The organism is Tistrella mobilis KA081020-065, from assembly GCF_000264455.2.
Classification (GTDB): Bacteria; Pseudomonadota; Alphaproteobacteria; order Tistrellales; family Tistrellaceae; genus Tistrella; species Tistrella mobilis.
Genome location: NC_017958.1, coordinates 168,398 through 224,729, shown reverse-complemented (window position 1 = coordinate 224,729; position 56,332 = coordinate 168,398). Strand labels below are relative to the sequence as shown.

The following is a 56,332-nucleotide window of genomic DNA, read 5'->3' as shown; positions in this document are numbered from 1 at the left end:
CGACGACGCTTTTGCCCTTATAAGCGGTATGCCATGCAATCTGTGCGCCGAGCACGCCGGCGCCGAGCACGGTCACCTTCTCAATCTTAGACATGAGCCCTCCCTGCGCCGGTTGGAACTGGCGCTATGTTTTTGTTGAAGAATCGTATCTTGGACAAGAACGATAGGCAGTGGGGGTGGCGTCGGTCTTGAAGGAACCGGTGTGATCTTTGAAAAAAGGCGTGAATGTCTGACCCTGCTCTAGGCCTCGCGCTTCAGGAACCGCCGCATCGCCGCCTGTGCGGCCTCGGTACGGGCCAGTTCCGCCACATGTCGCATCTCGGCCGCATAGCCCTCGACCAGCGGCAGATCCTCCACCTCCGACAGGCAGGCGAGGGCATGGGCGACCGCCACCGGGTCCTTGGCGGCGATTTCGGTGGCGAGGGTCCGGGCTGCCGGCAGCAGAGCATCGGGTGCCAGCACCGGCTCGATCGCGCCGCGCCGCGCCAGCTCTGCCGCCGGCATCGGCCGGCCGGTCAGCAGCAGCCGGGCGACGGTCGAATGGCCCAGCAGGCGCATGGCGTGACGGGCGCCACCCAGCATGCCGACATCGATTTCGGGCAGGCCGATGGTGGCGGTCTCCGACGCCAGGATCACATCCGCGCAGATCGCGATGCCGAGCCCCGCGCCCAGGGCCGGGCCATTGATGGCGGCGATCCAGGGCGTGCGCCGGCCGGTCAGCGCCTGATAGAGCGCCACGCCCCGCGATGACGGGCCGGGGCGCTCGGCCTCGATCGCATCCAGCTCCTGGCCGAGGTCGAGCCCGGCCGAGAAGCAGCGTCCGGCGCCGGTCAGCACCACCGCCCGGATGTCCTGATCGGCATCGACCTCGACCACCAGCGCGATCAGCCGGTCGAGCTCGGCTGCACCCAGCGCATTGACCGGCGGCCGGTCGAGGGTGATGGTGGCGATCGGGCCGTCGCGGGTAAGGCGGATGGTGTCGGTCATCGGGCGTTCCTCCGGGTGCGTCTGTCGCGCAGTTCATGACCGGTCATTGGAGAGCATCTGCGGCGTGCCGGCAATCCCGTCCGGAGTACAGCGTCATGACACCGACCGTTCAGGGGGCGGAATATGCCCAGCTCGTCGCCTTCGTCGCGGTGGCAGAACAGGCGGGCTTCAGCCGTGCCGCCGAGAAGCTGGGCGTCACCCCTTCGGCTCTCAGCCAGACCATCCGGGCGTTGGAAGACCGGCTGGGCGTGCAGCTTCTGAACCGCACCACCCGCAGCGTCGCCACCACGCCTGCCGGGGCAGCCCTGCTGGAACGCCTGCGCCCGGCCATAGCCGAGATCGGCGATGCCGTCTCGGGTGCCGCCCGCGCGGGCGGACGCATCGCCGGAACGGTACGGGTACATGCGGCACAGGTGGCGGCGGAACGGCGGATCCTGCCGATGCTGGCTGCTTTCCACGCCGCGCATCCCGATGTGGTGATCGACCTGACGGTGGATGATGCTGTGGTCGATCCGGTCGCCGGCGGTTTCGACCTCGCCATCCGCCCGGGCGAGGTGGTGGAGAAGGATATGATCGCGGTCAGGCTCGGTGGTGATCATCGCCAGATGCCGGTGGCCACACCGGATTTCGTCGCCCGTCACGGCCGGCCCGAGACCCCGGAGGCACTGATCGGGTTCGACTGCATCCGCTGGCGGTGGAGCGGGCGCAGCCTGCCCTATGACTGGGAATTTCACCGGGCCGATGGCTGGTTCGCGGTCTCGGTCGAAGGGCCGCTGATCCTGGACGACCGGCGGCTGATGCTGGATGCCTGCCTTGCCGGCATCGGCATCGCCTTCCTGACCGACGAGGAGGCGGGGCCGTATCTTGCCGATGGCCGGCTGGTCACGATGCTGGAGCCCTGGTGTGCGCCCTATCCCGGCTTCTTCCTGTGCTATCCGCGGCAGCGCCGGATGCCACCGGCGATGCGCGCCTTCATCGATGCGCTGCGTGCCGCCGGCACAATTATTTAGTCGGGCTTAAAAGTCCTGGTCGTTCCTGCCGGATTATATCCGGCCGCCTGCCATGTCATCTCTCTTTCAGGACCAACGGCCTTCGGGGCCAGCCTCAGGAGATGACGCATATGACGACCGCCCCCATCGACGGCATCGCCGGCAAGGTTGTCCTGGTCACCGGCGCCAGCAGCGGCATCGGCGAGACCACCGCCCGGCTGCTGGCCGAAGCCGGCGCGATCGTGGTCGCCGGCGCCCGCCGGCTCGACCGCTTGCAGCGCCTCGCCCAAGACGTGACGGAAGCGGGCGGTACGATCCGCGTCCGGACGCTGGACGTCACCGACCGCGACGACATCGCCGGCTTCGCCGTCGCCGCCCGCGAGGAATTCGGCCGGATCGACGTGATCGTGAACAATGCCGGCGTGATGCCGCTTTCGCCGCTCGCCTCGCTCAAGCTCGACGAATGGGACCGGATGATCGACGTGAACATCCGCGGCGTGCTCCACGGCATCGCCGCCGTGCTGCCGGTGATGACGGCGCAGGGCTTCGGCCAGGTGATCAACGTCTCGTCGATCGGCGGCCATGCCGTCAGCCCGACCGCCGCGGTCTACTGTGCGACCAAATATGCGGTGCGGGCGATTTCCGACGGCCTCAGGCAGGAAACCGACCGGCTGCGGGTGACGGTGATCTCGCCCGGCGTGGTGACCTCGGAACTGGCGGAGACCATTACCGATACCACCGCCCGCGACGCGATGGCCACCTTCCGGGCGGTGGCGATCCCGCCCGAAGCGATCGCCCGCGCGATCCGCTTCGCCATTGCCCAGCCCGATGACGTCGACACCAGCGAGATCGTCATCCGCCCGACCGCCAGCCCGCATTGATCAGGAGAGGACCGATGCGCCGCCTTATCGCCGCCGGCCTGCTGCTGCTGACCTCCACCGCCCTTGCAGGGGAGACGACATCCGTGACCGCAACCGATCCACACCCTTACATCGGCATGTGGGTGACCGAAGACGGCCGCATCCGCCACGAACTGCGCGCCGACGGCCGCTATGTCGAGGCGCGCGGTAGCCGTGAAGCGGCCTATCAGGGCCGCTACACGATCACCGGCGATCATATCGACTATGTCGACGACACCGGCTTCACCGCCGATGGCGATTTCGTCGACGGCGTGCTCTACCATGCCGGCATGATCCTCTACCGCCGGCCGTGACCGCCGGCGCCTCACCCGGCGCGGCGCACTTCCGCCGTGCCGGCCGTGATGCGGTCTGCCAGATAGCGCGCGTCGCGATCGATGCCTGAGAACCGGCCCGATCCCCAGCTGTGCAGCCAGGGCAGGCCCAGGAAATACACCCCCGGTTCGGCGGTGACGCCACGGTGATGCACCGGGTGGCCGGCGCCGTTGAACACCGGCGCGTCGAGCCAGTGGAAATCCGGCCGGAAGCCGATGCACCAGATGATCGTGCCGATCCCGGCCGCCTCCAGATCCAGGCTTTCGGGCTCGGTCTCCGGCACCCAGACCGGCGCGTAGACCGAGGGCGGCGGCGCATCGATGCTGTGTTCGGCGATGTGGCGATCGATCGAGGCATTGATGCCGTTATAGACCCGGTCGGCCGCATCCAGCGCCTCGCGGAGCGTGGGGGCGAAGCGCAGCCGGGTGCCCTCCAGATCCTGGAGCAGGCCGTAAAGCGCCATGCCTTCCAGCGCGAAGCGCCTGAGATCGATGTCGCGGCCGCCGTCGCGGCCGGTGACATAGTGATTGGTGTTGTCGCGCACGCCCTCTTTCAGCGGATGGCGTTCGACCGGCATGTCGTAATAGCCCATCTCCGCAAGCCAGGTGACGACATCGCGGCCGCGATAGAACCGGGCGCAGCGCGGCGCATCGCCCACCGCCAGATGGACCTTGCGGCCGGCCAGATGCAGATCCTCGGCGATCTGGGCGCCGGACTGGCCGGAGCCGACCACCAGCACCGCGCCTTCGGGCAGACTTTGGGGGCTGCGGTAATCGGCCGAATGGATCTGGCGGATGTCGGCGGGCAGGCGTTCGGCGAAGCGCGGCACGATCGGCACATGATAGCCGCCCGAGGCGGCGACCACCTGGTCGGCGGTGAAGCTGCCGGCCGAGCTTGCGATGGTGAAGCCGCCCCCGGCCCGCCGCGACACCTTCAGCACGGCCGTGTTCTCCAGAAGCGGCGGGTCCAGCTTGTCGCGGAAGCGGCGGAGCCAGTCCAGGATCTCGTCCTTCTTCATGAAGCCGTCGGGGTCGTCGCCGTCGTAAGGATGGCCGGGAAGGTCGCATTGCCAATTGGGCGTGACCAGGCAGAAACTGTCCCAGCGCTGGTCGCGCCAGGCATGCATGGCGGTCTTCTTTTCGAAGACCAGATGGTCGATGCCCCGGGCCTTGAGATGCCAGGACAGGGTCAGCCCGGCCTGGCCGCCGCCGATGATGGCGACCTCCAGATGGCGGGGCGTCGAGAGGTGGGGGTCGGGAGAGAGATGCGTCATCCGGGTCACTCCGCAGGATCGTCGAACCGCTCGACGCGCACCCGCGCGCCGGCGGTGGTGGCAAAGCGCGCGCAGCCGGCCTCGATCCGGTCGAGCTGGCCCATCGCGCGCGAACAGGGAAAGCCATAGCGGGCCTGCACGCGGTCGCTCGCCTCGATCAGGGCGGTGCGGGCGCGGGCGCGGAAATCGGCAAGGGCATAGTCGGCACCGGCGGCGAAATGGTCGCGGATCACCAGCGAGGGCGAATAGCAGCGCTCCACGGCGCCGTCGGGCCAGCGGATGGTGAAGGTCATCTCGGGCATGGCATCCCCCTCGGGGTGGCGGTTTCGTGCAGCAGGCGCCATTGGGCGAGATGGGCCATGGCGGTGCGGCGCCAGTCGTGACGGGCGGCGACCCGATAGCCGCCGGCGATCAGCCGGCTGCGCAGCGGCTCGACCAGCGAGACCAGCATCGCGTCGGCGATGGAGGCGACCGAATGCGGGTCGCACCAGACCGCCTCGTCGGCGGCCAGATGTTCGGTGAAGGGCGGGATGGTCGCGGTCACCACCGGCAGGCCGGCGGCCATGGCCTCGATCACCGCCAGGCCGAAGCCTTCGTTGAGCGAGGGGAAGACCAGCGTGTCGGCGATCCGGTAGAGCGCCGGCATCTCGGCATGATCCAGCCGGCCGGTCACCACCACCGCATTTGCGGGCAGGCGACAGGCATGGCGTGCCGCCTCGAACCGGGCGCGATAGCTGTCGTGATCCAGCACCGAGGCGCCGCCCGCGATCACCAGCCGTGCCCGCGGTTTCAGCCGTCGGACCTGAGCGAAGGCCTGCAGGATGGCGATGCTGTTCTTGCGTGCTTCGATGCCGCCGACCGAGAGGAAAACCGGGCCGGCGCCCAGACCGAAGCGCTGCCGCAGCCCGTCCTCACGCCCGTCGGCATCCGGGGAGAAGCGGGTCATGTCGACGCCGTTGCCGACCACCGTCGCCTGCCGGCCGAAACGCCGGGCCAGCTCGTCCGCCCAGACCCTGGAGACCACGAACAGCTCGTCGGCGCCGCGGATCGAGCGCGCTTCCAGCGCATCGACCCGGTCGTCGCCGAAGCGGTCGACATGATGGACGGTCCGCATCGCCCGGCCGATCAGGCCGCGATCCCTGAGCGTCACCAGCGCATTGCCCGAGATGCCGTCCTGGGCGTGAAAGATGTCGAAATCGCGGGCGGCCGGATCCTCGAAATACGCCAGATAGCCGGCGATCCGGCTTTGGACCAGCGCCGCCAGACCAGGCCCCGCCGGTGCCGTCACCGGAACCGACCGGGTGCCGGCCAGCGTGTCGCGAAAGAAGCCGCGCCCGTCGGGATCGGGCGCATGCACCACCGCCTCGTGCCCCAGCCGGACCAGGGCATCGGCCAGTTCCAGCGCATGGACCACCCCGCCGCGCGGGTTGGTCGAATGGGTGAGCAGCGCGATGCGCAGCGGCCGGTCGGCGGAGATCACGGTACGGCCTCCCCCATAAGGGTGCGGACAGGCCGGGTGACGGCAGGCATGCCGTGTGGCGCGCAGCCGAGCAGGGGGAAGGCGCCGGGGTCGCAGACCGCCGCGGTCGATCGGCCGTCGGTGATCGAGACCACGGAGCCGGCATGGATATGGCCGATCGTGGCGGCGGCGATGTCGCGATCGGTGAATCGGCGGATCACAGCGGCCTCGTGGTCCGGGGCGACCGCCAGCAGATAGCCGAAGCTGGGAAACGCCTTCAGCCAGCGGGCGGGATCGGTGTCGGGCGGTGCGGGGATGGCGGTGACGTCGATCGTGATCCCGACGCCCGAGCATTCGGCCAGCATCGCCGCCGTCCCCACCACACCCGCCTGGCTGATATCCTTGGCGGCGCGGGCGAGCCCGGCTTCGGCGATCGCGGGCAGCAGGGCCAGATCGCCGCGCAGCCGGTCGGCCGGTGCCCCCAGCGCCGCCTGCCAGTTGTCGAAGGGCGGGCGCCAGGCGCCGCGCAGATCCACCGCCATCACAAGCCGGTCCCCCGGCCGGGCATCGGCGCTGGTCAGCAGGCGTTCTGCCCGGCCCAGCACGGCCACGGCCAGTTGCGGTTGTGGCGTCGACAGATTGCTGTGGCCGCCGACCACCGGCACGCCATAGCAGCGCGCCGCCGCCCGGAGCCCGTCGAGAATTTCGGCCGCGGTGCCGTCGCCGGGCGACCAGAGCGCATCGACCACCGCAATCGGCCGCCCGCCCATGGCGGCGATGTCCGACAGGTTGACCATCACCCCGCACCAGCCGGCGAACCAGGGATCGGCGGCCACGAAGCGGTTCATGAAGCCTTCGATCGCGAACAGCAGATGGCCGTCGCCATCGGGAATGGCGGCACAGTCGTCGCCCACGGGCACCGCGGCACCGCCGGCCCCGGTCAGGCCAAGACGGCGGGTCACCGCCGCGATATCGGCCTTGGCCGCCAGCCCCGGCGCCCGCGCCAGCTCTGCCGCCAGGGCGTCGAGCGCGGTCATGCCGCCCTCCGCAGCGTCATGAACCCGGTCTCGGGCGCCCGGGCCGGCGGATAGAAATCGAGATCGGCTTCCATGTGGTGATGGGGGTGGCCGTGAAGGTCGATTTCGGCCAGGCTTCGCCAGTGCAGCCGGTGGAAGAGCGGTGCGTTCGCCGCCTGGACATGGGCCAGAAAACGGCTGCAGCCGCGGGCGCGTGCGGTGGAGACTGCAAGCCGGATCAGGCCCGATCCCAGGGCGCCGATCCGGCGATGGGCGCGGTCGACCGCCAGCCGCGATCCCCACCACAGGCCCGGTTCGGCCTCGTGGATCCGCACCGTGCCGACCACATCGCCCGGGGCGACGCCCAGCAGCGACACCGCGACCAGCGTCAGCGCCACCCGGTCGATCGCATCGCCGTCATCGCCGGCAAACAGGCGCTGTTCGGTGCAGAACACCTGCCGGCGCAGCCGGGCAGCCGCGGCGCGTTCCCAGGGCTCCACCGCCAGCTTGATCTGGAAGCTCGCGGGCAGAAAGGGGGAGGATGGCGGGAAGAGATGAAGCGGTTCCGGCATCATGGCAGCACCTCGGCCGGCAGGGGGGCGGCGCGTTCGATGGCATCCGGGCGGCCTGCCCGGCGGCGCTCATAGGTCGAAAGCGCCGAGCAGGCGCCACAGCGGGCACAGCCCGCCTTGACCGCGTCGGCCGCCAGCCCGGCCCCGGCCAGCATGGCGGCGAGCGGGTCCAGCACCGCATGCATGAAGGCGGCATCGGGCCCCGGATGACCGGCGAGCGGTGTGCCCGAAATCGGCACGAAGGGCACCACGAAGGGGTAGACGCCGATCGCGACCAGCTGCCGGCAGAGCGCCAGAATGTCGTCCACCCCGTCGCCCAGCCCGGCCAGGATGTAGGTGGAAACCTGGCCGCGGCCGAAGACCGGCACCGCCGCCGCGAATGCCTCAAGATAGCGGCTGACCGGCACCTGGGCCTTGCCGGGCATGATCCGCGCCCGCACCGGTTCGGTCACCGCCTCCAGATGCATGCCCAGGCCATCGGCGCCGGCCTCTTTCAGGCGGCGGAACCAGGCATCGTCGTCGGGCGGCTCGCACTGCACCTGCACCGGCAGATCCACCGCCGCCTTCACCGCCGCAACGCTTTCCGCCAGGATGGCAGCGCCGCGATCCTTGCCGGGCGGGGTGCCGGTGGTCATCACCATGTGGCGGACGCCATCCAGTTCCACCGCTGCCCGGGCGACCTCGGCCAGCTGTGCCGGGGTCTTGCGCTCCACGGTGCGGCCGGCGGCCAGCGACTGGCCGATGGCACAGAACTGGCAGGTCTTGGCCCGGCTGACATAGCGCACGCAGGATTGCAGCACGGTGGTCGCCAGCACGTCGCGGCCGTGAAGCGTGGCGATCTTCCAATAGGGCACGCCGTCTTCGGTCATCCTGTCGTAGAAACGCGGCCGGCGCGGGAACGAGACCTCGCCGAGCGCCCGGCCGTCGCGGAACACCCGGGACCGGCCGGCCGTATCGGGCCGTTCCAGCACATAGGGGCTGGCCTTGGCCGCGCCGGTGTGGATCGGCACCATCACCGTCGTCTCGCCGATGGTAAGGGCGGTATGATCCGACGGGCCGGCGCCGCCCTTGCGGTCGACCGCGGGTCCGGCTGCGTCAGCCAGCCTGGCGCCGAAGGATTGCAGCTCGTTGATCAGCGTCTCCGCGGTCGGCGGACGGGTCGGCATCGGCGCCTGCAGGATCTCTGACATCGCGGCGTCTCCCGGGGATGAGGGTGTCGGACGGGGCGGCGGCCCGATGCATCGGCACCGCCGGGCGGTCGTCGAGGCGCAGCGACAGCAGTTCCGGCCGGGCGTAATGGCCCACCGAATCCATCATCCGCTTGCGCTTCAGGATCAGGCCCATGTCGAGATCGGCGACCAGGATGCCTTCGCCCGTGGTCAGCGGCGGCACCAGATGCCGGCCTTCGGGCGAGACGATCGCGGTCATGCAGCCGCCCGACAATGCGCCATGCAGGGCGGGGTCGGGGGTGATGCGGGCCTTCTGTTCCGGCGTCAGCCAGCCGGTGGCATTGACCACGAAACAGCCGCTTTCCAGCGCGTGGTGGCGGATGGTGACCTCGATCTGCTCGGCGAAGATCGGCCCGACCAGCGCGCCGGGGAACTGGGCGGCGTGGATCTCCTCATGCGCCGCCATCAGCGCATAGCGGGCGAGCGGGTTGTAGTGCTCCCAGCAGGCCAGCGCCCCCAGCCGGCCGGCGGCCGTTTCCACCACCTTCAGCCCGGCGCCGTCGCCCTGGCCCCAGATCATCCGCTCGTGGAAGGTGGGGGTGATCTTGCGGCGGCGGAGCAGCAGCGTGCCGTCGGCATCGAAGACCAGCTGGGTATTGTAGAGCGAGCCGTGGTCGCGCTCGTTGACGCCCACCACCATCACCATGGCATGGCGCCGCGCTGCTTCGGCGAGGGCGGCCGTCACCGGGCCGGGCACGGTCACCGCCTGGTCGTAGAGCCGGAGATGTTCGGCACCGGTTGCAACTGGTGGATGCACGAACGAAAAATACGGGTACCAGGGAATGAAGGTTTCGGGGAAGACCACCAGCTGTGCGCCTCTTGCCGCCGCCTCGGCGGCGGCGGCGAGGACGCGCTCCAGCGTGGCGGCCGCCGTGTCCAGATCGGGAGCGATCTGGACCGCAGCGGCGCGGATGGTGGCGGGTGTGGCACGGGATCCGGTCATCGCGTCCTCGCGTCTCTGGCTCGTGAGTGGGGGGCTCTTGAGCGGGGGACGAGTGATCAGAGCGTCCAGGTGTCGAGGATGAAGGCGTTGTCCTTGCGGTGCAGCAGCACCAGGTCGAGCACGTCCAGCGGGTTGATGGGCGTGATCCCCGGGATCAGCGACGGCTCGCCATGGCCGTAAAGCGCCTGAAGCGCGAAACGGCAGGCATAGACCTTGCCGCCTTCCTCCATGAATTTGACGATCTGGTTGTTCATCGCCAGATGGCCGGGGAAAGCCTCGTCGCCGAGCTTGGGGAAGCCGCGCTGCACGCCCAGCGTCACGCCGGGCCCATAGAGCAGCACGGTGGTCTCGAAGCCCTTGCGCAGCAACCGGGTCGCCTGCAGCAGGTTCACAAGGCCGATCGAGCCTTCGAAGGCGACGGTGTGGAAGGTGACCAGCGCCTTCTCTCCCGGCTGGGCCTTCACGTCCTCGAACACCTTCTCTTCGTAATTGACCAGGAAGTCGCCGGTCTGATGGGCGGGCTTGGTGACCACGGGCATCGTTGTCTCTCCGATGGTGCCGGTCCGCGGCGCCTCTGCCGCGGCTCTCGGGGTCTCGGGAAGTGCAACGCCCATGCCATGCGACCGCCTGTTCATGATGTAATCAGATGCAGTCAATTTGCAGTCATATATACAGTCAATCAGCATGGTCGCCGGGTCGGAATCGCCTATGGAATGGTCGTTCTGCCTATGAATTGAGCTTAAATTTCGTGCATGGGCGCGTTTGCCCAAGTTATCCGCATAAAAACTGTCGGATCCGGATGGACGTCGGCCGGGCGGAAATCCAGTCAATCCGGTCACTGCCGGGATCTGCGGCACAAAGCCGCCGCTGCCCGCGATTGCGCCCCGCCTCAGGGCGTGCAACAAGATACCGTCAATTGCCTTCAGACGAGACCCGGTGACCGCATGACGGAGTGGATGCCCGACCTGTCCGCCAGTGACAGACCCCGCTATCTGGCGATCGCCGACGTGATCGAGGCGGATCTTCGGTCCGGCCGGCTGTCGGTGGGCGACCGGCTGCCGCCGCAGCGCCGGCTGGCGGAGCGGCTGGGCATCGATTTCACCACCGTCGCCCGGGGCTATTCCGAAGCCCATCGCCGCGGGCTGGTCGAATCGCGGGTCGGACAGGGCACCTATGTCCGGGCCCTGCCGCGCCCGGATCGCGAAACCGTGGCACGTGGCCAGCCCCGACGCGCCGACGTCGTCGACCTGACGATGAACCTGCCGCCCGAACCCGACGATCCGGCGCTGATCGCCCGCATGCAGGCGGGGCTGGAAGCGGTGGGCCGGGATCTGGTGGCGCTGCTGCGCTATCAGGATTTCGGCGGCGCCCCTGCCGACAAGGATGCCGCTTCCATCTGGCTCGGCCGTCGCGGTCTGGTGCCGGCCCAGGAACGGCTGATGGTCACCCCCGGCGCCCATGCGGCCCTGATGGGGATACTGGGCGTGCTGGCCTCGGCCGGCGATGTGGTGCTGGCCGAAGAGATCACCTATCCGGGCGTGCGGTCGATCGCCGCCCAGCTGGGGCTGAAACTGGCCGGCCTGCCGATGGACGACGACGGCATCGACCCCGATGCCCTGGCAGATGCCTGCCGGCGTCTGGCGCCCAAGGCGCTCTACCTGAACCCGACCCTGCAGAACCCGACCACGCTGACCATCCCGCAGCGCCGGCGCGAGGAGATCGTCACCATCGCCCGGCGGTTCGGCGTGCCGATCGTCGAGGACGATGCCTATGGCTTCATCCCCGCCCAGGGCCCGGCCCCCTTCGCGGCGCTGGCGCCGGATCTGACCTGGCATGTGGCGGGGTTGGCAAAATGCATCGGCGCCGGGCTGCGGGCGGCCTATGTGGTGGCGCCCAGCGCCCGGGCCGGCTGGCCCTTCACGGCTGCGGTGCGCACGGCCACGGTCATGGCCTCGCCGGTGACCGTGGCCCTTGCCACCCGCTGGATTGAGGACGGCACCGCCGACGCCCTGCTGCGCTTCATCCGTGCCGAGACCGCCGCCCGCCAGCAGCTCGCCGCCGAGGTTCTGGCGCCCGACAGCTTCCGAACCGACCCGGCCAGCTTCAATCTCTGGGTGCCGCTGCCCGCGGGCTGGACCCGTTCGGCCTTCATAGGTCAGATGCGCTCCACCGGCATCGGTGTGGTGGCGAGCGACGCCTTCGCGGTCGGCGTCACCCCGCCCGAAGCGGTCCGCCTCTGCCTGGGTGGCCCGACCAGCCGCGCCGATCTGCGTCGCGCGCTGGAATACATGGCCCATGCGCTGAGCGAACAGCCGGCCGTGGCGTCGACCTATCTCTAAAAGATTTTTGACGGAGAGAGCGAGATGTCTGGAGTATCTATTGATGACGAAAAAAGCGTATTAAAAGAAATGAGTTTAATGGCGGTTATCGACGCCTATAGGGGATGGATTACTGCCGATTATGTTATCTTGAGATTGACGGGTGTTCTTTCTAAGAATGGCGATAGAAGTGATAACGACATTGGTTGTATTGACACGGATACATTAAAATATATATTAAAAGAATATTCTATTAGTAGAAATATAAAAATTGAAGGTGATGCTAGATGCAGACTTGTCGATAAATTAAACAGTAATTGTATGCGACGCATTTTGGAGAGAAAATTTACTGAGCGTGCTAAATTTCTATGCGAATTCTCTGATAAGAATAGAATTGAAAACAGAAAGATAAATTCAGCATACTCTAAATTAACATGGTTTTTGCGTCCAGAAGACTGGACGATGTTTGACAAATTTGTGAATTCTGCAGTTTTAAGGAGAAATCAAAGTAATATGAAAGAATGTTACGAGAATATTTCGAAATTCTGGGATGAAAATTCGTCTGCTCTGTCAAAAAAAGCATCAGATCATAAATTTAACCCCTCCTTGGACTGCGTGTGTTTGACAAATTCCTATTCTGCCACGGAATAGGACTCTATGGCCCACATCACTCGAAAGAAGGGGATGCCGGACAAATGTATCCCGAACGGACAAGATGTGAGATTTTTAAGAGTAAAAACGTCAGTAATTTACATCGACGTTTAAATCTTATGATCGATGCGTTTCCGCAGTGTACAGCGAGACGTTTGAGAGATCTGGCCGAGGAAGTTTGCGAAGATCTTGGGAAAATCCCCATGTAAGTGGCGCGATCCGGGTATCAGATCCACCGCAGCCGCCGGTACAGGACGAACTGCACCGCCACCAGCAGGCCCAGCGCCAGGCACAGCAGCAGGAAGGCGGCCGGGTCGTCGGCGCCGGGGATGCCGGCGACGTTGACGCCCAGAAGCCCGGTGATGAAGCCCAAAGGCAGCATCACCGACGACAGGATGGTCAGCAGATAGACCGTGCGGTCGGTGCGCTCGGCGATGCGCGCTTCCCATTCGCTCTGGGCGAGCAGGGTGCGTTCGCGGATGGCGTCCAGATCCTCGACCATCCGGGTCAGCTGGTCGGCGGTCTCGCGCAGTTCCAGCCGGTCGACATGGCCGAAGGGGGACGGGTCGAGCCCGGCCAGCCGCATCAGCGCCTCGCGCTGGGGCGCCATATAGCGGCGGAAGGCGATGGTCTCGCGCCTGAGTTCGGCAAGCGCGGCGCGCGCCTTGCGGATGCCCTCGCGCGGGCGGGCGTCGGCGGCACCGGCCAGCGCCTCGTCTTCCAGATCGTCGATCAGGTCTTCCAGCCGGTCGACCTCGGGCCGGAGCCGGCCGACCAGCCGGTCGGCCAGATCGGCGATCACTCCGCCCGAATCCCGCGGGCCGCCGCTGCCGGCGGTCAGCGCCTCGGCCATTTCGCGGGTTGAGCGCAGCGGGTAGCGGCGGGTGGTGATGGTCATCCCCGCCACCGTCCAGGCGCGGACCGAAATCAGATCCGACGCCTCCATGCCCGGGTTGACGTTCAGCCCGCGCAGATTGACCACCAGCCCGTCGGCGAAGCGATCGGCCCGGGGCCGGGTCTCTTCGGCGAGCAGGGCTTCGGCCGCATGCGGCGGCACGCCCGCGAGATCGAGCCAGTCCTGCACGCCTGGATCCATCCGGTCGACATGCAGCCAGAGATCGGGGGCATCGACCGTCTGGCCGGCGCTGCGGTCGCGCAGCGCCGCCGCGGTCTGGGCGGGGGAGAGCGGCCGGCCGCCGCCCCTGCCATCCAGGGCAAAGGCGTGGACCAGGCCGCGGGTCGGAACGTCGTTATCGGTCGTGCTCATGGCGCCGATCCCAGCATGAAACCCGGCTCAGCGCCAGCGCAGCAGGCGTTTCTCGACCAGGCCGAGCAGGAAGGCGACCACCAGGCCCAGGGCCGACAGCACCACCACGCCCGCGATCAGCAGATCCAGCCGCATCAGATTGCCGGCATTCAGCACCAGCGCGCCCAGCCCGTATTCGGCGCCGATCATCTCGGCCGCCACCAGCAGGATGATGCCGATCGAGGCCGAGACCCTGAAACCGGTCAGGATGGCGGGCAGGGCGCCCGGCAGCACGATGCGGGTGGCGATCCGCCAGGACGACAGGCCGAAGCTCTGGCCCATGGAGATCAGGCTGCGCGGCACGCCGGCCACGCCGCCGGCGGTGTTGATCACGGTCGGGAAGAACACGCCGAAGGCGATGGTCGCAACCTTCGACGGCTCGCCGATGCCGAACCAGATGATGAACAGCGGCAGCAGCGCGATCTTGGGGATGGGGAACAGCGCCGTCACCAGCGGCAGGCCGGTGGCGCGGGCCAGCGAGAACAGCCCGACCATCAGCCCGACCGCCACGCCCAAGGCGGCCCCCAGCGCCCAGCCCAGGCCGAGGCGCATCAGCGAGGCGGAAAGATGGCGCCAGAGATCGCCGGTCTCGATCAGCCGGGCGAGGGCGGCCAGCACATCGCCCGGCGGCGGCAGGGTCAGCGGTCCGATCCAGCCCCGGGCCGATCCCAGTGCCCAGAGGCCGAAGAGCAGGGCGAAGAACAGGCCGGTGACCAGCGGCATCCGGCGCGGCGCGAAACCGCCGCCGCGATAGGGCACCGGGCGCGGCGTGTCGTCCTGGGGCGTGGTCCGAAGAGGCTGGTCAGCCATGCTGCACCTCACGATCGGCGGTGGCGGCCTCGTCGCGGATCGACCGCCAGAGCCGGTCGGCCAGGGCGGCCATGCCGGCGCCGTCCGCGGCACGCTCATCGAGCGGCGTGTCGATCTGCACCACCTCGCGGATCCGTCCCGGCCGGCGGGAGAGCACCACCACCTCGTGGGCGAGGCGCACGGCCTCGATCAGGTTGTGGGTGACATAGAGCGCGCTGAACGGCGCCCGGCCGTGCAGGGCGACAAGATCCTCGATCAACAGCTCGCGGGTCTGGGCATCCAGTGCCGAGAGCGGTTCGTCCATCAGCAGCACGGCGGGTGAGACCGCCAGCGCCCGGGCGATGCCGACCCGCTGGCGCATGCCGCCCGACAGCTGGCGCGGCACGGCGCCGGCGAAGTCGGCAAGCCCCGTGCGCGCCAGGGCATCGGCCACGCGTGCGCGGACCTCTGCCGCGCCGAGCCCACGGCCTTCCAGCGGCAGGGCGACGTTCTTCGCCACCGTCCGCCAGGGCAGCAGGGCGAAATCCTGGAAGACATAGGTCAGCGGGTTCAGGCAGCCTTCGGGCGCCGCCCCCGCCGACAGCACTTCGCCGGATGTCGGCCGGATCAGCCCGCCGGCGATGCCGAGCAGGGTGGACTTGCCGCAGCCCGACGGGCCGACCACGGCGACGATGCGGCCCGCGCCGACCGTAAGATCGACGGGGCCGAGGGCGTGCAGGCCGTCATAGGCATGAGAGACGGCCTTCAGGATCAGGCGCATCGTCGGGTCGTCACTTCGCCTGAACCGAGAAGCCGCCGGGCACGAAGCTGGTGTCGACGAAGCTTGCGGCCTCGACATCGGCATCGACCAGGTCGTGCTGCTTGTACCAGCGCAGCTGATCGGCGATGTCGGCGGCATCGAACCGGCCCTGGGGTTCGATATACATCGCACCCGCCTTCACGCCGGCATCGTTCGGCTTTTCGGGATAGACATATTTGTTGATGATGTCGACCACCGGCTGGGTGTCGGGCCCATAGACCCGTTCGCCCTTGGCGTCGTTCTGGTTGAGGGTGGCGTTGTAGTCGGCCGCCGCCTTCACATAGGCGCGCACGAACCGCTCCACCATGTCGCGATGTTCGCTGACGTTGCGGGTGGAGGTGAACAGCCCGCCCAGCTGATAGGGGGCGATATCGGCCACCCGGCCGATCATCTTCGCGGCACCCGAATCGACCAGCCCCTTGGCGATATGCGGCACGATGATCATCGCGTCGACCTGGCCGGATTTCAGCGCCGCGATCATGTTCGGCACCGCCTGCAGCGGCTTCAGGTCGACCTTCGAGAGGTCGAAGCCGCGGGCCTCGGCGATCCGGCCGATCATGTAGTGGAAGGAGGATCCGGTCTGGGTCATCGCCAGGCTGTGGCCGGGGAAGTCGTCGACCGAGCGGAAGCCCTCGTCCCAGGCCTTGTTGGAGACCAGGATCGCCGATCCGTCCTGGCCGGCGATTTCGGCCGACTGGCCGGCGATGACCTTGAGCGCGCCCTTGCCCGCCAGGTTGTAGAAGCCGGCGGTGAAGGCGGTCACGCCGAAATCGGCATCGCCCGAGGCAATCGCCACCGCCACCGGCTGGGCGGCGCGGAAGATCTGGATGTCGACATCCAGCCCTTCGGCTTCGTAATAGCCGCGGTCCTTGGCGATGAACAGCGGCGAGGAGGACACGAAGGCGAGGGCCGCGACCGTCACCTTGGTCTTTTCCGCCGCGACGGCGCCGCCGGGCAGGCCCGAGGCGAGGGCGGCGAGCGCCGCGCCGCAAAGGCCGATGGTCTTGAGCAGGCTGCGGCGGGAAGGCCGCGCCCCGGAACGGGTGCTGAGCATCTTCGGTCGTCTCCCGACGGTTTCTTCACACGTCATCGTCTTGTCGAAGCTACCGGTCTGGTGCCGGCATGGCGGGCAGTCTAGGCCCGGTATACCACCCGCGTCACCCCGGAAACGCCGATGCCCGCGGCCGGGGCGCGCGGGCATCGTTGCAGAGTGGTTGCCGGGAAACCTTCGGGTGAGCCCTTCCCGGGCTCAGATCCTCCCCGGACTCAGACCTTCAGGGGCGCAGCACCTTGCCCGGGTTCATGATCCCCTGCGGATCCAGCGCCTGCTTCAGCTGGCGCATCACCGAAATCGCCTCGCCATGTTCGGCGATCAGGAAGTCGCGCTTGCCCAGGCCCACGCCATGCTCGCCGGTGCAGGTGCCGCCAAAGGCGAGCGCGCGCTCCACCAGCCGGTCGTTGAGGCGCTGGGCCTCTTTCAGATCGTCGGGGTTCTCGGGGTCGACCAGGAAGACCAGATGGAAATTGCCGTCGCCGACATGGCCGACCATCGGCGCCATCAGGCTGGAGCTTTCCAGATCCTTGCGGGTCTCCAGGATCGCATCGGCCAGCTGCGAGATCGGCACGCAGACATCGGTCGGCCAGCCCTTGGAGCCGGGCTTCAGCCTGAGCGAGGCGTAATAGGCATTGTGCCGGGCCTGCCAGAGGGCGTTGCGGTCTTCGGCGAGCGTCGCGAAACGGAAATCGCCGCCGCCATGCTCGCCAGCGATCGCCTGCACCATCTCGGCCTGTTCGACCACACCCGCCTCGGTGCCGTGGAATTCGAAGAACAGGGTCGGCTGCACCGGGTTGTCGAGCTTGGAATAGGCGTTGACCGCCTTGACCGACAGCTCGTCGAGCAGTTCGACGCGGGCGACCGGAATGCCCATCTGGATGGTCTGGATCACCGTGCGCACGGCACCTTCCAGGGTCTCGAACGGGCAGACCGCCGCCGAGATCGCCTCGGGCACGCCATAGAGCCGAAGCGTGACTTCTGTGATCACGCAAAGCGTGCCTTCCGAGCCCACGAACAGCCGGGTGAGATCATAGCCGGCCGAGGATTTGCGGGCGCGGCGTGCGGTCTTGACGATCCGCCCGTCGGGCATCACCACGGTCAGCGACAGCACGTTCTCGCGCATCGTGCCATAGCGCACCGCATTGGTGCCCGAGGCGCGGGTCGCGGCCATGCCGCCCAGCGACGCATCGGCGCCGGGGTCGATCGGGAAGAACAGCCCCGTGGTCTTCAAATGCTCGTTCAGCTGCTTGCGGGTGACGCCGGCCTGGACGGTGACGTCCAGATCGTCGGTCGATACCCGCAGGATCTGGTTCATCCGGCTGACATCGATGCACACCCCGCCGCGGGTGGCGGCAACGCCGCCTTCCAGCGAGGTGCCGGTGCCGAAGGGGATGATCGGCACGGCATGGGCGGCGCAGAGCTTCACCACTTCCGCCACCTCTTCGGTGGTCTCGGGGAAGACCACCACATCGGGCGCCTCGACGTCGTGATAGCTCTCGTCGCGGCCATGCTGTTCGCGCACCGCCTGAGCGGTGGAGACCCGGTCGCCGAGAAGCTGCACGAGGGCCGCGACGAAAGCGTCGTCGACGGCAGTGGCGACGGGCCGGGCGGGGGCGGACGGGGCGGGGGCGGCGAGGGCCATGGCACGGATCTCCGGAAAGATGTCGATCACCGGTATCGGGGCCTCCGCATCCGGTGTTTGATGCACAGATTGTCCCCGTCAGCCGCGAACGCCAACCCTTTTCGCGCCGGCCCCGGCGGTGTCGCGGCGTCGCAGCCGGCGCTTCGGCCTGTCCGGGGGTGGCGTGGCGCGATATGTTGGTGCGGATGCCGTGTTATGGATCGGCCAGACGAGGCAAATGCTCCCGATGACCCGCCAGACCGACTCTCGCAGCTTTTTGCGCCGCAGCCTGACCGTCTCCCTGCTGGCCCTCGCCGCGGTGATCGCCGCCGATACCGGTCCCGCCCGCGCCGGTTGCAGCGATCCCGGCCGGCCGGGGGTGAACTGGGTCGGCTGCTTCTTCGACGGGCGGCCGATGCAGGGCATGTCGCTGACCGGCGGCCGGCTGCGCGATGCCTCGTTCACCCGCGCCGACGTCACCGGCACCGATTTCTCGGGCGCGGATCTGCGCGGCGCGAAATTCGTCTCGGGCAAGGCCGAAGCGGCGATCTTCGCCGAGGCCGATCTGCAAAGTGCCGATTTCACCCGCTCCAAGGCCGCCCGGGCGGATTTCACCGGCGCAGATCTGCGCCGCGCCCGGTTCTACCGCGCCGATCTGCGCGGCGCCGATTTCACCGGCGCCAATCTGACCGGCGCCGATCTTTATGATGCCGATCTGGAAGGGGCCGTCTGGGTCGACGGCACCACGCGCTGCGCCGAAGGGAGTGTCGGGCAATGCCGCTGACGCTGCGTCGCCACCATCTGGCCGCCGTCGCGGCCGCCATTCTGCTTGCCGCCACCGCCGTGCCGGCAGCGGCCGGAACCGTCACCCTCCGCTTCGTCCAGACCAACGACATCGACCGGATGGACGAGAAGGACGGCCGCGGCGGCTTTGCCCGGGTCAAGGCGGTGCTCGACCGGGTGCGGCAGGAAGGCCCGGCCTTCTTCATCCATGCCGGCGACACCATCTCGCCCTCGCTGCTCTCCGGCCTCGATCAGGGGCGGCATATCATCGACATCCTGAACCACATGCCCCCCGATGTGATGGTGCCGGGCAATCACGAGTTCGATTTCGGCGCCGAGGTCTTCCGCGCCCGCATGGCCGAGGCCCGCTTCGACGTCGTTGCCTCCAACATCCACGAGCCCGACGGCAGCCAGCCGGCCCATACGCTGCCCGCCAAAATCGTCGAGCAGGACGGCATCCGCATCGGCTTCTACGGGCTCACCACCGAATCGACCCGGGTCGTGGCCAGGCGCAGCGCCATCATCTTCGGCGCCAGCCTGGATGCCGGCCGTGCCGCCGCCCGGCAGCTGCGCGAGGCCGGGGCCGATTTCGTGGTCGCGGTGGCCCATACGCCCCTCGACATCGACATGCGTCTGGTGCGCGACGGCGGCACCGATCTGATCCTGTCGGGCCATGACGAACATCTGCTGGTCTTCCATGACGGCCGCGTCGCCCTCGCCGAAAGCGGATCGGAAGGCGATCATGTGGTCGTCACCCGCATCGACATCGAAAAGACCGCCGACCGCCTGAGCTGGCGCCCGCGATTCGAGATCGTCGACACGGGTGAGGTGACGCCCGATCCCGACATCGCCGCCCTGGTCGCCCGATACGGGCAGAGCCTGGGCGCCGCGCTGGACGAGCCGGTGGCGACGCTGGCCACAGCCCTCGACAGCCGCCGGGCCACCGTGCGCGGGCGGGAGGCGGCGATCGGCAATCTGATCACCGATGCGATGCGTGCGGCGGTGGGGGCCGAGGTGGCGATGATCAATGGCGGCGGCATCCGCGCCGACCGGATCTACGAGCCCGGCACCCGCATCGCCCGCCGCGACATCCTCTCGGAACTGCCCTTCGGCAACCGGACGCTCAAGCTGGAAGTGACCGGCGCCGAGTTGCACAAGGCGCTGGAAAACGGCCTCTCAGGGCTGGACGAGCTGGCCGGCCGCTTCCCGCAGGTCTCGGGCATGACCCTGACCGTCGATCCCGCCCAGCCGCCCGGCGCCCGGCTTCAGGAAGTGATGGTGGGCGGTGAGCCGCTCGACCCCGACCGGCTCTACCAGCTCGCCACCACCGATTACGTGGCCGGCGCCGGCGACGGCTATGGCGCCTTCGCCACCGCCCGGACCGTGATCGGCCTGTCGGATTCGCAACTCACCGCCAACCAGGTGATCGACCACCTGGCCCGCAGCGGCGAGGTGGCGCCGGTGGTGGAGGGGCGGATCCGGTTTGTGGCGGAGCAGGTTCCTCGGGCAGATGCAGGGGAGTGACCGACAAGATGGTGACCGGCAAGATGTCGTCGCCTGCGATCTGACCGAAACGTCGGTTGTATGTGTCAGACGCCGGTCTGCCGGCGGTATCGACCGATGGTGTCCGACAGGCGATCCTCGAGCGGCTGCGGGTCGGTGAGAGCCCGAACAAAGGCTTCGCTGTCGCGCACCGAAAGATCAATGCGGCGCTCGCCGTCGGCACTGCTGTCGGGCATGGGTGTCTGAGAGTGCATGGTCAGGCGCTCCTTCTACCCTTGAGTGGGTAAGGCCGGCCTCCTGACCCCGCAAGCCGATCAATACAGATCATTCCTCACCGCCCGCTCATATTCCGCATCCACCCGCCCGGCATCGGCGTCTGAGCCGCCGGTCATGGCGGCTTTCATCCGGCCGACCGAGGGCAGGGTGCCGCGGTCGATGCGGGCGTCCGGCTGCCAGAGGCGGGCGCGGTTGATGGCCTTGCCGCAGTGGAACAGCACCTCGTCGATTGCGACCACGATCGCGGTTTTGGGGGTCTTTGCCCCTTCCGTCAGCTGCGCCAGAAGCGTGGCCTCGCGAGAGATCCGGCCGCGGCCGTTGATGCGCAGGAAGACTTCCAGCCCCGGAAACAGGAACAGCATGGCCAGGCGGTCGTCCTCGACCAGGTTGCGCAGGGTTTCGATCCGGTTGTTGCCGGGCCAGTCGGCGAAGGCGACATGCTGCGGGTCGATCACCTTCACGAAGCCGGGAGGACCACCCCGGGGCGAGGCGTCGAGGCCGTGTTCGCGGCCGCTCGCCAGGCAGAAGAAGGTGGCGCGCGCGATATAGTCTTCGTGGAAGCCGATCAGATGGGGCATGACGCCGCGCTGGATCGCCTCGGACGGCGGATCATAGAGCTGGTCGAGATCGGTCGGGGTGATGTCGGACATGGGGTTTGCCTCCCGCATTCGGATGGATCCGTTCTACGCCGTCTGGCCTGGCGCTGCTAATCTATCGGCGCCAATCGATAGCAGGATGGCGCCATGTCCCATGCACCCGAGACGATCGGCCATGCCCTCGACGGCCCGGAGGTCGCAGCCTTCACGGTTGAGCTGAAGCGCGAATTCGACACCGAGGCCCATCGTCATCCCCGCGGCCAGATGATCGGCTGCAGCCGCGGGGTCGTCACCGTGCTGACCGATCAGGGCGCCTGGCTGGTGCCGGCCGGTTACGGCATCTGGCTGCCGCCCTGGCAGTTGCATGGCGGGCGAAGCTTCGGGCCGGGCGCCGGGTGGACCGCCTATATCCGCCCCGATCGCTGCACGGAGCTTCCGTCCACCCCCCGCACGGTGCGCGTGCCGGCCCTGCTGCGCGAGGCGATCCTGCGCGCCGCGAGCTGGGAAGATGAGCGGACGGATGCGGCGCGCGCCCGGATCACCGGGCTGATCCTGGACGAGATCAGGGGGCTTCCCGCCGAAGATTTCGGCCTGCCCATGCCGGCGGAGCCGCGCCTTCAGCGGATCGCACAGGCGATCCTGGAAGATCCGGCCGACGGACGCAGCCTGGACGGCTGGGCCGCCTGGGCGGGCATCACCCCGCGCACGCTCAGCCGCCGGTTTCCGCGCGAAACCGGCCTCAGCTTCACCGACTGGCGCCACCGCGCCCGGATGATGCGCGCGCTGGAAATGCTCGCCGAGGGCGCCTCGGTCACCGCCATCGCCTTCGACCTCGGCTATGCCAGCGTCAGCGGCTTCATCGCCCGGTTCCGCCAGAGCTTCGGCGTGACGCCGGCGGCGCATCCGATCGTTCCCGGCTTGCAGAGCCCTGTCCGACCGGATAGGTAGGCCGTGAGACAGACGGCCGTCTCTTGGCGACATCCATTCGAGGTGGGAACGGTGCCGTGAATCTCCTGTTCGCGCATGTCGGGCGAGACTATGGCGTCATCGACGACCGGCGGGCGGCGGCGGCGGTGTCCGTATCCGGGCTGACCATCCGCCGGCACCATGACGACGGCATCGCCCTGCTGCTCCAGACCGGGGCGGCCGGACCGTCGTCGCGGCCCCCGCGGCCCCTGCCATGCCGGCCGGGACCGGATGGCAGTGTCAGCCTGTTCGACGGTGCCCTCTACAATGCTGCCGAACTCGCCGCCATGCTCGACCATCCGGCCGGAACGGAGGCAGACACCCTTGCCGCAGCCGCATTGGCCCGTCAGGGAGAGGCTGCCCCCGCCGCCTGGGTGGGCGATTTTGCGGTCATCCGCTGGGATCCGGCGCGCCGGGAGCTGATTGCGGCGATCGACCAGATGGGCGGGCGGCCGCTGTTCTATTGCTGCCGCCCGGACGGTATTCTGCTCGCGTCCCGGATCGATACGCTTCTGGCCCACCCGGCCGTTCCCCAGGGGCTGGATCCGGATATTCTGGGGCTGACGCTGGTCGCCGCCGCCCATCGCCGGCCCAATCGCACCGTTCACACCGATATCGACATGCTGCCGCCGGGGCATGGGCTCACCTGGTCCGACGGCCGTCTGCGGCTCTGGCGGTACTGGCAGCCCGATCACACCCGCCGGATCCGGTTCCGGCGCGATGACGACTATGTCGAGGCGGCCCGCCATCTGCTGGAACAGGCGGTCGCCTGTCGTCTGCCGGCCGGTGACGAACCGCTGCTCTGCCATCTGACGGCCGGGCTCGATTCCACCGCCGTGGCCACGACGGCGGCCCGGCTGCGGGGCCCGGCGCCCCTGCATACCGTGACCGTGCGACCGCAGCCCATGGTGGCTTTGCCCGAGGTGCCCGGGCTGATCCAGGATGAGTGGGATGGTGCCCGGCTGGTGCCGCCGCTCTATCCGAACATGGTGCCCCATCATGTGGTGGCGCCGGAGCCGACGGGGCCGGATGAAGATCCGGGCGGTCGTTTCCATCGCCGTGACTGGCCGATGAGCTGGCTGTTCTCGGACGGGCTCTATCACCCGACACCGGATCTGGCGCGCGATCTGGGGGCGCGTGTGGTGCTGACGGGCGAGGGCGGCAATCTGTCGCTCAGCTGGGACGGGCGTCTTGCGATGGCCGATCAGCTTCGTCGCCTGCACTTCGGGGCTCTGGCATCGAATCTGGCCGGGCGGGCACGCCAGGGCAAATCACCGCTCCGGGAATTTCTGGGATGGGCGCTGCTGCCGGCCCTGCCGCCCGAACTGCGGCTTGCCGTGAAGCGCCTCAGGGGACGGCCGGAGCTTTGGCGTGAACGCAGCGCCCTTGCCCCGGCACTCGGCGAACGGCTCGCAGAGGGACGTCTTACAGGCCATGCGCCACGGTGCACCGCCTCTCGCGACGCCGACATGCGAATCGAGCTGATCGAGAAGAACACCTTCCTGAAGCTCGCGCATTCCGGCCATATGTGGGCCGATCCGGCCGATCGGCGCCATCCGCTCACCGATGTCCGGCTGGTCGATTTCTGCCTGGGGCTGCCCCCGGGGCAGTATCTGGACCGGGGCCGCGACCGCTGGCTTGCAAGGCGGGTCCTGGCCGGTCGTCTGCCGCAGGCGGTGCTCGACGAGCGCCGGACGGGTCTGGAAAATGCCGACTGGTTCCACCGGATGACCATCCGGCGCGACTGGATGATGGCGGAGATCGCGCGCTGCGAGGCATCGCCGCTTGCCCGCGAGGTGCTCGACCTGCCGAAGATCCGGCGGCTGATCGAGGCCTGGCCCGCAGATGCGACAGAGGCGTCCCGGCTGGAAACCATGCTGCCCCTGCTGCATGCCGTCGGGCGCGGGTTGCGCGTCGGGCAGTTCATCTGTCGGGCCGAGGGTGGCAATGGCTGAGGCACATCATCTCCGGGCGGCGACGCTCTTGCCCGTTCACCGCGCCGATCGCAATGTGTATTGTCTGCACAAATCATCATCATTAAGGAGTAGCCGGCGATGACCGATCGAAACGGTGAGCTTTCTGCCAGTGTCAATATGACGTCGGCGGTCTGGTCGACGCCAAGGCTGACGGTCGTGCCCATCCATGATCAGACCGAGGGGGCTGGCAGCCAGGTTACGGAAGGTCTCGCCACCCGCAATATGAGTTGATCGCCGGATGGGAGCTGCCCGAGCGGGCGCTCATCACCCGCGACGGCCGGCGTCTGCGCCTAAGGTCCGCCGCCCGGCCGGCTGATGGCCGCTGGTCGTTCCGTGCGGCACTGCGTCAGGCGCGGGATGCGGATGCGCCCTTTCGGGATCTGCTCTTCCGGGATTTGTCGCTGGATGATCCGTCCCTGACGGCCGGACCGTCTCTGGCTGCCGGACCGTCTCCGGCCACCAGCCTGCCGCTGACGGCCGGGATCTTCCATGCCTCGCGCTGCGGGTCGACCCTGGTCGCCAACATGCTGGGCGGGATCGGCGGCGTGCAGATCGCCGACGAGCCGGAAGCGCTGCTCGATCTGATGGGGCCGTTCTGGACGCCGGTTCCGGCCGGTGTCAGGCAGGATGATCTGCGCCTTGTGCTTGCCCTGCTCGGGCGTCCGATGATGCCCGAGGCCCGGTATTTTATGGTGAAGTTCTCGTGCATCGGGTTGGACCGCCTCGGCGAGCTGGAGACGGTCGCGCCTCGGATGCGCAAGGTCTTCGTGATGCGGGATCCGCTGGAGATTCTGGTCTCGAACCTGCGCCTTCGGCCCGGCTGGTCGCTCTCGTTTCACAACCCGATGCGTCGGGCCTTCAGCCTGGGCATGCGGCCGACCGCTGCCGCCGGCATGGACATCGAGACGTTCATTGCCGCCGTTCTCGGGCGGGCACTGTCTCTGGCGGCGGACAGGATCGCCGGCGCGCCGGCCGGGTGGCTGCTGGTCGACCATGCCGAGCTGCCGGGGGCGGTGATCGACCGCATTCTGCCCTGGCTCGGCATCCGGCCGCAGCCGGAAGAAATCGCCGGGATGGAGCGCGAGGCGCGGCTCTATTCCAAGGGCCGCGGCGACCGTCCGGCCTTCGTTCCCGATGGTGACCGTAAGCGTCGTGAGGCCTCAGCCGCCGAGATCGCGCTCTGTGAGCGCTGGATGCGCGAACCTCACGATCGGCTGCGGAGGTTCTGGCAGGCCCAGACCCGCCCAGGTACCTCCTGACAACCCCAGGCCGACAACCCCCAGGCGCACGCCTTGCAGATGCACCGCCGAGGGTATAGGTAAGGCAGGCGTGCCGATGGCTGTCGTCGCGGCCGCGTTTCGGTTATGTTCCAGCGAACCCGGAACCCCGCGTCCAGACCAAGAGAGCCGGCCCCTCCGATGTCCGATCCGTTCAGCCTGCCGGAAGCCTCGGTGCCGCAGCATCCCGCGCGCGGCGCCGGTGCGTCCCATGCCCATGCCTATCTCGACGGGCTGAATGCCGAGCAGCGGGCGGCGGTGGAGGCGCTGGACGGGCCGGTTCTGGTGCTGGCCGGCGCCGGCACCGGCAAGACCCGGGTGCTGACCACAAGGTTGGCGCATCTGGTGGATACCGGCCGCGCCCGGCCCTGGCAGATCCTGGCGGTCACCTTCACCAACAAGGCCGCGCGCGAAATGCGCGAGCGGGTGGGGCGGCTGATCGGCGCGGAAGAAAGCGGGCTCTGGTTCGGCACCTTCCACTCGCTGTGTGCCCGCATTCTGCGCCGGCACGCCGAGCTGGTCGGGCTCACCTCCACCTTCACCATTCTCGATACCGATGATCAGGTGCGGCTGGCGAAGCAGGTGATCCAGGCGGCCGGCGTCGACGAGAAGCGCTGGCCGCCCAAGGTGCTGGTGGGCGCCATCCAGCGCTGGAAGGACAAGGGCTGGCAGCCGGGCCAGGTGCCGGGGGCCGAGGCGCATGAGGTGGCGCGCGGCCGTGGTGCCGATCTCTACGCCGCCTATCAGAAACGGCTGAAAGAGCTGAACGCGGCCGATTTCGGCGATCTGCTGATGGAATGCATCCGGCTGTTCCGCGAGCATCCCGACGTGCTGGCCGACTGGCAGCGCCGCTTCCGCTACATCCTGGTCGACGAGTATCAGGACACCAACGTCGCCCAGTATCTGTGGCTGCGCCTGCTGGCCCAGGCCCATCACAACATCTGCTGCGTGGGCGACGACGACCAGTCGATCTATTCCTGGCGCGGTGCCGAGGTCGGCAACATCCTGCGCTTCGAAAAGGATTTTCCCGAGGCGACGGTGATCCGGCTGGAGCGCAATTACCGCTCCACCGGCCATATCCTGGCCGCCGCCGGCGCCGTGATCGCCAACAATGAAGAGCGGCTGGGCAAGACGCTCTGGACCGATGACGGCGAGGGCGAGAAGGTCCGGGTCCAGGGCTGCTGGGATGGCGACGAGGAAGCCCGCTTCGTCTCGGACGTGATCGAACATCTGCGCGCCCAGGGCATGTCGCTTTCCGACATGGCGGTGCTGGTCCGCGCCGGCCATCAGACCCGCGCTTTCGAAGACCGCTTCGTGACCATCGGCATGCCCTATCGGGTGGTCGGGGGCCTGCGCTTCTTCGAGCGCGCCGAGGTGCGCGACGCGCTCGCCTATATGCGCCTGATCATCACGCCCGCCGACGATCTGGCCTTCGAGCGGGTGGTGAACGTGCCGAAGCGCGGGCTGGGCGACACCTCGGTTCAGGCCGTGGCGGTGGCGGCACGGGCGGCGGGGCTGCCGATGCTGGTGGCCGCGGCCGATCCGGTGGTGGTGGGCGGGCTGCGGCCCAAGGCGCGCGCGGCACTGGCCGATTTCACCCGCATGATCGCCGGCTGGCGCGAGGCGCTGTCGCACGAGCCTCATGGCGAGGTGGTCCGGCAGATGCTGGATGAAAGCGGGCTGACCGGCATGTGGCAGACCGAGAAGACGCCCGAGGCCCAGGGCCGGCTCGACAACCTGAAGGAGCTGGTGCGCACGGTCGAGGAATTCGACAGCCTGCCGGCTTTCCTCGAACATGTCTCGCTGGTGATGGACACCGATACCCGCGCAGGCGAGGACATGGTCAGCATCATGACCCTGCACGGCGCCAAGGGCCTGGAATTCGACACCGTCTTTCTGCCGGGCTGGGAGGAGGGCGTCTTCCCCCATGAACGCGCGCTGGAGGAAAGCGGCCGCGACGGGCTGGAAGAGGAACGCCGGCTGGCCTATGTGGGCATCACCCGCGCCCGCCGCCGGGCGGTGATCAGCTTCGCGGCCAATCGCCGGGTCTACAACCAGTGGCTGTCGGCCGTTCCCTCGCGCTTCGTGGAAGAACTGCCGGCCGAGCATGTCGAACTCTCGGGCCAGACCGGGGTCTATGGCGGCAACCGCGCCGCCGGCTGGCAGCCGGCCGGGCGGCGTGCCGACCCATACGCCCAGACCAGCCCCTATGCCCAGACCGAAGTCTATGACCGCGCGACCCGGCTGGCCGACGACGTCACCGCCCGGACCATCGACGGCACCGCGGTCAGGGTGGAACGGGGCGGCATGTCGGTGGCGCCCCGGCGCCCCGGTCCCGCCAGCGGCCGCACCCCGGGACAGGCGGCCGCGGCGGCCAGGGCCGCCGATACCTCGTCCTTCAAGATCGGCATGCGGGTGTCGCATGCCAAATATGGCACCGGCTTCATCGAACGCATCGAAGGCGACAAGCTGCAGGTGGTGTTCGACGGGGTCGGCCGGAAGAAAGTGATCGATCGCTTTGTCGAGCCCGTCTGATCCCGCCCGCCTGGTCTGGCGGCTGACCCTGGAGGTTCCGGGTCTGGAGCATGTGTCCGCGGTCGAGACCGCGCTGGAGCCCTTCGTCGAAAGCCTCACCAGTTTCGAGGTGATCGAGGACGGTTTGTGGTGGCGTGTCACCGGCTATGCCCGCGGCCCCCGGCCCGACATGGCCGAAATCGGCACCCGCATCTCGTTGACCGCGGCCGCCGAAGGCATCGCGCTCGAGACGCCCGTGCTCGACCAGATCGAGGATCGCGACTGGGCGAGCGACGTGCTGAAAAGCTTCGTGCCCATCCATGCCGGGCAGTTCGTGGTCCATGGCAGCCATCTGGACGCGGCCGAGGTGGTTCGCCCGGGGGCGATCGGCATCGTGGTCGATGCCGGCCAGGCCTTCGGTTCGGGCGAGCACGGCACCACCCGCGGCTGCCTGACCATGATCGATCACCTGGCCCGGCGCGGCAAGCCGGTCGGCCGGGTTCTGGACATGGGCTGCGGCACGGGCGTGCTCGCCATCGCTGCGGCGCAGCGCTTCAACCCGCGCCGGCTGCGCCGCCGGGTGCTGGCGGTCGACAATGATCCGCGTTCGGTTGCGGTGACGGCCGAGAACATCCACATCAACCATGTTCGCGACCGGGTGATCCCGCTGATCTCGGAAGGCTTCCGCCGGCCCGAGGTCATGGCCCACGGCCCCTACGACCTGATCCTGGCCAATATCCTGGCCCGGCCGCTGGCGCGGATGGCGCCGGTGGTGGTGCGGCATCTGGCGCCGGGTGGCCGGCTGGTGCTGTCGGGGTTGACCCCCCGCCAGGACAGCTGGGTGCTGAACGCCTATCGCCGTCGCGGCCTGGTGCTGGACAAGCGCCTGGTGCTCGACGGCTGGACCACGCTGATGATGCGGCGGGCGCCCCGCCGTCAGGACTGAACCGCCCTTCCTCCTGATGAGGCCTGACCCCATGACCGCTTCCACCCCGGACGGAACCGCTGCCCCGATCTCTCTGTCGCTCGATGGTGACGAGCTTGCCCGGCGGCTTGCCGCCCGGGGCGCACGGGTGGGGGCGGCCGGGCTCGACGCCCTGCTGGCCGGCATCGATGCCGCGGCATCGCCTGCCGGCGACCTGCGCTGGGTGGATCTGGTTCTGGGCCGCGGCCCGCATGATCCGGACCTGGTCGCAGCGCTGGTCGCCCGCCGGGCCGAGGTTGCGGCCCGGCTGGAAGACGGGCTCTGGGACGAGGCGCCGGACACGGCCGGCCGGGTGGCGCGGCTGCGGCTGCGGCTGGCGGCGGCGGGGGTCGACGGCTTCATCGTGCCGCGCGCCGACGAGCATCAGGGTGAATACGTGCCGCGCGCGGCCGAACGGCTGGCCTGGATCACCGGTTTCCACGGCTCGGCCGGGACCGCAGTCATCCTGAAGGACCGGGCCGCCGTCTTCGTCGACGGTCGCTACACCATCCAGGCCGAGCAGGAGGTCGACGGGCAGGTGTTCGAGCGCTGCCATGTGGTGGAGCGCACGCCGATCGCCTGGATCGCCGAGACCGCCGGGCGCGGTGCGCGGATCGGCTATGATCCCAGGCTGCACACCCCGGCCGAGATTTCGCGCTGGCAGCGCGTGCTGGCGCGTGCCGGCGTCGAGCTTGCGGCGCTGGAGGGCAACCCGCTGGATGCCATCTGGAACGGCCGCGCCGCCATGCCGCTTGCCCCCGTGGTGCCCCATGACGAGGCCTTCGCGGGGGAGAGCGTGGCCTCCAAGCGCAAGCGCATCGGCGAGGCGATCGCCGCCGCCGGCGCCGATGCCTATCTGATCACCATGCCCGAGGAACTGGCCTGGCTGCTCAACATCCGCGGCGCCGACGTGCCCTGCACGCCGCTGCCGCTGGGCTTCGGCCTGATCGCCAGCGACGGCGAGGCGCAGATCTTCATCGACCGCCGCAAGCTGACGCCCGAGGTGATCGACCATCTGGCGGGCGAGGCACGGGTCGCGGGCGTCGAGGCGCTGGGGGCGGCACTCGACGACTGCGCCGGTCGCCGGGTGCTGATCGACCCCACCACCGCCAATATCTGGGCCGATCACCGGCTGAAGCAGGCGGGGGCCACGGTGGTGGAGGGCAGCTCGCCGGTCTCGCTGCCCAAGGCGCGCAAGAATGCGGTGGAGCTGGCGGGTACGCGGGCGGCGCATCTGCGCGATGCCGGCGCGCTGGTCACCTTCCTTGCCTGGATCGCGGCCGAGGCGCCCAAGGGCCATCTGACCGAGCTTGACGCCGCGGCCGAACTCGGCCGGTTGCGCGCCGGGCTCGATCACTACCGGGGCATGAGCTTCGAGACCATCTCCGCCTCGGGGCCCCATGCCGCCATGGCCCATTACCGGGTGAATGAGCGCAGCAACCGGCGGCTGGAGCCGGGGCAGATCTATCTGGTCGACAGCGGCGGCCAGTATCTGGACGGCACCACCGACGTCACCCGCACCGTGGCGGTGGGCGATCTGCCGGCAGAGGTGGCAGACGCCTTCACCCGGGTGCTGAAGGGCCATATCGCGGTGGCGGTGGCGCGTTTTCCGGCCGGCACCACCGGTGCCCAGCTCGACGTCCTGGCCCGGCGCGATCTCTGGGCGGCGGGGCTGGATTTCGACCATGGCACCGGCCATGGCGTCGGCAGCTATCTGTCGGTGCATGAAGGCCCGCAGCGGATTTCCAAACTGTCGAGCCAGCCGCTGGAGCCGGGGATGATCCTGTCCGACGAGCCCGGCTATTACGAGCCCGGCCGCTACGGCATCCGGATCGAGAACCTGCTGGTGGTGCGGGACGAGGGCACCGGCTTCGCCGGCCGGCGGTTCCTCGGCTTCGAAACCCTGACGCTCGCCCCCATCGACCGCAGCCTGATCCGGGTGGACATGCTGACCGCCGACGAAATCGCCTGGGTCGATGCCTATCACGCGCGGGTGCTGGCCGAGGTCTCGCCCCTGGTCGACGATGGCGTCAGGGGCTGGCTTGCTGCGGTGACCCGGCCGCTCGTCGCCGGCTGATCCGGCGGCGGTCGGCTGGTCCTGGATCAACGCCCGGCCCCGATCAACGCCCGGCCCCGATCAACGCCCGGCCCCGATCAACGCTTGGGCGTCTTGTCCGGGTCGTCGAAGGACAGCCGCTTGCGGTCCAGCTCGCGCTCGGCACGGCTCTGCTCCGCATCGCGCAGATCGCGCTGAAGGCGGCTCTGCCCGAAACGGGCGCGGTTCTCGGCCGCCCGGGCTTCCTTGGCCGCGCGCTCGCGCTGCTTGCGCACGGCATTGAGGTTGATGACGTCACCCATGGCCGACGTCTCCTCCGGCAGGTCTGCCGCGGACATCGCCGGTCACGGGCAGAGTTGCCCATGGGCGCGGCCCCGGCTAGGGTCAATGACGCCGCAAGGGCGGCGCTGCCGGCAGGGGCCGGCGGGAAGAGAATCTAGGGCGCGGACCGCCATCCTGCGAGGGGCATTCTGAGGGGGATGTCCGGCAGGAATGCGGCCGCAGGCCCGACCGGACCGCCGGAAAGGCGGCCGGAACGCCAGAGGGAACGGAGAGGCGATGTCGTTCGCCCGTATCGCGATCACGACCGGTGTGATCGTCGTGGCCGGATTGGCCGCGGCGGGGGTTGCCGGTGCCGTCTGGCTGCCGGGCCGGGATCTGCGCGAGGTCTCGCCGGCCACGGCCCAGAGCGTCGTCGGCCGGCTGGCCGATGCCATCGGCGCCCGGGTGTCGGTGGCCGGGCCGATCACGCTCCGGCTGTTCCCCATGCCGGAACTGGGCCTCGACGAGGTGCTGATCGGCGACGATCCGCAAACCGCCTTTGCCGCCGATCATCTCTCGATGGGGCTTGGCTTCGGCGATCTTCTGGGCGGTGGGCTCAGCCCCCGGCGGGTGGTGCTCGACGGGCCGCGCCTCGCCCTGGAAGAAGGGCCCGAAGCCGGGGCAAAACCGGCAACGGCGGCGGCGTCCGCCGCCTCCTTTCTGATTGCGGGCGCGCCCGATCTCACCATTCACAACGGCATTCTGGATCTTGGCCTCGGCGGCGGGCGGCGGGTGCTGCTCGATGGGGTGGAGGCGGAAAGCCAGGCGCTCGCCGGGGGCGGGCGGGAACTCGCCGGGCGGATGTCGGCGGGCGGCGTGCCCATCCTCTTGGAGATGCGTCTGGGTGCGGCCGATCGCGAGGGCGTGCGCGCCGTCGCCGGCCGTGCGACGCTCACCGCCGGCGGTGCCGCGGTCACCTATGACGGCCGGATCCTGCCCGGCGGTTTCGATGGCAGCATCGATCTCAGGGCCGGGGATGCCGGCGTGCTGGCCGGGCTGGTTTCCGACGTGTCGGGTGCCACCACCCCGCCGCCGGTGCCCTTCGGCCTGCCGCTGCGTCTGACCGGTGCGCTCAAGGTCGACCACACCGGTGCCCGGCTGACCCGTGCGGAGATGAGCCTCGGCGACAGTCGGGCCGAGGGGGAACTTGCCTGGGCGCCCGACGGCATGGCCGGCGGCGTCACTGCCCGCATCGATCTGGGCCGTTTCGATGCCGGCCCCTGGATCGAAGCCGCCGCGGCCCCGGGCGCTGCTGCGGCCCTGCTCGGCGCGCTGCCGGCAAACCTTGACCTCACCGCGGCCTCTGTCGCAACCGGGATGGCGGCGATGCCGGCGCTCTCCGATCTCGCCGTCACGCTGAAGCGTGACCCGCGCACCGGTGGTGATGTGCTGATGCCGGCCTTCTCGGTCGAAAGCCCGGCCGGCGCCACCCGGCTGGATGCCGAGGGGCGTGTGGGCCAGCGGGCCGGCGGGCTCGGCTTCGACGGCATCATGACGCTCGAAGCCCGCTCGGTCTCGGGCCTGATTGCAGCCTTCAACGGCGGCGAGCAGCCGGGCGTAGCCCCGGGCCGGTTGGGCCGGCTGGCGCTCAGGGCCACGGCGGCACTGGCCCCCGGCGGGCTGGGCCTCACCGATCTTTCGGGCACCTTCGACGGCGCCGAGGTATCGGGCGGGCTGTCGGCGGCCTGGGGCGGGCCTGATCAGGCCTGGCGCCTGGGCGGCCGGGTCGCCTTCGACCGTCTCAACCTCGATGCCTATATGACCGGCCGCGACGCGGTGGCAGAGGCCGACCGTATTGCGCTCCGCGGCCTGCCGGCCCATGGCGGCGGCAAGCTGCGCCTGGAAGCGGGCGAGGCGGTCTGGCGTGGCGATGCCGTGCGTGACGTCCGGGTCGACGTCACCTTCGACGACCGTATGGCCGAAGGCCTGGTCCGCCACGCCGACCGCGCCGCCGCCACCACACCCTTCCTGCCCCGCGGCGCCTCCTGATCCCCGACACACAAAACGGCCGCAGCCGGTTTCCCGACTGCGGCCGTTTTGTGTGTCGTCCGTCTTCATACCCCGGTGCCGCTCAGCGGCACCCAGCCGCCATTGAGGCGGCGGCCAAGGCCGCGGTAGCGGCCGCTTGGGCCGAGGGGCTGAATTAAAGACTCAGATATCGCGCCACGCGACCGGGCGGCCGCCGGCGTCGTTCACCAGCTTGCCACCCTCGTCCTGGGCGGCGATGTAGCGGCCATGGCCGACATTCGAGCCGACATACAGGACCGGCTTCACCTTCTTGCCGTCGAAGGTCTTCTCAACCGCAGCAGCGCCGCGGTTCTTCGGGTTGTTCTTGCTGCCCATGGCACCATTTCCTCAAGGTACGGGCGCCCGCCTTGCGGCGTTCGCCACGCGGGCCGTGCCCGCTCTGACCGTATGCCCGGGACACGGCCACGCCCGCGGCGACCCCTTCCCGGCGGGGAAGAGGGCGGCAGGCGAGAACGGACCGGAACCGGTCGGGATACGGGCTCCCGCCGCCTGCTGACGGCGCGGCCCTGCTGTAACCCGCGATTTGTGCGTCAAACCGGGCCGAAGGTCAAGTGTCGAGCCCGGCATTGTCTGCATGGGTCGCGCCGTTGATCTTCAGCCATGCGATGGCTCCGGCCGGCGCCGGCCGTCTGCGCTGGACAGGGGCATGGCCAGAGTGTCCAATGGTGGCATTGCCGCAACGCGGTGCGAGACGAAAATGTCGCAGTCGCCAGCCAAACCGCCGGCCCCCTTGCCGCGGGCCGCGGATGGTGCGACGAATGGCGGCCCGGGGAGCCGGGGCGCATCCAGAAAAGCCGGAGGGTCGGACCGTGGTCCGGGCCGGCAGGGGCCGATCGACGGGATGGACCTTCGCATGACACGGGCAGGCAGCAGACGGGCGGGAGCGGTGGTTTTCGCGGCCATGGCGACGCTGTTGCTGGCGGCCTGCGCCAGCCCGGGCACCGGGCCGGCCCCGGATGTCCAGGTCGGCCGTACCTTCACCGGCAACTATCTGGCCGGGCGCTATGCCCAGACCCGTGACGATTTCACCGCCGCGGCCGCCTTCTATCGTGCAGCGCTCGATCAGGCGCCGCAGGACCCGGAATTGCTGCGCCGCGCCATGCTGCTGACGGCGGGCGAAGGCAACATCCCCCAGGCGCTGGATTATGCAAAGCGCGTGCGCGCGCTGGAGCCGGCCGCCCCGTTCGCCGATCTGCTGCTGATCCTGGACCGCATCCAGGCGGGAGAGCTGATCGAGGCCGAGCGCATGGCCGACCGCATGGATCGCGGCGGCGTCAACGCGCTGCTCGCCCCCGTGGTCGATGCCTGGGTGCGTTTTGGCCGCGGCCGTTCGGGAGAGGCGGTCACCGCGCTCGACCGGCTGGCCGGCACGCCGGCTTTCGCCACCTACCGCTATTATTATGCAGCGCTGATCCACGATCTGGCCGGACAGGATGCAGGCGCGCGGGCCAATTACGAGGTGGCGCTGTCGAGCGGCGGGCCGACGCCCGTGCGGCTGATCCAGTCCTACGCCTCGTATCTCGTCCGCACCGGCAACCGCGACCAGGCGGCCGATCTCTATCGCCAGCTTCTGCGCGATGCGCCCGAGAGCACGACGCTGCGCCAGGCGCTGGCGCGGATCGAGGCGGGTGAGGAACTTCCGCGGCTGGTGCCCGACTACAAGGCCGGCATCGCCGAGGCGCTTTACGGCGTCGCCGGCCTGCTGCTGCGCGATCAGGTGCTGGGGGCCGCCCTGTTCTACGGCCGGCTCGCTTTGTTCATGCGCCCCGATTTCGCCGATGCCCGCTATCTGGTGGGCGAGGTTTACGAGCGGGCCGGCGATCACCGTTCGGCGCTAGATGCCTTCCGCAAGATCGACGATGGCGGTGCCGTGGCCGAGGCGGCGGCGATCCGCATCGCCGACAATCTCGCAGCCTCGGGCGATATCGACGGGGCTGAGGCGCTGCTGGAAGAGCGGGTGGCCGCCGGCCAGAAGGATGCGGCGATCAGCCTGGCCGAACTCTATCGCCGGCAGGAACGCTGGGACGATGCCGCCCGCGCCTATAGCAGCGCGCTTGCGGCCCTGGTCGATCCCGGTCCCGAACACTGGGATCTGTTTTATGCCCGCGGTGTCGCCTATGAGCGCGCCGGCCGCTGGCCCGAGGCCGAGTCTGATTTCCTGAAGGCGCTGCAGCTGTCGCCCGATCAGCCGCTGGTGCTGAATTATCTGGGCTATTCCTGGGTCGAGAAGGGCATGAACCTGGACCGGGCCCGGGCCATGCTTGAAAAGGCGGTGACGCTGCGCCCGCGCGACGGCTTCATCGTCGACAGCCTGGGCTGGGCGCTGTTCCAGATGGGCGATTACGAGGGCGCCGTCGCCCGGCTGGAACAGGCGGTTCTGCTGCAGCCCAACGACCCCACGATCAATGATCATCTGGGCGACGCCTATTGGCGGGTCGGGCGCGAGCGCGAGGCCCGCTTCCAGTGGAGCCATGCCCTGGTTTTCGACCCCGAGCCGAAACAGGCCGAGATCATCCGCGGCAAGCTGGCCCGGGGCCTGCCGCCGGCGCCCGCGGGCAGCGTGATCCCCGTCGCGGCTCCCGCCCCCAAGTGACCGCCCCTCCCCAACTGATGCTCTCCACCCTGGCGCCTGCCAAGATCAACCTGCACCTGCACGTCACCGGCCGCCGGGATGACGGCTATCACCTGCTCGACAGCCTGGTGGTCTTTGCCGGGGCGGGAGACAGGGTGGTGGTCGATCCGCGTCCGGCGCCTGCGGGAACGCCCACCGGTTTCGATCTTGAAGGCCCTTTCGCCGCGGCGCTGGGCGACACCGCCCCGGCCGACAATCTCGTCATGCGCGCCGCCACGGGGCTCGCCGCCCGGCTCGGCCGGCCGCTGCCGGCGCGGATCCGGCTCGACAAGCATCTGCCGGTCGCAAGCGGCATCGGTGGCGGCTCCAGCGACGCCGCGGCGGTGCTGCGCCTGCTGGGCCATGCCTGGGGCGCCGGGGCGGACGACCTTCAGGCCGTGGCCGAAGGCCTGGGTGCCGACGTGCCGATGTGTGTCACCGCCACACCCTGCCGCGTGACCGGGGTGGGCGAGGTGGTCGCACCGCTCGACGCGCCGGCCGCGGCCGCCTTCGCAGGCCTGCACATCCTGCTGGTCAACCCGCTGGTGCCGCTGTCGACGCCGGTGGTGTTCCGTGCCCGCGCCGCCGCCGGCGCCGGCTTCACGCCCGCGGCCCGGCTGCCGGCCCCCGATACCGCCGATATCGGCGCGTGGCTGGCGGCACTCGGGGCGGCCGGCAACGACCTCTCGGGCGCCGCCCGCAGCCTGGTTCCCGAAATTCCCGAGGCAGAGGCGGCACTTGGCCGGCTGGCGGGGGCATGTTTCACGCGCATGTCCGGATCGGGCGCCACCTGCTTCGCGCTCTTCACCGAAGCCGCTGCCGCGGAAGCCGCCCAGAGCCTGATCTCCACAGCCCACCCCGGCTGGTGGACGGCCACCGGCCCGCTGCTCGCCGGCCCGCCCGAAATCCGTGAAACCCCCGCCCGATCCGGTTGAAAGCCGTCCGGGTCCGTACTATGTTGCAGCCCGCGCGATGGGGCGTGGCCAAGCGGTAAGGCAACGGGTTTTGGTCCCGTGATCCCAGGTTCGAATCCTGGCGCCCCAGCCATATCCGGTATCGGATCCTGGCCGCCTCCCGGCGCCGGTCACCCTGCTCAATCCTCCGCCGCCCAACCCTCGACGCGCAGCCTCGCCACGCGCGAAATCCCGCATGATGTCGGAACAGATATTGGTGTCGAGCATGTAGACCGCAGGCATCAGCGCGTCCCGGTCTTGTCGTCCGGCAGATCACCGTCGAGAGAAAAGCGTCCCTCGTCGATCAGGTCCGGACGCTCACGCAGGAAATCCTGGTCTTCCTCCGGTTCCTCGGCAAATGACAGCCAGTCCGGCCGCACGGTGCGTGGCATGAACGGGTCTCCGGGGGCACGACACAGGATAACTTATGCCTGGTATATGCCGATTTCCAGCGGGACCGCCGACCTGGGCCCCCCCATCCCGGTCATGTCATCCACCCCCGCCCTGATATAGACTGAGCCGATCTCCACCATCTGCGGGGCAGGGCGGCGCATGACCGCGGATGCGGCCGGACCGGCACGGAACACACCCATTCAGGCTCCCCCCATTCAGAGCACCGAGGCGGCCTATCGCCGCCTGGTGGATCTGATTTCCGACGTGCTGGAAGGCCGCGGCGGGATCGATCGGCTGTCGATGATGATGGGCGACGTGCCGGCGATCTTCGAGGCGATGGGCGCGGCCGGCTTCGCCGATGAAGGCGTGATGCTGGTGCTGGATCCCGCCGGCCGGGTGCTCAGCCGCAATGCCGCCGCCGCGCGGCGTCTGGCGCTGGAGGTGGGCGACGAGCTGGGTGCGGTGGTGCTGACGCCCGGCAGCCACACGGCCTTTCTTGAAGCCGTGCGCCGCACGGGCGAGGCCGGGGCGCTGTTCGTGGCTGACATGCGCGAGCGGACCCTGCTGCTGGCCGGCATGGCACCGGAGCGCGGCGGCGACATTCTGCTGGTCGAATGCCGGCGTGGCCAGGACACGGCGCTGGAGGCGCGGCTGACCGCGGTTTTCGGGCTGATCCCGTCCGAGCTACGTGTGCTGTTCGCGCTGATGGACGGCCGCGATATCGAGGCGATCGCCGCCGAGACCGGCCGCAAGCCGGCGACCATCCGCCAGCTGGTCAAGGCGGTGCTGGCCAAGATGGGCGTGCACAGCCAGACCCAGGCTGTGGCGCTCGCCTATTCGCTGATGCTGACGGCCGAACGGTTGAGCGACAGTGGCCCGCGCCTCCACGCCCCCTCGGCCGCGTCCCTGCTGGAGCCGACCGCCGATGGCCCCGTGCCCGTGCACCGTTTCGGCCGGCCGGGCGGGTTTCCGGTGCTGCTGCATTTCTGACGAACGCCGGCCTTGCCCCACAGGGGGATTGCGGGCGCGCCGGTCTTCAAGGCCAGCCCCCGGCGCTTCGGCTCTGCATTCGCTTCCGCATAGCAGAAGTCGCACGCGGAGCCGACGGGCTTCCAGGCGGGCCGCTTTTCGACGAGCTTCGAACACCCCCACCACGCGGACCAAGTGGCCCCCATCCGTTCAGCGTCGCCGGCCCAGGCTATTCCCGTATCGTCTGCCATTCGATTTTTCGTGATCCGGCAAGCAACGGAATTTACCGGCGCCAGCGTGCCAAGAAGCGCGGTCAGGCGTCCACGTCGGCAGGCGTTGGCGCGGGTGCCGCCGCCAAGCCGGCCCGCTGGTGGTTGAGGGCCAGCAGGCGGGCCAGGGCATCGTCTTCGGTGATGTCAGCGGGCCAACCGTAGGCGGCGGCAACGGCGGCGTCCAGGTCGGCATGGGCCTTGGCGAGCCATGTCGGGCGGGCGTTGTAGAGGTTGGTCAGCGTGCGCTTCTTCAACTCGGCGGCGGCCTTGTCGTCCTTGGGGATCAGGCGGTCGGGGAAGCCGGGCACGACTTCGGGCACCACGTCCACGAGGTCGGGCGGGTTGAGCCAGTTGCGCCGCAACTGGTCCAAGCGCGCGGCGGCCTGGGCGATGGCCTGGGCGAGCGGATCCGCAGCATAGTCGGCGGCGGGAATGCTGGGCGTCAGGCCGTCGGGGAAGGGGAAGGTCTCGAATGTCGTGCTGGGCGTGTAGCGGGGCCGGTCCTCCAGGCTCGTGCCCAGACGCAGCGCCCAAGCTTCGTGAAAGCGGCTGTGCAGGATCCCGAAGGTCGTGTCGTCGTCGCGCGTGATGACGATGACTTGGCTGTCGGGCACCGTTGACGCAGGGAGCCACGTAAACAGCCGGTGTTTGGAGACACGAGCGGTGGCAACGTAGCGCGGCAAGCCCGTCAGGGCGCGCCACATCCCTTGGCGCGGTTCGACATGGCGCCACCAGAAGGTGCGGTAGCCTTCACGGCGGTTGGTGTCTCGCTCCGGCTTCACATGAGCAAGCACATGGGAAAAGGGAGCTTCATAGAGGGCAGCATCGGCTTCGCTCATCGACCAGCCGAAGTCGATGATCCACTTGCCGGCGGGCCGCCGGGTGAGGTCCATCCCGTTGACCCAAGGCCGCAGAACGTCGGCGTTCGGGCGCGCGTTGGGGTTCAGGGGCAGGGCCAGCCACTGCCGGGCAAGGTCGCCCGCCACGTCGAACGCGCCGCCCTTGGTGTCGCCCATATACGCAGCGCCCGCGTTCTCCGGCAACCGCTTGGCGGTGGTGAGGTCAGTGGCGCCGGCTGACAGGTCGGCGTTGATCCGCTCCACCGGGGCGCCGTCGAGGCGGACGGGCAGGGTGTGGCCCGGCGCGCCCAAAGCCACCAAAGACACGCGCACCGCGGCTCCATCGACCACCCAAGGCTCATCATTCCAGGCGTCGAAGATGGCTCCCGCAGCCGCAGGGGCCTCCAGAACGCGCCGGTTCGCGCCACCTCGCAAGGAGTTCGTGGACACAAGCCCCAGGCGCGACAGGCGCCCCGCCCGGATCATCTCCCAGCCTTTCGCGAACCAGTAGCATACAAGGTCGGCTTCGGCGGGAACTCGGCCCGCATAGACGGCGAACAGGCGTTCCACCGTATCGTCGCCGAGCATCGTGCGGAGCAACTTGCCGCCCAGGAACGGCGGGTTGCCGATGATGACGTCGGCGGTCGGCCACGCGGTTTCACTGCCATCGGCGTTCAACAGCGCGTCGCGGTTCTCGATGGTGTCCAGGGGGCGCAGAATGGGATTGCGCGGCACGTTGTAGCCGTTGCGGCGCATCCACTGGATTTCGCCGATCCACACCGAGATGCGCGCCAGTTCGGCAGCGTAAGGGTTGATTTCGATGCCTTTGACGGCTTCGGGTCCAATGGCCGGGAACTCGCGTTGGAGGCCCATCGCTTCCGCTTCGACGCCGGCCCGGTGCTCCAAGTCCTTCAACGTCAGCAGGGCCAGATACAGGAAGTTGCCGGAGCCACAGGCAGGGTCGAGAACCCGGAAGGCGCGCAGGCGGTCCAGGAAGGCGCGGTAGAGGGTTTCGGCTTCCTTGCGCGCCTTCGTGCGAGTGCCGGGAGCCTTTGCGGTGCGGGCCTTGTCCAGCGCGGCGGCGATGTCGGCCTTGCGGGCCTCCCACTCGGCCAGCAGTGGACGCAGGATTACCGGCTCGATGATGAGCTGAATCTTGTCGCGGTCGGTGTAGTGGGCGCCCAACTGGCTGCGCTTATCGGGGTCAAGACCGCGCTCGAACAGGGTGCCGAAGATCGACGGGTCTACCTCGGCCCAGTCCAGGCGGGCGGTGGACAGGACTTCGGTCAGGTCGTCGCGGGTCAGCGGCAGGGCGCTGTCGTCATCGAACAGGCCGCCGTTGAACCACTCGACGACCTCGAAGCCAACCATACCGCCGGTGCGCATGGCGCCGAACAGGGTGCTCGCCATCGTCTCGAACTGGTCGGGCTTGGCGCGGCAGGCTTCCAACAGGCGTTGGAACATCGAACTGGGCAGCAGGTCCACGTCTTCGGCGAACATGCAGAAGACCAGACGGTTGACGAAATGGGCCACCTGCTGCGGATCGTGGCCGCGCTCGCGCAGGCGGCGGGCAAGGGCGGCGAAGGTGGCGGCCGCCTGCTCGGTGAGGGCCTGCCGGGTCAGGCCGGGCTTGAGGTTGTTGGGTGCGGACAGCACCCACTTCAGGAGCCGGCGCTTCTCGGCGTCCAGAAGGTCGTCCAGTGTCAGGGTGTGGACCTCGGAGACGGTATTGGTCCAAGCGGTCGTGATGCGGAAGATCTGCATGTCGGACACGACGAGCAACGGCGGATTCCCGAGGGCGCCGGCATACTGCTGCAACTGGGCGAAGGCGGCGTTCAGGTCGCGGCCCTTGCCCTTGTATTCCCAGGCGAAATGCCCCCGCTTCCACACGTCGGCCCATCCGCTGGCGCCGGTGGTCTTGTTGGCGCCCTTCTCGAAGGCATACCATTCGCCGGTCGGATCGGCTTCCGACGGCGTGGGTTCATCCAGCAGCCGGCAGAGGTCAACGAACTGGCTTTGCGCGGCGGCGCGCTCCGTCAGCGTGGACGCCTTCCACTTGGCGACGAACTCGGTCGGTGTCATGGTGGAAGGCCCCCTTTCTCAACCCTGAGCGTTCTCACGTCCCGCCGTACGGTGAATGCCCCAACCACCGCTGTTCGGCGGCGCGGAATTTAAGCACACGGTCTGGTTGGCCGCCACTCCGATCCCTCTGAGCGCTGCTTCCTACCCCCTTGGCGCCCGTCGTTTCGTCGCGTAGAATCGGCGGCATTGGCGGGACTGTGGAGCATTCGTGTGGAGCACTCCAGCCCCGGCATCGGAACGGAAGGCGTCCGTTTCCTTGTGTTTCCGACGGGTTTTGGGCGCGTCCTGGCTTCGAATCCTGGCGCCCCAGCCATTCTTCTGGTCTAAATCGGCATAGCGCCGTCATTATTGTTGACACGACAAGCATCCCACCATGGGATTGGTGGGATGCTTGTGCAGTTATAGATTATTTGCAGCGCACCAGGAACATGAAGCAGTCTCCCTTTTTGGGGTAGACAATCTTCTTTGTACGCCAGTGCCTGAAGCACTTGCAGTATACCCAACGGTATCCTGCGGGTGCTGGACGCTCATGCGGTGACATATGTTTCACCTTTTGCATAAGATATCTCTTGACACCGGCGACCTTAGGGATTGAGTATCCCATCTTGTGAGTCGGCATAGCCGGCCTCCCATTGGATGATTTCCGTGTCCGTGGGAGATTTGGGGCTCGGGGCAGTTGCAGCTGCTCCGGGCCTTTTCTTTAGCTACTACTCTTCAGTTTCTTCGTCATCGGTCAGTAGTAGCTTTATCTGTGCGATCATGCGGTCCTTATCCGCTGTGTATAGCGGCGACGGAACGACGATCCAGGCTCTTCTCCCTCCAGTCAGGCGTATTGGGATCTTATCAATCTCCGCTGTGTCGTCGCTGGAAAGGAGGAGGGGGGGCTTGATCTTTGCCGTACTTGGCCTCTCTGGGAGAGATGAACTGTGCGAGGAGGGTGTGGGAGTGCCGTGCGCTTGTTCTAAACTCTCCGGAAGGTCGTGTTCCTCCTCATCCTGCTCATCTGCCTCCACTCTGCCCGCAGGTGCATCGTAGAAACGTGCGTATTCCACAGAGCTTCTGAAAGCAGAGACGCAGGAGTCTACGGAACTCGCATTGAAGCCTTTTTGGATGAGATCATATCTAATGGTACCATCAGAAGGAAGTCCGCCGACGTATTGATCTAAAAGCTCATTGAATATTGGTGGCTTTCTTATCCACGTTCCGAGGAGTTTCATCCGAATTTCGTCATTCGGTGAAAATTTATATAGTTCCAATTCTTTGCATATAGCTAGTTGTCCCTCTCGGGGTCGTTCGATTAGACCATAGTAACGAAGTGTTGCAAGGGCTGCCATGGCCGCACCATTACTTGCATCTTTGTACCCAAGATGGTTCGCGGCAACATCTACGGGAACCGCATGACGGCCTTCCCTATCATAGATCTTGAACGCACGCTCGATCGCATCTTGAAGCCCAAAAGATGGAGCGCGGGGGCTTTTCTTTCGCTGAATGGCAGCCATGGCGGACCTCCTATCGACCATCAAGTGATAACTCAGCATGCGGGTGGCGTCAAGGTCTTTAAGCGGATCAGGCATCAAAAGAAAATACATATTTATCAAATACTTAGATTAACGTGGTGCTCCACAACGCATAAATTATCGTATATCGGAGGGGGTAATGGATATGCGTACAGATTTTGCGCTTATGTAACGCGCCTACGCGTCGTGTTTACGCGTCGTGTTTACGTATCGTGTTTACGCGTCGTGCCTACGCGCTTCGTACAGGTGTTGGTTATGCATCTTCCAGATTGTCTGCCCCCCAATCCAGGCCATGTCATCCACCCCCGCCCTGATATAGACTGAGCCGATCTCCAACACCTGCAGGGCAGGGCGGCGCATGACCGCGGATGCGGCCGGACCGGCACGGAACACACCCATTCAGGCGCCCCCCATTCAGAGCACCGAGGCGGCCTATCGCCGCCTGGTGGATCTGATTTCCGATGTGCTGGAAGGCCGCGGCGGGATCGATCGGCTGTCGGCGATGATGGCCGACGTGCCGGCGATCTTCGAGGCGATGGGGGCTGCCGGCTTCGCCGATGAAGGCGTGATGCTGGTGTTGGATCCCACGGGCCGGGTGCTCAGTCGCAATGCCGCCGCCGCGCGGCGTCTGGCGCTGGAGGTGGGCGACGAGCTGGGTGCGGTGGTGCTGACGCCCGGCAGCCACACGGCCTTTCTTGAAGCCGTGCGCCGCACGGGCGAGGCCGGGGCGCTGTTCGTGGCTGACATGCGCGAGCGGACCCTGCTGCTGGCCGGCATGGCGCCGGAACGCGGCGGCGACATCCTGCTGGTCGAATGCCGGCGTGGCCAGGACACGGCGCTGGAGGCGCGGCTGACCGCGGTTTTCGGGCTGATCCCGTCCGAGCTACGTGTGCTGTTCGCGCTGATGGACGGCCGCGATATCGAGGCGATCGCCGCCGAGACCGGCCGCAAGCCGGCGACCATCCGCCAGCTGGTCAAGGCGGTGCTGGCCAAGATGGGCGTGCACAGCCAGACCCAGGCGGTGGCGCTTGCCTATTCGCTGATGCTGACGGCCGAACGGTTGAGCGACAGCGGCCCGCGCCTCCACGCCCCCTCGGCCGCGTCCCTGCTGGAGCCGACCGCCGATGGCCCCGTGCCCGTGCACCGTTTCGGCCGGCCGGGCGGGTTTCCGGTGCTGCTGCTGCACGGCGCGCTGTTCGGCATCGCCGCCCAGCCTGACATCCGCCATGCCGCCCGGACCCTGGGGCTGGATGTGATCGCGCCGGTCCGTCCCGGCTATGGCGCAGCCCCGCTGGCCCCGGGCGCCGATCCCCTGAAGCTGGCTGCCACCCGGATCGACGCCATCCTGGATCGCCAGGGCATCACGCGCGCCGTGGTGGTGGCCCACGATATCGGTACCCGTTTCGCGATCGATTTTGCCCTGCGCCGCCCCGACCGGGTGGCGGGGATCGTCGCCGCCCCGGCCACCCCGCCGATGCGCGGCTGGGGCCAGACCTCCGACATGCCGCTGCGCCACCGGGTCAATGCCTGGGCCTCGCAGAAAATGCCGGCGCTGATGGATAAGATCGTCGGGCTCGGCATCACCCAGGTCGCGCGCAAGGGCGTTGATCTGATCCCCGGCCTGGTGTTCAGCGACTGTGATTTCGACCGCGACCTCTGGGCCGATCCGCGCTTCGCACCCTCTCTGCAGGAAAGCTTCGCGCTGGTGTCGGGTCAGAAGGGGCTGGGCTTCCGCCACGACATGCGGCTGACCAACGAGGACTGGAGCGATCTGGCGCCGCGTGTTGCCTGCGAGGTTCTGCTGCTGCATGGCGAGCGCAGCCAGACCGTGTCGCGCCAGGCCGTGACCGAGCTGGCCGGCCTGCTCCCCGCCGGCCGTTTCCAGCCGGTCGGCGATGCCGGCCACACCCTGCCGCTCAGCCATGGCGACATGGTGTTCCGCCAGGCGCTGCTACTCGCCGGCCGCGCGGGCCTCTCTGAACGGTTCTAGCCGTCTGAGCGGGGCTTCTGCCCAAACCGCCACCCCCCAACCATGTGCCACCTCCCTACCATCTGGTAGTGTGCCCGTTCCCCGATCATCGTTAATTTTCCGTCAACGGCCGCAGCAAGCCGGCCGGACCGGCACAACGGGCAGATCGGGAGCAGATGCGCATGAAGCCTGCCGCACGAACACGCGGCATGCATGCGGCCGCACTTGGCCTCATGCATGCGATGGCGATCGGGATGTGTACGATCGCAACAGTCGACCCGGCGGGGGCGGCGGATGCAGCACCCCAGGGCCCGGCCACGATCCTGGTGATGGACGGCTCGGGCTCGATGTGGGGGCAGATCGACGGGCGGCCGAAGCTCGAGATCGCCCGCGAGACGGTGGCCGCGGTGCTGGAAGGCGTCGATCCCGCGCGCAGCCTCGGCCTGATCGCCTATGGCCATCGCCGCAAGGGCGATTGCGCCGACATCGAATTGCTGGTGCCCCCGGCCTCCGGCACGGCCGGCGCCATCCGCCAGGCCGTGGACGGGATGCGTTTCCTGGGCAAGACGCCACTGTCCGCCGCCGTCCGCCAGGCGGCCGAGGCGCTGCGCTATACCGAGGACGCCGCCACCGTGGTGCTGGTCACCGACGGGCTTGAAACCTGCGCAGCCGACCCCTGCGCCCTGGGCGCGGAGCTGGAGGCCGCGGGTGTCGATTTCACCACCCATGTCATCGGCTTCGGCCTGACGAAGGAAGAAGGGGCGGGCGTCGCCTGCCTCGCCGACGCCACCGGCGGCCGCTATATCGAAGCCTCGGATGCCGCGACGCTCGCAACCGCTCTGGCCGAGACCGTTGCCGCTACGCCGGTGCCCGAGACCCCGCCCCGGACCCATTTCCCCGGCGCGCCGATGATGCCGGATATCGCCCTGGAGCCGACCGGCCAGACCTTCGGCCCGGATGCAGAGGCGCCGGCCGACCTGCCGTTCCCGCCCGAGGGCAGCATCGCCCGGTGCGCGGCGAGCTGCGAGGGTGACAGGCTTTGCGCCGCCTGGCGCTACGAGCCCAAGGGCAGCTATTTCGTCGAGCATGCCCGCTGCTTCCGCTTCGCCTACGATGCCGAGATGGACATGCGGGACTACGATCCCTCAGAAGGTTGGGCCTCGGGCATGAAGCCCGATGCCGAGCTGCTGGTCCGGCCCTACAAGCCGGCGGAGGAGGCTGTCTCCAGCCCCGTCCCGGTGGTGATCCGGATCGGTGAGGCCCATGCCGGCCTGCCGGTCGGCTGGTCGGCGGTGCCGCTGGACGGCCAGGCGTCCGAGGCGGTGGCGATGCCCGAGGCGATCACCGGCGACTGGCAGACCACGCTCGAACCCGGCGCCTGGCAGGTAGAGGGGGAGGCCCCGACCGGTGCCCGCTTCACGGGACGCATCGAGGTCGCGGCCGCGGAGGGCGGCGCCGCGCAGGTCTTCGATCTGCCGCAATCCCGGGGGCCGACGCTCGAAACCGACGGGATGGGCGAGAACGCAGCCGCCCCGGCGGGCGGGGGGGCTCCGCGATGATGGGTCTGCTGCAATGGTTCGTGTTCTTCTGGGTGCTGCTGATCTGCATCGCCTCGCAGGCCTGAACCGCACCCGGCCGGGGCCGCCATCAATCCGGCGGACCGGTCAGGAAGCTGCGCCGCCACGACCACCAGCCGCCGGGGTCGGCCACCAGCTCGGCCCGCGGCATCAGGCTCCGGCCGCTGCGGGGGTCGTCCACCTGCACCCGGTCATCGGCGGCGATGCCGGAAATCGCCACCAGATGGGCGCCGCCGAACCCCAGCGCGATCTCGGCCGCGATCACCCGGCCGGCGGTGATCTCGGCCCGGATTTCCTCGGCCGTCAGCGGCCGGTCGATCTGCGCCTTCAGCAGGCCCAGCGCCTGAAGCACGGCCTCGGCCGGGGCCGGTTTCGGATCAAACCGGCCGAAGATCCGGATCACCAGATCCCGCTGCCCCGGCGCATCCTCCAGGCCGTAATGGACGGCAAGGGCGCTGCCCAGCGCCGCCCAGCACAGGCAGGGCGCGATCTGCGGTTCCAGCCGGAAGGCCAGATGGCAGCTCCGGGGCGGGGCCATCAGATCCCGGCCGGCACCGCAACCGCCAGCGCGCCCCGGGCCTCCAGCCGACGCACCGCCGCCAGCAGCACCGACCGGTCCAGCCCGGTCCGCGCCTGCAGATCGGCGAAGACCAGGCCATCGGTCGCGGTCAGGGCCATGGCGGCCGGGTCGTCCGCCGCCACCACCAGCTGCGGCCGCACCCGCCGGAATCGTACCGCCAGCCGGCCATCGGCCGCGCGGTCGATGGCATCGATCCCCGGCCCCGGCCCGATCCGGCAGCGGTCGAGCAGATCCGCCGCCTGCGCCGCCGTCAGCACCAGATCCCGGTCGCGGAAGCGCAGCCGGGTGCAGCCCTGGCGCAGGGCCAGGCCGATCAGCTCGGGCAGCCGCACCGGCACATCGGTGCCGAAGCCGCCATCGACCAGGATGCAGGCATCGCCCGGCGCCATCGGCGCCGGGCTCAGCCGGGCCAGGATCCGCGCGGTAAGCGCCCCCAACCGGCCGCCGTCGCGCCCCGCCTCTGCCTGCCCGGGCTGGTCCTCGCCCATAGGGCGCGGGCGGATCAGCACCCCCCAGCCGGGGCCGCCCCAGGCGGTGCACCCGGAGGTGTTTCCCTCCGCCCGCCGCCATCTCGGGCCGTCCTCCGCCGGGTCGCGGGCCAGATGGTTGAAGGGCGGGCCGATCTTCTCCAGCAGCGCGGTCAACCGGCCCAGCAGATAATCGTCGACCCGGGCGACCAGCTCGGGGCCCGGAACCGCCCCCATGGCGCGGGCGACCCGGGGCGCCAGGGCTTCGGGCACGGCCATCGACAGCCAGTGCAGGGCTGCGCGCAGGGTGGTGATCAAGGCTTCGGCGATCCGCCCCTCGGCCTGTTCCAGCCCGGCCTGGCAGACCGCCAGATAAAGCTGGTCGCTTTCCGAACGCAGGCCCAGCGTGATCGCGAAGGCGCGCTCGTAACAGGCCCGCGCTTCGGGGATCTGGCCGGCCTGACGGTGCAGCCGGGCCAGGTTGATGGCGTTGATATAGCTGAGATGCCAGTCCGGCGGGTCGAAGCTGCGCAGCCGGGCCTCGATCTGGTGCTCGAAGGCGAAGGCATCGTCGATCCGGCCGGTGCGCAGCTTCGCCAGTGCCGAAATGTTCAGCAGATACAGCCACATCGGGTCGCGGTCGGCCGGCGTGGCCAGGGCGCGGGCCTCGCCGAACAACCGGTCGGCCTCGGCCGGCCGGCCGGTCATCACCAGCCCCCAGGCCTTGGCGGTGGCAAGCTCGCGGCGAAGCGGTGCCGACAGGCCCGGCTCCGGATCGGGCCGGTCGGCGGCGCCGGCGAAATCCATCACCGCGATCCGCATGGCCTGGGCCTGCGCTTCGAGCGCGCCCCGGGTTTCGGCATCCGCGGTGGCGGGCAGTGCGGCCTCGATCAGCCGCAGCGACTGGCGCCAGCCGCCCTCGGCAAAGGCTGCCGCGGCGCCGGCCGACAGGATCTCGGGCCGCCGGTCCGCAACCGGCTTCAGGGCCTCGGTGCGGGCGCGCTGCCAGAGCGGCGGGTTCGCCGGCACCTCGGTGCATCCGGCTGCCGCCGCTGCCCGCGCACCAGGCAGGATCAATGCCGCCCCCGCCAGGCCGGCGATCGCGGGCAGCATCTGCCGGCTGTCGCCCGTTCCCGCATCGGCCAGATCCTCCGGCCAGCCTAGACCCGGCCGGTCGGGGTCCGCCGGCTGCGCCACCGTCGGGGCGACCGGGCCGTCGGCTGCGATCGGCGGCTCGGCCGGCGCCAGTTCGTCGGGAGAGAGTGGGGCATCGGCGGGAACCGCCACGGCCACGGTCAGTTCGCTCAACCGGTTCAGCAGCCGCAGCAGCCACAGATCTTCGGCCATCCAGCCGTGATCCCTGGCCGGCCCGGCGATCAGGATCGCCCCCACCCCCTGCCGGCGCGCGGCGTCGGCGATCGCCACCGCGGCATGATGGGCGGCGAGCACGGTGGCGTCGCCCATGGTCTCGCGGTCGATCAGGGCGGCCACCACCCTCTCGGCCGGCGGGCCCCCGGCAGCCTCTCCGGGGACAGGGCCCCGATCGTCCGGAAGATCCAGCCCCAGCTGCCGCCCCAGCTCGCGGGCCAGCCAGTGCCCCCGCCAGCTGCCCAGGCTCAGATCCGCCACCAGCAGCGGCCCGGCGCCGGCCAGCCGGCCGGCCAGACGGCAGAGATCGGCATCGGTTTCGCAGACCACCACGAAGGCCGGGTGCGGCGCGGGGGCGGGCGGTATCGGGCCGGACTGTGCTGAGGCGGGGGTGCGATGGCTGTCCACGTCAGACGGCCTCCCGCCCGATCGCATGCATATAGACCGTGGCGTGGTTGACGCCGTCGATGCCGAGCAGGCGATCGATCCTGCGGTCCTGGAAGCCGCCGATATTCCACACCCCCAGCTCCAGCGCGGTCGCGACCAGATTGAGGTTCTGGGCCACATGCCCCGCCTCGATCAGGGTGAAGCGATAGCCGCGGTCGCGATATTTGAAGGTGCTGCGCCGGAACAGGGCGGTCTGGAAGATGGCGACCGTGGCACCGCGGATGATCTCGGGCTGATACAGGCAGGGGGCGAAGGCCTCGGTCATGTCGCCATCCATGATCCGGCGCAGGCAGTTCGTTTCCGGATCGTAATGGTGCAGCCCGGGCTGCAGGCCGTCGACCAGGCCGCGGTCGTGGACATACAGCTCCAGCGGGAACAGCCCGCCACCCGACGGCACATTGCGGAACGGCCGCGGGAAATGGGTGCCCTCATTCCAGCGGTTGATGCCATAGGCGTGGTGCAGCAGCGAGGCCAGCGTCTCCAGCGGCATCGGGGTCGGCACCAGGCCGCGCGGGGTGTGGCGGCGGGCGATCGCCTCGCCCAGGCCGCGGGTGAAGGGCGGAAACCGCTCCGGCCCGGGCAGGGGCACGGCATCGGCACTGTCATAGACCAGCGCGTTTTTCAGCCGGGTCATCCAGTCCACGACCACCTGGTTGGGCAGGGCGTCGTCATAGCCCGAGGATTTGCTGTTCTCGTGAAAGGTCTCCCACAGCAGGTCGGTTTCCGCCTCGCCCCAGACGAGGTCGTCCCAGCTCGGGCCATCAGCTTTCATGGGGGGTGCTCCGCGATCGGGGGCCGGGTGGCCGTCAGGGGAAGGGATGGGGCATGGGGTTGTCGCCGGTCGACCGGTCGATGCCCGGATGGCCCAGCGCCTGGGGCACGGTCCACAACCGCCGCCCGCCCAGCGCCCGCAGGCGATAGCCCATGTAAAGCGGGTGGTAGCCGGGCACGAGCGCGCGCACCACGTGGAAACCCAGCGCCGCGACATCGGGGGTGGCCAGATCGGCGATCAGCACGTCATGGCCGGTGCCGGCGATGGCCCTGACCACGGCATCCAGGTCGCCTGCCGGATCGCCGGTGGTGCGGTCCGGCAGGTCGGCCAGATCGATCTCCCGCGGCGAGGCGTGGAGGAAATCCGCATGCCGCGCCCGTTCCGGGCTGATCCAGAAATTCACATGGCTGACCTGGCTGTAGACGTTGCGATGCCCGGGCTCGATCTCGATCCGCCCCAGCTCTCCCATCAGCTGGCGGACATAGCGTTCGGTATGGGCCAGTTCTTCCAGCGATTTGGTGGCGGCGACCAGGGGCGACAGGTCGGTCGCGGCGGCGACGGCCAGCGGCGCATTGCCTGCACGCCGGCCGCAGAGCACGGTCATGATCGTGGGGATGCGATTGTCGTGGCTGATATTCATCATATGGACGTCGTAGCCCACCGCCACGAAACGCCGGATGGCGTCGCGATGGGCCGGGGCCAGGCTTTCCGGGCGGATCCTCTCGCGCGAGACCATGGCCTGCCAGGTGATGGAGAAGCAGTCCCGCTCCACCACCTCGCAGATCCCGCCGAGCGCCGCCTGGGCGAAGCTGCCATGGCAGGCAAGGCCGGTCGAGATGGACTGGGCCAGCGGCCATTCGTCGCCATTGCGCGGAAACAGATAGGGCAGGTGTACGAAACAGGCCGGCACATGGCGGATCCGGCCCGAGACCAGGCTTTTCGCCGGCATCCAGCGCACATCCGACTGGCCGTTGAAGGGCTGGTAGGTGAAGTCCGGATCGTCGAACTGGGCCGTATCGAACAGGGCGAAATCCTGGGGCGCGACGCAGTCGAACGGCGCCGCGTCATAGGGCACCATCGGGTAGTCGCGGCGGTCATAGACCGCGGCGGCATAGCGTTCGATGGCCTCGCCGATCGCCTTGGCCAGTGCGATCCCGCGCGAGGTGGAGCCGCCGCCGCCGATCGAGAAATTCTGATGGCCGGAAAAGGCGGTGGTGTCGCCGGCCGTGGTGACGTAGCGGAAATATTCGGGAGAGCCGGCCTCGCGGTCATGCTCGCGGATCTCGCCCAGAATGCCGACCTTGGGGTCGTAGAGCAGGGGCACGATATCGGGCAGGGCACCCAGCGGCCGGCGGGTGCGGATGCCGCGGCGCAGGGGCATGGCCCCCACCCTCGTTTCCACGTGGCCCTGGGGCCCGACGCGGTCCAGGCCTTCAACGCGATCCAGGCCCTCAACGCGATCCAGGCCCTCAACGCGGTCCAGGTTCTCAACGCGGGCCATCGGGACCTCCCATCGCTTCCACTTCGGCCCAGCGCTCCGGGTTCAGCACCACCTTTTCAAGCGCCAGCTTGCCGGCGTGTTTCATCGGGCTGCAGACCGGGCAGCGCGGGGCCTTCAGCACCCGGCTCGCCACCATGCTCGATCCCATCAGGTTGAGTTCGATCAGCTTGCCCACCCGGCGGGGCAGCAGGTCGGCGGCGAAGCGCAGCAGTTCGAAGGCGGCGAGCGGTGCCGCCATGGCGATCAGCGCCGGATGGGTGCCGGACACGTCCTGCCCCCGGGCCAGGATCTCTTCTATCAGGCGGCGGTCCGACGGGCGGCCCTTCAGATGGGAATTCTGCCGGGCGTCCAGGCATTCCAGGCAGGCGGTCTCGTCGGGGATCGACAGGGGGCCGAGGCGCGCGGTCAGATCCTCGACGATCACCGGCAGGAAGGGGCGGTTTTCGGCGGCGGCCAGGGCATTCCAGGGCTTCAGCAGGCCAAGCCCGCCGAATTCGGCGCAGGCGACCATGATGTTGGCGGCGCGCACCGCCTCGTCGGCCTCTGCGGCATCCACGATGGTCAGCCCCGCGGGCAGGCCGCGCTCGTAAAGCGCATGGTTGCGCAGCGGCACGTCGTCGATCAGCACCGCCTGCCAGGTGCCATAGCGGCCGAGATGGTCGATCAGCGCCAGGCTGAGGGCATTTACCCCCACCAGTGCGATCCGGCCGCCGGTCGCGCTGCGGATCTGGTCGCGGGTCATGCCCAGCTGCCAGAAGAACACATCCTCGCTGTCCTCGTGGCGCGGGGCGGCGTCGGTGGGGGCGCCCGGGCCGCGCAGCTCCGCCAGGCGGCGGATCGCCAGTTCGCGCAGCAGCGCATCGACCCGCGGCCGGTCGATCGGCGGGAACAGGGCGAGGAGGTCGTGCCGGCTGCAGAATGCATCCGACGCGACCTCCTGCAGCCGGGCCACGATCTCCGCGATACCGTCGCCGTCGAGCATCAGGCGAAGGGCACCCCTGCGGATAAGCGTGCCGGCTGCGGTCTCGGCAAGTTGGAACGGTAGAAGCCGGATCAGCAGGTTGCCGTCATTCATCGATGTCACCTCGGGGTCGGCGTGCGGGGGCGGGGTCGTGTGTTGGTATGCTGGACCGGGTGGTGTTGCCGGTCGGTCAGGCGGCGTCGGCGACCGTGTCGACCACCGCGCCGGCCGTGCAGCAGCAGGCGGGGGTGCAGGTGCAGCAGCAGCCGGCACCCACGGTTGCCGCGTCATGGCTGCCGTGGAAGGGGTGGGCGCGGAAGGCCTCTTCGATCGACTGCACGTCGCGCACCGCCAGCGCTTCGGTGCGGGTGGTGTGGTTGCCCCAGGCGAGCGCGACCAGATCGCCTTCCAGCAGCTGCGAGGCAGCGCTGGTCAGCTTGCCGTTATCGCCGCCGAGCGAGGTGATGGGCGTGCCGAAATCGGCATAATCCTTGGCGAAGTTCGTCATGAGTGCTCTCCTTTTGTCGCATGCGAGGCCGCATCGGATATTAAACCGTAGATACATTTACTCATCAACATAACCGCGAAGAAAGATTCAAACCGACTCAAAACGCCGCAATTATGCCCGCCATCTCTTGGCCCGGTTGTGCTGGCCGACAGGGCGGCCGCCGCGGACTAACCCGGGACAGGTGCGGTGTGCGGATCATGTCACGAAGCGGTGCACCCTGATGCGGACCGCCCGGACCTGTGGTGATGCCGCTTGCATCGTCTGGCGGGTTGTGGCTCGATGTGAATCCGGATTCACATCGTGAGCGGCCGCACCAGGGCGGTCCGCAGGAGGCAGGCATGGCGAGGTCGACGGCGGCGGCCGGCGTGGTACCGATCACCGGAACGCGGGAAAAGCTGTGCAGCGCCGGCTTCGCGATTCTCCGCCGTGCCGGCTTTTCCGGCCTGTCGGTCAGCGCGGTCGCCGAGGATGCCGAGGTGGCGGTCGGCACGGTCTATCGCCATTTCACCTCCAAGGCCGAACTCTGCGCCGAGCTGTTCCGCCGGGCCTCGACCCACGAGTTGAAGGCGGTGGCGGATGCGATCCGCGGCCAGGGGCCGGCCGACCGGCGGATCGCCAATGCGGTCGCCACCTTCGCCGCCCGTGCTCTGGCCGGCCGGGCGCTCGCCTATGCGCTTCTGGCCGAGCCGGTCGATCCGCTGGTCGATACCGAGCGGCTGGCGGCGCGCCGGCGCTATACCGCGCTTTATGCCGAGGCGGTGGCGACGGGGCTGGCCGAGGGTGACCTTGCCCCTCAGCCGCCGGAACTCGCGGCCGCGGCCATGGTCGGCGTGGTCAGCGAGGCCCTGGTCGGGCCGCTGGCGCGCGCCCGCATCGTCGATCCCGGCCATGGCGTGCTGACCGAGGCCGACGTGATGATCATCGCCGAGATCGTCGGCTTCTGCCGCCGCGGCCTGACCGGCCGGCCCGACGTCACCATCGATACGCTGCGCATCGCCCGCCGCGCAGCCGAGGCCGTGGGTCGCGGCTGACGCCACGCCCTCTGTCATCGTCATCACCTTCCCCGGAGGATCCCCCATGACCGATCAGAGCCTGAAGGCCGCCGGTTCGCCCCAGCCGCTTCCCGGTGCCACCCATGCCGTTTTCAACCAGGCCCCGCCGCTGGAGGCCAATCTCTTCACCGGGGACCATGCGCTGGTCGACGCGGTGGACGGTTTCGGCGGCGGCTGGGCTTTCGAGCATCTGTCCGACTATGGCGCGAAGACCGGCGGGCCGCTGATGGCGCTGGGCTTCGATGCCAACCGGTACACGCCCGAGCTGGTCACCCACGACCGTTACGGCAACCGGATCGACGAGGTCCGCTTCCACCCCTCCTATCATGCGATCATGGCCGAGGGGATCGGGGCGGGGGTGCATGCCTTCGCCTGGAACGAGCGCCGCCCCGGCGCCATGGTGGCGCGTTCGGCGCTGGTCTATCTGCACTGCCAGGCCGAGGCCGGCACCATGTGCCCGATGACCATGACCTTTGCCGTCGCCCCGGCACTCGCAGCCGAACCGGCGGTTGCCCGCAACTGGATGCCGGGGGTGCTGTCGCGCGATTACGACCCGCGGCCCCTGCCGGCGGCAGAGAAGCGCGGTCTGACGCTGGGCATGGCGATGACCGAGAAGCAGGGCGGGTCGGATGTCCGCGCCAATACCAGCCGCGCGGTCCGCGTCGGCCACGAGGACGGCCAGGAGGTCTACGAGATCACCGGCCATAAATGGTTCTGTTCGGCGCCGATGTCCGACGCCTTCCTGACGCTGGCCCAGACCGAGGCCGGGCTGACCTGCTTCCTGCTGCCGCGCCGGCGGCCCGACGGCAGCCGCAATGCGGTTCATCTCCAGCGGCTGAAGGACAAGCTGGGCAACCGCTCCAACGCGTCCTCCGAGATCGAGACCCGGGGTGCCTGGGCGGTCAGGGTCGGGCCTGAGGGGCGCGGCGTGCGCACGATCATCGAGATGGTCCACCACACCCGGCTGGACTGTGCGCTCGGCTCCGCCGGGCTGATGCGTCAGGCGCTGACCCAGGCCATTCACCATGCCCGCCACCGCCAGGCCTTCGGCAAGCGGCTGGTCGATCAGCCGGCGATGGTCAATGTTCTGGCGGATCTGGCGCTGGAGCAGGAAGCCGCGATGCGCATGGTGATGCGTCTGTCCCAGGCCTTCGAAGCCCGGTCGAGCGAGCCGCAGGAGGCGGCCTTCGCGCGCATCGCCACTGCGATCGTCAAATACTGGGTGTGCAAGCGCGCGCCGGGCTTCGTCTACGAGGCGATGGAATGCCTGGGCGGCAACGGCTATGTCGAAGACAGCGGCCTGCCCCGGCTTTATCGCGAGGTGCCGGTCAATGCGATCTGGGAAGGATCGGGCAATGTCATCGCGCTGGACGTGCTGCGTGCCCTCGGGCGGGAGCCGGCGGCGCGCGAGGCGCTGGTGGCGCATCTGACCCGCTCGCGTGGCCAGGACAGCCGTTATGACGCCCATCTGGACGCCACGCTCCGTGCGCTCGGTTCCAATGACGAGATGGAGTTCCGCGCCCGCCGTCTGGTCGGCGATCTGGCGGTGGCGCTGGCCGGCGCCGAGCTGATGGAGCGCACGCCCCAGAGCCTGGCCGAGGCCTGGTTCGCCAGCCGGCTTGCCGGCGATCATGGCGGGCTCTATGGCACGCTGGCGCCGGGCGTCGATGCCGCCGCCATTGTCGAGCGTGCAGCCGTGGCCGCCTGACACACGAAGCCCACTCGACCGGCGGGGCGGCCGGGGTCAGAATGGCGTCATCGACACGTCATACACCCCCGCCGTTCCGACCGGAGAGCGCCATGCCTGCCGACCGACCCGCCGTCCGCGGTGTCCCCGACCCCGATCCCGCCGCCGCCTCTTACGGCCGCGAGGATGTCGAGATCCTGGCGCGCGAGGTGGTCCATCAGGGCTATTTCCGCATGGTGCGGCTGACGCTCCGCCACCGTCTTCTGGCCGGCGGCTGGAGCGAGCCCT

General features: G+C 68.9%; 50 protein-coding genes, 1 tRNA gene and 1 pseudogene (2 of these 52 cut by a window edge). 24 read left to right on the top strand and 28 right to left on the bottom strand.

The genetic code is table 11. The annotated features are described in order from the left end of the window. A pseudogene (locus TMO_RS24850) lies at positions 1 to 109 on the bottom strand (3-hydroxyacyl-CoA dehydrogenase) (its annotated part extends 863 nt beyond the left edge of the window); the annotation flags it as partial. Between the two features lie 131 nt (positions 110 to 240). Next, positions 241 to 987 (bottom strand): enoyl-CoA hydratase-related protein, encoded by a 747-nt coding sequence (locus tag TMO_RS24845; RefSeq protein ID WP_014747809.1) that lies wholly within the window; start codon positions 985 to 987, stop codon positions 241 to 243. Positions 988 to 1,082: 95 nt separating this feature from the next. On the opposite strand from TMO_RS24845, the gene TMO_RS24840 reads away from it, so the two are divergent. The 3 genes from TMO_RS24840 (at position 1,083) to TMO_RS24830 (ending at position 3,189) form a co-directional block, all read left to right on the top strand. Next, positions 1,083 to 1,997: a LysR family transcriptional regulator gene (locus TMO_RS24840; protein WP_014747808.1), complete on the top strand. Its 915-nt coding sequence runs from the start codon at positions 1,083 to 1,085 to the stop codon at positions 1,995 to 1,997. Between the two features lie 125 nt (positions 1,998 to 2,122). Further along, complete coding sequence (locus TMO_RS24835; RefSeq protein ID WP_086015184.1) at positions 2,123 to 2,857, top strand: SDR family oxidoreductase; 735 nt, start codon at positions 2,123 to 2,125, stop codon at positions 2,855 to 2,857. Between the two features lie 14 nt (positions 2,858 to 2,871). Further along, on the top strand, positions 2,872 to 3,189 hold the full coding sequence (locus TMO_RS24830; RefSeq protein ID WP_014747806.1) for an Atu4866 domain-containing protein: 318 nt from the start codon (positions 2,872 to 2,874) through the stop codon (positions 3,187 to 3,189). An 11-nt stretch (positions 3,190 to 3,200) separates the two neighbouring features. Here TMO_RS24830 and TMO_RS24825 read toward each other — a convergent pair whose 3' ends face one another. Genes TMO_RS24825 through TMO_RS24790 form a run of 8 tightly spaced genes read right to left on the bottom strand, consistent with a single transcriptional unit; the run spans position 3,201 to position 10,239 of the window. Continuing rightward, positions 3,201 to 4,481, bottom strand: coding sequence for an MSMEG_0569 family flavin-dependent oxidoreductase (locus TMO_RS24825; RefSeq protein ID WP_014747805.1), 1,281 nt, complete (start codon positions 4,479 to 4,481; stop codon positions 3,201 to 3,203). Positions 4,482 to 4,486: 5 nt separating this feature from the next. Further along, positions 4,487 to 4,783 (bottom strand): MSMEG_0570 family nitrogen starvation response protein, encoded by a 297-nt coding sequence (locus TMO_RS24820; RefSeq protein ID WP_041607587.1) that lies wholly within the window; start codon positions 4,781 to 4,783, stop codon positions 4,487 to 4,489. Then, positions 4,771 to 5,961 (bottom strand): MSMEG_0565 family glycosyltransferase, encoded by a 1,191-nt coding sequence (locus TMO_RS24815; RefSeq protein WP_014747803.1) that lies wholly within the window; start codon positions 5,959 to 5,961, stop codon positions 4,771 to 4,773. Before TMO_RS24815 ends, TMO_RS24820 begins: the two co-directional genes overlap by 13 nt. Next, positions 5,958 to 6,977, bottom strand: coding sequence for a sll0787 family AIR synthase-like protein (locus TMO_RS24810; protein WP_014747802.1), 1,020 nt, complete (start codon positions 6,975 to 6,977; stop codon positions 5,958 to 5,960). The genes TMO_RS24815 and TMO_RS24810 overlap by 4 nt, the downstream gene beginning before the upstream one ends. Continuing rightward, on the bottom strand, positions 6,974 to 7,531 hold the full coding sequence (locus TMO_RS24805) for an MSMEG_0567/Sll0786 family nitrogen starvation N-acetyltransferase (RefSeq protein ID WP_014747801.1): 558 nt from the start codon (positions 7,529 to 7,531) through the stop codon (positions 6,974 to 6,976). Before TMO_RS24805 ends, TMO_RS24810 begins: the two co-directional genes overlap by 4 nt. Continuing rightward, complete coding sequence (locus TMO_RS24800; protein WP_051045618.1) at positions 7,528 to 8,718, bottom strand: MSMEG_0568 family radical SAM protein; 1,191 nt, start codon at positions 8,716 to 8,718, stop codon at positions 7,528 to 7,530. Before TMO_RS24800 ends, TMO_RS24805 begins: the two co-directional genes overlap by 4 nt. Further along, positions 8,624 to 9,700 (bottom strand): Nit6803 family nitrilase, encoded by a 1,077-nt coding sequence (locus TMO_RS24795; RefSeq protein ID WP_014747799.1) that lies wholly within the window; start codon positions 9,698 to 9,700, stop codon positions 8,624 to 8,626. Before TMO_RS24795 ends, TMO_RS24800 begins: the two co-directional genes overlap by 95 nt. 56 nt (positions 9,701 to 9,756) lie before the next feature. Further along, complete coding sequence (locus TMO_RS24790; RefSeq protein WP_014747798.1) at positions 9,757 to 10,239, bottom strand: MSMEG_0572/Sll0783 family nitrogen starvation response protein; 483 nt, start codon at positions 10,237 to 10,239, stop codon at positions 9,757 to 9,759. A 405-nt stretch (positions 10,240 to 10,644) separates the two neighbouring features. On the opposite strand from TMO_RS24790, the gene TMO_RS24785 reads away from it, so the two are divergent. Next, entirely contained in the window at positions 10,645 to 12,039 is a 1,395-nt protein-coding gene (locus TMO_RS24785; RefSeq protein ID WP_041607586.1) for a PLP-dependent aminotransferase family protein, read from the top strand. Positions 12,040 to 12,063: 24 nt separating this feature from the next. Next, entirely contained in the window at positions 12,064 to 12,669 is a 606-nt protein-coding gene (locus tag TMO_RS31410; RefSeq protein ID WP_145978422.1) for a hypothetical protein, read from the top strand. Between the two features lie 226 nt (positions 12,670 to 12,895). On the opposite strand, the gene TMO_RS24780 is transcribed toward TMO_RS31410, so the two are convergent. The 5 genes from TMO_RS24780 to TMO_RS24760 all read right to left on the bottom strand — a co-directional run bounded on the left by TMO_RS24780 (position 12,896) and on the right by TMO_RS24760 (position 18,280). Next, positions 12,896 to 13,936: a zinc transporter ZntB gene (locus TMO_RS24780; RefSeq protein WP_014747796.1), complete on the bottom strand. Its 1,041-nt coding sequence runs from the start codon at positions 13,934 to 13,936 to the stop codon at positions 12,896 to 12,898. Between the two features lie 27 nt (positions 13,937 to 13,963). Then, on the bottom strand, positions 13,964 to 14,785 hold the full coding sequence (locus tag TMO_RS24775) for an ABC transporter permease (RefSeq protein ID WP_014747795.1): 822 nt from the start codon (positions 14,783 to 14,785) through the stop codon (positions 13,964 to 13,966). Further along, on the bottom strand, positions 14,778 to 15,545 hold the full coding sequence (locus TMO_RS24770; protein WP_014747794.1) for an ABC transporter ATP-binding protein: 768 nt from the start codon (positions 15,543 to 15,545) through the stop codon (positions 14,778 to 14,780). The genes TMO_RS24775 and TMO_RS24770 overlap by 8 nt, the downstream gene beginning before the upstream one ends. 10 nt (positions 15,546 to 15,555) lie before the next feature. Beyond that, positions 15,556 to 16,638, bottom strand: coding sequence for an ABC transporter substrate-binding protein (locus TMO_RS24765; protein WP_014747793.1), 1,083 nt, complete (start codon positions 16,636 to 16,638; stop codon positions 15,556 to 15,558). A gap of 220 nt (positions 16,639 to 16,858) precedes the next feature. After that, the gene (locus TMO_RS24760; RefSeq protein ID WP_051045646.1) at positions 16,859 to 18,280 is read right to left on the bottom strand and encodes an FAD-linked oxidase C-terminal domain-containing protein; all 1,422 of its coding nucleotides are present in this window, start codon (positions 18,278 to 18,280) and stop codon (positions 16,859 to 16,861) included. Between the two features lie 226 nt (positions 18,281 to 18,506). Between TMO_RS24760 and TMO_RS24755 the strand changes: the two genes are divergently transcribed. Both TMO_RS24755 and TMO_RS24750 read left to right on the top strand, forming a co-directional pair. Then, a complete protein-coding gene (locus tag TMO_RS24755; protein ID WP_014747791.1) occupies positions 18,507 to 19,043 on the top strand; it encodes a pentapeptide repeat-containing protein in 537 nt (178 codons plus the stop codon). Then, positions 19,034 to 20,566, top strand: a complete 1,533-nt coding sequence (locus TMO_RS24750; RefSeq protein ID WP_014747790.1) for a bifunctional metallophosphatase/5'-nucleotidase — start codon at positions 19,034 to 19,036, stop codon at positions 20,564 to 20,566. The genes TMO_RS24755 and TMO_RS24750 overlap by 10 nt, the downstream gene beginning before the upstream one ends. A 65-nt stretch (positions 20,567 to 20,631) precedes the next feature. On the opposite strand, the gene TMO_RS31900 is transcribed toward TMO_RS24750, so the two are convergent. Beyond that, the gene (locus TMO_RS31900) at positions 20,632 to 20,799 is read right to left on the bottom strand and encodes a hypothetical protein (RefSeq protein ID WP_187297892.1); all 168 of its coding nucleotides are present in this window, start codon (positions 20,797 to 20,799) and stop codon (positions 20,632 to 20,634) included. Positions 20,800 to 20,859: 60 nt separating this feature from the next. Next, positions 20,860 to 21,471 carry an MSMEG_1061 family FMN-dependent PPOX-type flavoprotein gene (locus TMO_RS24745; RefSeq protein ID WP_014747788.1) on the bottom strand — a complete coding sequence of 204 codons (612 nt, stop codon included), beginning with the start codon at positions 21,469 to 21,471 and terminating at the stop codon, positions 20,860 to 20,862. Positions 21,472 to 21,564: 93 nt separating this feature from the next. Between TMO_RS24745 and TMO_RS24740 the strand changes: the two genes are divergently transcribed. The 7 genes from TMO_RS24740 (at position 21,565) to TMO_RS24715 (ending at position 31,191) form a co-directional block, all read left to right on the top strand. Beyond that, positions 21,565 to 22,365: an AraC family transcriptional regulator gene (locus TMO_RS24740; RefSeq protein WP_014747787.1), complete on the top strand. Its 801-nt coding sequence runs from the start codon at positions 21,565 to 21,567 to the stop codon at positions 22,363 to 22,365. A 56-nt stretch (positions 22,366 to 22,421) separates the two neighbouring features. Next, positions 22,422 to 24,338, top strand: a complete 1,917-nt coding sequence (locus TMO_RS24735; RefSeq protein WP_014747786.1) for an asparagine synthase-related protein — start codon at positions 22,422 to 22,424, stop codon at positions 24,336 to 24,338. Between the two features lie 99 nt (positions 24,339 to 24,437). Then, positions 24,438 to 24,590, top strand: coding sequence for a hypothetical protein (locus TMO_RS31895; RefSeq protein WP_187297891.1), 153 nt, complete (start codon positions 24,438 to 24,440; stop codon positions 24,588 to 24,590). After that, positions 24,587 to 25,618, top strand: a complete 1,032-nt coding sequence (locus tag TMO_RS24730) for a hypothetical protein (protein WP_014747785.1) — start codon at positions 24,587 to 24,589, stop codon at positions 25,616 to 25,618. Before TMO_RS31895 ends, TMO_RS24730 begins: the two co-directional genes overlap by 4 nt. A 159-nt stretch (positions 25,619 to 25,777) precedes the next feature. Further along, positions 25,778 to 28,171, top strand: a complete 2,394-nt coding sequence (locus tag TMO_RS24725; protein WP_014747784.1) for an ATP-dependent helicase — start codon at positions 25,778 to 25,780, stop codon at positions 28,169 to 28,171. Next, a complete protein-coding gene (locus TMO_RS24720) occupies positions 28,155 to 29,096 on the top strand; it encodes a 50S ribosomal protein L11 methyltransferase (protein WP_014747783.1) in 942 nt (313 codons plus the stop codon). Before TMO_RS24725 ends, TMO_RS24720 begins: the two co-directional genes overlap by 17 nt. A gap of 31 nt (positions 29,097 to 29,127) precedes the next feature. Continuing rightward, positions 29,128 to 31,191 (top strand): aminopeptidase P family protein, encoded by a 2,064-nt coding sequence (locus TMO_RS24715; protein ID WP_014747782.1) that lies wholly within the window; start codon positions 29,128 to 29,130, stop codon positions 31,189 to 31,191. A 77-nt stretch (positions 31,192 to 31,268) separates the two neighbouring features. Here the strand turns inward: TMO_RS24715 and TMO_RS24710 are convergent, their stop codons facing one another. After that, positions 31,269 to 31,472, bottom strand: coding sequence for a DUF4169 family protein (locus tag TMO_RS24710; protein ID WP_014747781.1), 204 nt, complete (start codon positions 31,470 to 31,472; stop codon positions 31,269 to 31,271). A gap of 256 nt (positions 31,473 to 31,728) precedes the next feature. Between TMO_RS24710 and TMO_RS24705 the strand changes: the two genes are divergently transcribed. Continuing rightward, entirely contained in the window at positions 31,729 to 33,480 is a 1,752-nt protein-coding gene (locus tag TMO_RS24705) for a hypothetical protein (protein ID WP_014747780.1), read from the top strand. Positions 33,481 to 33,642: 162 nt separating this feature from the next. Here the strand turns inward: TMO_RS24705 and TMO_RS24700 are convergent, their stop codons facing one another. Beyond that, a complete protein-coding gene (locus tag TMO_RS24700) occupies positions 33,643 to 33,834 on the bottom strand; it encodes a hypothetical protein (RefSeq protein ID WP_014747779.1) in 192 nt (63 codons plus the stop codon). 538 nt (positions 33,835 to 34,372) lie between these two features. Here TMO_RS24700 and TMO_RS24695 point away from each other — a divergent pair. The 3 genes from TMO_RS24695 (at position 34,373) to TMO_RS24685 (ending at position 37,177) form a co-directional block, all read left to right on the top strand. Next, positions 34,373 to 36,112 (top strand): tetratricopeptide repeat protein, encoded by a 1,740-nt coding sequence (locus TMO_RS24695; protein WP_014747778.1) that lies wholly within the window; start codon positions 34,373 to 34,375, stop codon positions 36,110 to 36,112. Beyond that, positions 36,109 to 37,065: a 4-(cytidine 5'-diphospho)-2-C-methyl-D-erythritol kinase gene (locus TMO_RS24690; protein WP_228382375.1), complete on the top strand. Its 957-nt coding sequence runs from the start codon at positions 36,109 to 36,111 to the stop codon at positions 37,063 to 37,065. Before TMO_RS24695 ends, TMO_RS24690 begins: the two co-directional genes overlap by 4 nt. A 38-nt stretch (positions 37,066 to 37,103) precedes the next feature. Beyond that, a tRNA-Gln gene (locus TMO_RS24685) sits at positions 37,104 to 37,177 on the top strand. A gap of 148 nt (positions 37,178 to 37,325) precedes the next feature. Here TMO_RS24685 and TMO_RS29970 read toward each other — a convergent pair. Then, positions 37,326 to 37,475: a hypothetical protein gene (locus TMO_RS29970; RefSeq protein WP_014747776.1), complete on the bottom strand. Its 150-nt coding sequence runs from the start codon at positions 37,473 to 37,475 to the stop codon at positions 37,326 to 37,328. 160 nt (positions 37,476 to 37,635) lie between these two features. Between TMO_RS29970 and TMO_RS24675 the strand changes: the two genes are divergently transcribed. Beyond that, positions 37,636 to 38,466, top strand: coding sequence for a helix-turn-helix transcriptional regulator (locus TMO_RS24675; protein ID WP_014747775.1), 831 nt, complete (start codon positions 37,636 to 37,638; stop codon positions 38,464 to 38,466). Positions 38,467 to 38,758: 292 nt separating this feature from the next. Here the strand turns inward: TMO_RS24675 and TMO_RS24670 are convergent, their stop codons facing one another. After that, positions 38,759 to 41,638 carry a class I SAM-dependent DNA methyltransferase gene (locus TMO_RS24670; protein WP_014747774.1) on the bottom strand — a complete coding sequence of 960 codons (2,880 nt, stop codon included), beginning with the start codon at positions 41,636 to 41,638 and terminating at the stop codon, positions 38,759 to 38,761. Positions 41,639 to 42,345: 707 nt separating this feature from the next. Beyond that, positions 42,346 to 43,137, bottom strand: coding sequence for a hypothetical protein (locus TMO_RS31405; RefSeq protein WP_145978417.1), 792 nt, complete (start codon positions 43,135 to 43,137; stop codon positions 42,346 to 42,348). Positions 43,138 to 43,513: 376 nt separating this feature from the next. Between TMO_RS31405 and TMO_RS24665 the strand changes: the two genes are divergently transcribed. Both TMO_RS24665 and TMO_RS29965 read left to right on the top strand, forming a co-directional pair. Further along, complete coding sequence (locus tag TMO_RS24665) at positions 43,514 to 45,145, top strand: alpha/beta fold hydrolase (RefSeq protein WP_014747773.1); 1,632 nt, start codon at positions 43,514 to 43,516, stop codon at positions 45,143 to 45,145. A gap of 161 nt (positions 45,146 to 45,306) precedes the next feature. Beyond that, positions 45,307 to 46,683, top strand: coding sequence for a vWA domain-containing protein (locus TMO_RS29965; RefSeq protein ID WP_014747772.1), 1,377 nt, complete (start codon positions 45,307 to 45,309; stop codon positions 46,681 to 46,683). 88 nt (positions 46,684 to 46,771) lie between these two features. Here the strand turns inward: TMO_RS29965 and TMO_RS31890 are convergent, their stop codons facing one another. The 6 genes from TMO_RS31890 to TMO_RS24630 form a co-directional block, all read right to left on the bottom strand. After that, positions 46,772 to 47,239, bottom strand: a complete 468-nt coding sequence (locus TMO_RS31890; RefSeq protein WP_014747771.1) for a papain-like cysteine protease family protein — start codon at positions 47,237 to 47,239, stop codon at positions 46,772 to 46,774. Beyond that, entirely contained in the window at positions 47,239 to 49,524 is a 2,286-nt protein-coding gene (locus tag TMO_RS31885; RefSeq protein WP_041607583.1) for a hypothetical protein, read from the bottom strand. The genes TMO_RS31890 and TMO_RS31885 overlap by 1 nt, the downstream gene beginning before the upstream one ends. 1 nt (position 49,525) lies before the next feature. Then, complete coding sequence (locus TMO_RS24645) at positions 49,526 to 50,335, bottom strand: SagB family peptide dehydrogenase (RefSeq protein WP_014747769.1); 810 nt, start codon at positions 50,333 to 50,335, stop codon at positions 49,526 to 49,528. A gap of 34 nt (positions 50,336 to 50,369) precedes the next feature. After that, entirely contained in the window at positions 50,370 to 51,716 is a 1,347-nt protein-coding gene (locus TMO_RS24640; RefSeq protein WP_187297890.1) for a YcaO-like family protein, read from the bottom strand. A 106-nt stretch (positions 51,717 to 51,822) separates the two neighbouring features. After that, complete coding sequence (locus TMO_RS24635) at positions 51,823 to 52,911, bottom strand: TOMM precursor leader peptide-binding protein (protein ID WP_014747767.1); 1,089 nt, start codon at positions 52,909 to 52,911, stop codon at positions 51,823 to 51,825. Positions 52,912 to 52,987: 76 nt separating this feature from the next. Beyond that, on the bottom strand, positions 52,988 to 53,305 hold the full coding sequence (locus tag TMO_RS24630; protein ID WP_014747766.1) for a hypothetical protein: 318 nt from the start codon (positions 53,303 to 53,305) through the stop codon (positions 52,988 to 52,990). Between the two features lie 338 nt (positions 53,306 to 53,643). Between TMO_RS24630 and TMO_RS24625 the strand changes: the two genes are divergently transcribed. The 3 genes from TMO_RS24625 to TMO_RS24615 all read left to right on the top strand — a co-directional run. Beyond that, entirely contained in the window at positions 53,644 to 54,336 is a 693-nt protein-coding gene (locus TMO_RS24625; protein ID WP_051045615.1) for a TetR/AcrR family transcriptional regulator, read from the top strand. Between the two features lie 46 nt (positions 54,337 to 54,382). Continuing rightward, the gene (locus TMO_RS24620) at positions 54,383 to 56,065 is read left to right on the top strand and encodes an isovaleryl-CoA dehydrogenase (protein WP_014747764.1); all 1,683 of its coding nucleotides are present in this window, start codon (positions 54,383 to 54,385) and stop codon (positions 56,063 to 56,065) included. 92 nt (positions 56,066 to 56,157) lie between these two features. Then, positions 56,158 to 56,332, top strand: the start of a protein-coding gene (locus TMO_RS24615) for an NUDIX domain-containing protein (protein WP_014747763.1). The gene runs 521 nt beyond the window's last position; 175 of the gene's 696 nt are visible here — the first part of the coding sequence; its start codon is at positions 56,158 to 56,160; its stop codon lies off the right edge, out of view.

Coding starts and splice junctions, on each gene's coding strand:
- TMO_RS24845 (WP_014747809.1), bottom strand. CDS start 987: ATGACCGACACCATCCGCCTTACCCGCGACGGCCCGATCGCCACCATC.
- TMO_RS24840 (WP_014747808.1), top strand. CDS start 1,083: ATGACACCGACCGTTCAGGGGGCGGAATATGCCCAGCTCGTCGCCTTC.
- TMO_RS24830 (WP_014747806.1), top strand. CDS start 2,872: ATGCGCCGCCTTATCGCCGCCGGCCTGCTGCTGCTGACCTCCACCGCC.
- TMO_RS24825 (WP_014747805.1), bottom strand. CDS start 4,481: ATGACGCATCTCTCTCCCGACCCCCACCTCTCGACGCCCCGCCATCTG.
- TMO_RS24820 (WP_041607587.1), bottom strand. CDS start 4,783: ATGCCCGAGATGACCTTCACCATCCGCTGGCCCGACGGCGCCGTGGAG.
- TMO_RS24810 (WP_014747802.1), bottom strand. CDS start 6,977: ATGACCGCGCTCGACGCCCTGGCGGCAGAGCTGGCGCGGGCGCCGGGG.
- TMO_RS24805 (WP_014747801.1), bottom strand. CDS start 7,531: ATGATGCCGGAACCGCTTCATCTCTTCCCGCCATCCTCCCCCTTTCTG.
- TMO_RS24800 (WP_051045618.1), bottom strand. CDS start 8,718: ATGTCAGAGATCCTGCAGGCGCCGATGCCGACCCGTCCGCCGACCGCG.
- TMO_RS24795 (WP_014747799.1), bottom strand. CDS start 9,700: ATGACCGGATCCCGTGCCACACCCGCCACCATCCGCGCCGCTGCGGTC.
- TMO_RS24790 (WP_014747798.1), bottom strand. CDS start 10,239: ATGCCCGTGGTCACCAAGCCCGCCCATCAGACCGGCGACTTCCTGGTC.
- TMO_RS24785 (WP_041607586.1), top strand. CDS start 10,645: ATGACGGAGTGGATGCCCGACCTGTCCGCCAGTGACAGACCCCGCTAT.
- TMO_RS31410 (WP_145978422.1), top strand. CDS start 12,064: ATGTCTGGAGTATCTATTGATGACGAAAAAAGCGTATTAAAAGAAATG.
- TMO_RS24780 (WP_014747796.1), bottom strand. CDS start 13,936: ATGAGCACGACCGATAACGACGTTCCGACCCGCGGCCTGGTCCACGCC.
- TMO_RS24775 (WP_014747795.1), bottom strand. CDS start 14,785: ATGGCTGACCAGCCTCTTCGGACCACGCCCCAGGACGACACGCCGCGC.
- TMO_RS24770 (WP_014747794.1), bottom strand. CDS start 15,545: ATGCGCCTGATCCTGAAGGCCGTCTCTCATGCCTATGACGGCCTGCAC.
- TMO_RS24765 (WP_014747793.1), bottom strand. CDS start 16,638: ATGCTCAGCACCCGTTCCGGGGCGCGGCCTTCCCGCCGCAGCCTGCTC.
- TMO_RS24760 (WP_051045646.1), bottom strand. CDS start 18,280: ATGGCCCTCGCCGCCCCCGCCCCGTCCGCCCCCGCCCGGCCCGTCGCC.
- TMO_RS24755 (WP_014747791.1), top strand. CDS start 18,507: ATGACCCGCCAGACCGACTCTCGCAGCTTTTTGCGCCGCAGCCTGACC.
- TMO_RS24750 (WP_014747790.1), top strand. CDS start 19,034: ATGCCGCTGACGCTGCGTCGCCACCATCTGGCCGCCGTCGCGGCCGCC.
- TMO_RS31900 (WP_187297892.1), bottom strand. CDS start 20,799: ATGCACTCTCAGACACCCATGCCCGACAGCAGTGCCGACGGCGAGCGC.
- TMO_RS24745 (WP_014747788.1), bottom strand. CDS start 21,471: ATGTCCGACATCACCCCGACCGATCTCGACCAGCTCTATGATCCGCCG.
- TMO_RS24740 (WP_014747787.1), top strand. CDS start 21,565: ATGTCCCATGCACCCGAGACGATCGGCCATGCCCTCGACGGCCCGGAG.
- TMO_RS31895 (WP_187297891.1), top strand. CDS start 24,438: ATGACCGATCGAAACGGTGAGCTTTCTGCCAGTGTCAATATGACGTCG.
- TMO_RS24725 (WP_014747784.1), top strand. CDS start 25,778: ATGTCCGATCCGTTCAGCCTGCCGGAAGCCTCGGTGCCGCAGCATCCC.
- TMO_RS24715 (WP_014747782.1), top strand. CDS start 29,128: ATGACCGCTTCCACCCCGGACGGAACCGCTGCCCCGATCTCTCTGTCG.
- TMO_RS24710 (WP_014747781.1), bottom strand. CDS start 31,472: ATGGGTGACGTCATCAACCTCAATGCCGTGCGCAAGCAGCGCGAGCGC.
- TMO_RS24705 (WP_014747780.1), top strand. CDS start 31,729: ATGTCGTTCGCCCGTATCGCGATCACGACCGGTGTGATCGTCGTGGCC.
- TMO_RS24700 (WP_014747779.1), bottom strand. CDS start 33,834: ATGGGCAGCAAGAACAACCCGAAGAACCGCGGCGCTGCTGCGGTTGAG.
- TMO_RS24695 (WP_014747778.1), top strand. CDS start 34,373: ATGACACGGGCAGGCAGCAGACGGGCGGGAGCGGTGGTTTTCGCGGCC.
- TMO_RS29970 (WP_014747776.1), bottom strand. CDS start 37,475: ATGCCACGCACCGTGCGGCCGGACTGGCTGTCATTTGCCGAGGAACCG.
- TMO_RS24675 (WP_014747775.1), top strand. CDS start 37,636: ATGACCGCGGATGCGGCCGGACCGGCACGGAACACACCCATTCAGGCT.
- TMO_RS24670 (WP_014747774.1), bottom strand. CDS start 41,638: ATGACACCGACCGAGTTCGTCGCCAAGTGGAAGGCGTCCACGCTGACG.
- TMO_RS31405 (WP_145978417.1), bottom strand. CDS start 43,137: ATGGCTGCCATTCAGCGAAAGAAAAGCCCCCGCGCTCCATCTTTTGGG.
- TMO_RS24665 (WP_014747773.1), top strand. CDS start 43,514: ATGACCGCGGATGCGGCCGGACCGGCACGGAACACACCCATTCAGGCG.
- TMO_RS29965 (WP_014747772.1), top strand. CDS start 45,307: ATGAAGCCTGCCGCACGAACACGCGGCATGCATGCGGCCGCACTTGGC.
- TMO_RS31890 (WP_014747771.1), bottom strand. CDS start 47,239: ATGGCCCCGCCCCGGAGCTGCCATCTGGCCTTCCGGCTGGAACCGCAG.
- TMO_RS24645 (WP_014747769.1), bottom strand. CDS start 50,335: ATGAAAGCTGATGGCCCGAGCTGGGACGACCTCGTCTGGGGCGAGGCG.
- TMO_RS24640 (WP_187297890.1), bottom strand. CDS start 51,716: ATGCCCCTGCGCCGCGGCATCCGCACCCGCCGGCCGCTGGGTGCCCTG.
- TMO_RS24635 (WP_014747767.1), bottom strand. CDS start 52,911: ATGAATGACGGCAACCTGCTGATCCGGCTTCTACCGTTCCAACTTGCC.
- TMO_RS24630 (WP_014747766.1), bottom strand. CDS start 53,305: ATGACGAACTTCGCCAAGGATTATGCCGATTTCGGCACGCCCATCACC.
- TMO_RS24625 (WP_051045615.1), top strand. CDS start 53,644: ATGGCGAGGTCGACGGCGGCGGCCGGCGTGGTACCGATCACCGGAACG.
- TMO_RS24620 (WP_014747764.1), top strand. CDS start 54,383: ATGACCGATCAGAGCCTGAAGGCCGCCGGTTCGCCCCAGCCGCTTCCC.